Genomic DNA, 57,671 nt, shown 5'->3' on the forward strand with positions numbered 1-57,671 from the left:
CGCTTACTCGCTGAAGGTGATGACATATATCTCGCTGACGATTCTGCCGTTCGTGCTCGGATATCAAATTTGGAGCTACTACGTCTTCCGCAAGCGGATCGATGATAAGGAGCATCTGGAGTATTAATAGGATTCTCGAATCAATACGCAAAATAATGAGTATTTCACCAATTACTATAAGCTTGCTATGCTCGAACCGTTACCTGAAAAAGGAAGGGTTAGAGTGAACTCGCGAAAGCTTGGTACAAGCGGATTATCTGTGAGCGAGATTGCTTTTGGGAATTGGATAACTCACGGCGCCCAAGTGGACGTTCATGCAGCCCAGGCTTGTGTACATGCTGCGCTGGAAGCTGGGATCACTACATTCGACACCGCAGATGTGTACTCAGATACACGGGCAGAAGCAGTGCTTAGACTCTCACGCTTTGATTCCATAACGTTCACGCAATGTATGGATAACCTCGTGCACTTGCTCTGGCTCTGGGAGCCACAATCCTGAGGACGCTTGTTCGAGACAACGCTCGGACTGGCGTTCTCGGATCACTTGCTTGACAGATTCAATAAATACGTGAGCCGCCCCGCCGCCAACAGTGCTGCCGAGCGAAGCCAGTTCTTCCAGACTGCCTGTCTTATCTTCGGTCACAACAGGATGATCCGGTTGCACCTCACCCAACGCAGCACGCTCATAGAAGGAGCGGACGAGCTCGGCGCTCTCCTTGCCCGAACCCCCGCAGATGACGAATGCCTGCACGACAAAGGCATGAGCTTGACGCCGCTGTGCAATGCCGCAAAACTTGATGCCGCCAATGCTGAGATCAAAATCGCCAGGGCAGTATGCGCCATCGATTTCACCCTTGTCGATCGTGTAGCCCGTGTTCTGCAGTGCAAGCTTGATCAACTGATACATGCGCTCATAGTCCGATCGGAAGCATTTGTCGCCCATCCCTTCCTTCGGCAAGATCAGGGAAATGTTCACAACGCCCAAATCAAGTGGTACGGCCGCCCCGCCCGTGCTGCGGACAGCCGTCGAGTAGCCAAGCGACTCTAGCCATTGCTGCGCCTCTGCCGCATGCGGCAATCTGCTGTCACGCAGTCCCATCACGAAGCCCCGCGGATGACGCCACAGGTGACATACAGCGGGCCCTCCCTTGCCAGTATGTCTGCACAGCAGCTCGTCCAATGCAAAAGGATACAGAATATCAGACTCCTCCAGATGCTGCGTGCGATCCAGCACGAGGATATTGTCTAGTCCCTCTCCCATATGAAATGAAGCCGTACATTCCGCCATTTCCGCATCCCCCTTATCGATCATAAAAACCTACCGAACCTTTATACTCATCGGATTCCTAGAGTACGGATCAACAACACTATGCGTCATCTTGACCAACCATTCGGAATTACCGGGCTAATTCTGAATCTATCCAATCTATAGGTATCTTAACATGGATGAGTTCGTTACGGAAAATAAGAGATTCATCGCTAATGCCCCTGACTTTTGCACCTTTGCTAGACTCGTAAAAAATCCCTCCAAAGGATGGGTGACGCCCGTATGGTATTTGAACGAAGAGCGCCATGCCCGCCAAAGCAATGGGCGTTTTTTCGTTTCTCTAGCATTGCCTAGGAATCTCGTAAATTTCATAGAAAAAGCCCCAAATAGGACTTTTCCTTGTTTAGTTTCTTATCTGGAGATTCTGTACGTCATCGTACATACTTCCGTAAATCCATACGAATACAGTCTTACAAACCGATATGCCGGTTGCACTTGCAGGGTCAGATTCAATCTCAACCCGAGACTTGCCGTCTGGCGCTGTATAGTCCGAAGAGAATTTACGGTACATAATGGTTTTGCCTGTAACTGCGTTTTTATGGGAGGTAACCGAGAGCTCGAATGTATCTTGTTTTCAGTTGCCGCCCGTCTTCTCCAGTGTAACAGTCGTTACATGCTTGTTATTGCTATCGTAGATACGCGCTGCGGCCGTCTGTGCGCCCTTATATTGCTTGTTACTATGATAGATACATTCATAGCATCTCCTTTGGTCTGCACAACAACGGGGATTGTACTTTTTTTTAATTCCCCTCGAAGAAGTTATGAAACTTTCGAATATTGCGAGATTTAGATAAAAATGGTATATTGGTAATATATTACTTGGTTTATTTTGTATCAACTTCATCAATTATCACTAATTTGTAAGTGTTATCATTTTTGAAGTGTTCATAAGTTACAAGATAAGTTTTACCTACAACTAAAAGATTTTGAGTATTAAAAGTATCAAGAATTAATTTAAATGATTCTGCTTTAGCATCTAATGGGTTTTTCACAATAGCCCATGGCTCATTACTGTTAGTTTTAGTTCCTTTTTCAATAATTTCAATAAAAGATGTAGTGTGAGCTGGTGAACTGTAATTTCTAAACAGGAAAAATAAAACGGCAACTATTAATGCTCCAGTTAAAATCAACTGTAAGGACTTTTTCTTATTCATCAAGTTTGTTCTCTCCTTTCAGTTATTTTATACAAAGGAATCAACTTCATAATTGTTTTGAATTAGGTTAATTGAATATACAAGAATAATATCGCGATTGCTGTTCCAGACGGCTGGGAAGTTCAGTCTGGAAAATATGCGTGTGCAACTCAAACATATGATTACACAATTGCCAATGGATGGCAATGGACAGCTCCGGATAGTTCAACATGTAATAATGGACAACCAGTTCAGTATCACATGTATGGGGCAGCCTGGGAATTTAATAGCACAAAAGTTGCAGTACCTGGTTTTAAATTCAAAGGCACTTCCAAACTTACAATGAAAAAGAAGAATAGTACAGCGATAAACCGTGTCGTAGGAGCATATAATGAAGCAAAGAGTAATATTTTTGGAAGTTATAGCGTAACTATAGCATTTGGTCCAGCATCTGTTTCTTTCAGTCCAAATTCCGGTTCTAATAGCTACCAACAAATCGACCTTACTTGGTGATTAGGCCAAGTTCATTTCTTGATACGGCTACGCTATGTTATCGGCAAAGACAGAATTACGGCTACTGACGATTCGGAGCCGTAATTGCAGGAAGCCCAAGGGTGGAAATCCCCGGGCTTCTTTGCGATCTGCAGTACATTTGTATTACTTCATCCCGAAACCAAAAGAGTGCATACCCTCATACACTACATTGTGAAAAAATCGGTTTCGGGTATAACGCCATTATCCCATCTGTCAGCAGAAAATATGGTATTAGACTGGGGCAAGAAAATTAAGTCCTAGACTGTCGCTGTTTCATTGAACTTACGAACCTGATCGAATATTACTTTTTAGGGCACTACTTAGCTATTTATAGACATATCTTTGTCCAGTGTTAATTCATGAAATGATTTCACGCGTAGTTGTAAAAATGGGGTGAACAATAATGTACAAGCCGAAGCTAACAATCCAATGCCACCCGCAAATAAAGCGAACCGCAAACCCATTGCCCCTCCTATCATCCCCCCAATTAACGAACCAAGCGGCAATGAACCCCACGAGATAAATCGAAATGTAGCATTCACGCGACCTTGCAGGGCATCGGGAACAATGACTTGACGTAAACTGATGGTACTAATGCTAAACATGGAGACACCCATTCCGAAAAGAAGCTGTCCGAGCATCATAATCAACGCAATACTTAGTTCTGATCCTACTGCTAATGGAGCAAGTAAACCGCCACTTGCTGCGAGCGTAGCGGAACCCACAATTGTTGGACCTACTCCATAACGACGTACAGCCCTTTGGGCAAGCAGAGAACCAAATAGGTACCCTACTCCTAGCGTTCCATAAATGATGCCAAGAATGCTTGCACTGATTTTAAGTTCTTGCGATGCATATAGAACATAAACACTAAAAATAACATTCCAGGAAAGGTTAAAGACTGTTGAGCAGCGTACCACTCCCCACAGCAACGGTTTGGTGTAAACCGTATGCAGCCCTTCTTTCATTTCCAGCCACATGTTTTTTTGTTTTTTCGCATCTGTCACAACTGTCTCCAACTTGCGAATCCGGGCTATGTACACAGCGGATACAAAAAAGGATACCGACGTGAACAATATTGCAAAAGGAGCGGTGATTAACTGTTCCAGTCCGCCTGATAAACCCGGCCCAGCAATTTGTGCGGTAGATTTACTTGTCTCTAGTTTGCTATTCCCATCAACAAGCTGCTCCTTGCTCACAATGGAAGGCAAAAAGGATGTATAGGCAACATCAAAGAAGACAGTACAGATACCAACTATGAAGGCTACCAAATATAGAACTGTAATATTCAGGAATCCGGTTGAGGCTGTCAGCGGCACAATGAGCAGTAATGCACCCCTGAAAAAGTTAGCGGCAACAAGAATTGGTCGCCGGGGAAATCTGTCTATCCATACACCAGCGAGCAAACCGAAAATAATAAATGGCGCATACTCGGCAAAACCAAGCAACCCCATTTGCATAGGACTGGCCCCTAAATAGAGAGCTGCCACTAATGGCATTCCTAATAATGCAACCTGAGTCCCAATCTGTGATGCAGTTTGCCCAATCCAGAGCCTGCGAAAATCTGTGTTCGTTAACAATCCTTCCACCTTGTTACTCATGCTCGTTCCCCCATTCTTCGACACAACGAATTGCCATTCGAATTTGCATGTGTAGTATAGGGGAATTTATGTTTCAAGATCATGCGCTTTCATTATCGCAAATAAATAAGCAAAAAAAAGAACCGCTTAGCTATGCCGCTAAACGGTTCTTATTCCTACATCTGAATCGATTCAATCATTTCATGAACGGCATTCTGCCATTCCCCTTGCTCATTAGCTGGAGCGCTAAATTGAATTTCAAGAAGAGCTCCATTTAGTTCCGCCCAACCGAGGAGACGATACATGTCTCCCTTCTGTGAAGGCATGATGACTTCATTGACTGCAATGTGCTTCCCATGAACGAGCAACGTTTCATTTTTCAACCACTCTAGCTTTTCTCCTTCACTGTCTTGTTCCAAAATCATCTTCATCTTTAATCGTGCCTCATCGATTCCAGCATCGGTCACGAGCTGTTCTGAATCATGCTGTATCTCAAGCTTAACTTTCTTGCTGCTATCCATATAAACAAGCTTCGAGTTCGAAGTCTCATTCGTTTGCGCCTCTAACCCCTGCGGTAGCTTCAATGACATCAAATTTGAGAATACGTGAATTCTTCCTTCTTCAGGAGCCTCAGTTTCCGCAGTCTTATTATCTTGTTCTGGTTGCCCCTGCGCCTGCTCCTCCTGCGGCGGAGTCAAAGAGACGTTCTTGGTCTCACCAGCATTCTTCTCCTTGCTGCCTGAGAAGCTGCAAGCAGACATGCTGACTGCTGCCGAAAGCACCAACAGAACCATCCGCTTTTTCAACCTGTTTCCATCATCCCTGTCCCTTCGCATTTACATCTCCCCCCCTCCGCGTCTATTCATTTAAAAAGGTCGTTACACGGTTTGCGATCAACTCCGCAACTGCTTGGGCCGATTTTTGACCGTTATAGTAAGCCTTCGCTTCTTCTTCGATAATCGATTGAACTTTCGAATTATCCATTATTGCGGTGTTCGAATCGGCCAGCATCTGCTTGACCATGTCAATGTCTGCCTTCTGAATCTGGATTGCGGATCCCGTTGGCGATTCGACAGTGCCTTTGTCCTCAAGCTTCTTGAGCATCTTCTCGTTCACCTTTTTATTGACAGAGAACCCTTGCAGGCCAGGCATGGTCTGTATTTCCTCAGACAATAAGAACTTCATGAAATCCCATGCTTCCGCCTGCACCTTCGAATTCCGATTCATCCCTAATTTCTTCAATGTCGCGAAGGTGCCTCCGGCCTGCTGCCCAGCCGCAAGCGGCTTGCGATAAATCTTCCCTTGCTCATAGAACATCGCTGGCGTACTGAAATAATCTTCCGGCGAAGTAATCAAATTAGGTGCAAAAAAATAATCTCCTGCGTTCACTGCCGCATCCGTCACTACCTTCTCCGCATACATCGTCTTCACTTGCTCCATCAATCCGACAAATGCACTGGCATCGAAGCTGGCGGGGCGCTGCTCCTCATTGACAACGCGAGCATAGTTATCAGCGAGCAGAATGTTCAACATCCTCTCAGGCGGCGTATTCCCCAACGAATACGTGTGCCCGCCGGACGCTGCCAAACGTTTGCCTACTTCCGTAAACTCTCCCCATGTCCATGTGCTGTCATCGAATGTTACGCCGGATTGCTGAATTGCCTTCGCATCGCCCATAAGACTGTCCATGGAAAACCGCAGAGGCAGCGCATAGAGACCTCCTCTCATCTTGGCTCCGTCCAGAATGTTCATCTCGTACGAATTAGAATCAAAGGCAGGGTCCTGCTTCATAAGTTCACTCAAGTTCATCAGCGCTTGCTTGTCTACGTATTTCCCAATCGGCAACCCGCTCACATTCAAGTCAATCAAATCGGCCCCTTTACCGGACAATAGCTCTGTAGTCGTGGTATTCACATACTTCTCCGCACTTCCTTCTTGATTGGAGCCTCCCCCTTGGCTGTATTCCTTGATTTGAATATCCACATTGGGATGCTTCGCTTCATACATCTTCTCAGCCTGAGCATACACAGGATCAGCTCCGGATACGGATACGACAACGACTTTCTTCCCGTCCCGTCCCTGCTGCCCTTCTTGCTTCGCCTCATCAGCCTGTTTGCCGGCACATGCTGCCAATGTCATCGCTATTGTTATTGCTACGAACAGACTACGTACACTCCTTTTTCTCACCCTGAATCGCTCCTCTCCATTCTTCATGGGATCGTTGCGCGCTCAGACGCATTAGATCCTTACACGTTGACCATCTGTTAATGGCTCACTGCTCTCGACAATAATCTGGGTTTTCGGGTATACCCCTTGTACCAGCGTTTCTTGGCCATTCGTCCCCCCTAATTGAACGGTAAGCTTGCTAGCAATAAAAATATTGCCCAGCGGGCCGGATTGCTCTTTGATAACAAGCACATAGCTGTCCTTCCCGGCCTGACGAATCGCTTGGTTCGATACGAGCATGCCTCCATCGCTCTTCTTCGTTTGTGTTAATTCCACACTTACGAGCTCATTCGCTTGAACATTCGGATGTTGAACCTTCACAATGACCCGTTGACTCGCATTTGCCTGAGATGCATTCCCTTCCGCTTCCCCTTGGAGGGAAGCCCCTCCATTAACGCTGGTCATCGGTCGAATGTCGGTAATGCTTCCTTCAACCGGAACATTTGCCTCCTCATGCTCGATTTGCACGCGCATCTTTTCCCCGGTACGCAATTCCCGGCCGAAGGCATCCGGGATGACAATTTCGAATTGATATCCTTGCTGCCTATTCGCCAAGCTGATATCTGCCCCTCCGCTTCCTGAAGGCAGCTTCGGCGTCGCTAGTACTTGTGTCACAACACCGTCAAAAGGCGCGATAAGGCGTCTGCGTTCAATCTCCTCCGACTTCAACGTGCTCAATTTTCGCTCTTGAACACCAATCGCTAATCGCGCACGTTCCAATTCCCGCTTCGTGCGGCGCGCCTGCAACTCGTCGTTATTTTGTACGGCTTCAATATAAGCCTCCTGCAAGTCAGCTAACGATAGCCGCTGCCCTGCAAGGCCCGCCTGTACATCCAGAATTTCCTGAGCAGCAGCAGGATTTTCATAGGTGATTAATGTCTGCCCCTTCGCTACGCGATCCCCCTCTTTTACATGAACATCCTTAATAAACCATTCCGCCTTGTTCGATAAATCGATATGCTGCCGTGGCATCAGCCGGGCCGTACCACGCCACGTGGTTACCAGCTCACCAACCCTTCCTTCCTCGGTTCGCACCTTTGGCAAATGTAACGTCAGCAATGTATTGCTCGCCAGGGTAAGGAAAAGGAGCAAGCTAAAGAAAAGGCCGGAGAGCCACACGATTTTTCGTTTTTTTCTTGCATCCAGCGCTGCTGTGAACCCTATAGCCATCCTGTCCCTCCTTTCATGAGCTACCCTTTGATCCCCGACATTTGAATCCCTTCGATAAAATAAGATTCCGCATACAAAAACAGGAGAACCATGGGCGTCATATAGATCATCGACGCGGCAAAGCCGATGCCTTGTGCTTCCTTATGAATTCTGGATAAATAGAGCGATAATGGCTGCTTGAATGCTTCCTCCAGGAAAATCAGGGGCTGCTCGACCATATTCCAATAATCGACGAACAGCAATACGATCAGCGCCGCAATCCCCGGCTTCATCAGAGGCAGCATAATTTGATAGAAAATACGATAATGACCCGCGCCATCCATCTGAGCCGCTTCAACCAGCGCATAAGGAATCGAGAGCATAAATTGTCTCAGCATGAACACACCGAATGCCGCGAATATCCCTGGCAATATAATCGCGCTAGCTGTATTCATTAGTCCCAACTTGTCAGCAATAATATAATTCGGAACCAAGGTCACTTGGAAAGGCATCAGCATCGTCAGCAAATACACCCGAAACCATCCTTCTCTCCCTCTGAACCGGAGTTTGGCAAAAGCGTACGCTGCCAGCGCACTGACAACGGTCTGTCCCGCAATAATTCCCACGACCATCGCGACGGAATTCCATAGCATGAACAAATACGTCGGCGTATCTAGCAAAACGCTCCCATACTGCTCGAAGGACAGCCAATCCGGGATAAGCTTCAGATTCACGAATACAGCAGGCTCTCCTTGCGTAACGACTGGCATTTGACCCACTAGACCGTAATTGCCGCGAATTTCATGCTCCGTCATCAGTGAATTTGTGAAAGTTATCACAATTGGAAATAGCATGATAAGCCCGATGCACGCCATTACCAGCGTGAACGACAGGTTCCGAATGAACCCCCTGTTCTTCATTCTTCCTCCTGTATCACTCCATAAATTGGGTGTATCGTTTCTCTATCCGAAGCAGAATCGTCACGATGATAAAGATAACGATCACCATAAGCGTCGCAGCCGCAGACAGCTTCTGTACATCCAGTCCGAGAAACATGTTGTTCATGTAGTGCTGAAGTGTATAGATGCTGTCACGTGGGTAATCTCCTGCGATCAGGTACGTTTCACGAAATATCTTGAATGTATTCATAATGGACATCAAAACGACCAAGACCATCGTTGGGGTCAAGTAGACAAGTGTAATCCCATAACATTGAAACCACTTGCCCGCCCCCTCCAATTCAGCCGTCTCATAATAATCTCGTGGGATGCTCTGCAGCCCTGCAAGGAATAAGATGATGTTGTAGCCGATATGCTTCCACAGATAGAACACGGAAATAACGCCTCTCGCCCAGTCCGATTTCATCCAATCTATCTGTTCAAGCCCGGCAGTGTGCATCCAGGCGTTAAGTGATCCATTCCAATCAAACAGCACTTGCCACACCATTACGACGGAGGCAACGGGTACAACTAACGGCAGGACATAAGCCATTCGAAGAAATTGACGCAAATAGAGATTCCGGTTCAGCACGAGCGCGATTCCAAGTGACAGCACTAGCATCAGCGGGACATTCACTACTGTGAACCAGAACGAATTCAAGGCGGCTTTGCGAAAGGAATCACTATTCAATAGTTCCTCATAATTGGCGAGTCCCACAAATGAACCGCCAACCGTTCGATCCAATACCGAGTAGACCAGCCCCATCCCAAACGGGATGAGATAGAATAAAGCAAAGCCGATGGCGCTCGGCAACAAGAACGTTAGAGCCACCATGCTCTCTCTTCTGCTGATACGATTTCGCCTCATGACTTCTCTGAAGGGGAGAATGCTACACTCATGCCTCCATCTTGGAGGTTCACTTGGAACAGCTTCTTGCCATCCTCAGCACGCTTGTAGGTGACGATGGGTTGCCCTATTCCTTGCGCTTCATCCCCATGGGCTCCTGTCATTTCAGCCTCATATCCATCAATAGGCACATCCAATTGCTTCAAGAATGCATTGGCTATCGCAATCGCTTCTGATTTCTGCAATTTCGCAGCATGCGCAGCGTATGGCTCTAAACCAATCGTTTGCACAAAATGAATTTGCCCTGTATCCACATCAGCATTGACTACAATCTCTTGATGCGGCTCCGCAAATGTCTTTCCTTTTTCCATTAAAATGATATTAAAGATATGGATCTTTTCTCCGGCTCTGATTCCCTTGGTAATTTGCGCGTTTGCGATGTCGAAGTTCTTCGTCTCAGGGAACCCACTGTAAATGCGCGCAAGCACTTCTTGTGCCGTTTTATTGCCGCTAATCTCATCCGCATATAAGTTCGTAATGACATAATCTGAATCCGCATCCTTCGTGACGAAGTTGCGCGCATCTTCTGTCCCAGATAGATTGAGCAAGGTGCGAATCTGTGCCGCTACGGTTGGACCGGTATAAATGATAATTGGCGCGAGGAGTACAACCGCAAGAACGCATGCTACCATACGAATGTTCAGATTTGATTTTGATGTTTCATTATTTTTTTCATTGCGATATCGCTCGTAAGAAGCTTCTTGAATGCGCTTCTGCATGTCAGATGGATTTTCCATTGCTTCCGCACAATCCTGAAGCTTATCGCGCAGTTGTTGTTCAATGGACATAAAGTTCCTGCTCCTTTGCTGATTCTAGATACGGGCTGAGCTCGCGAAGCTTCCCTAGTGCAGCATGATGCCTGGATTTGACCGTGCCCACGGGAATGTCCAGCAATTCAGCGATTTCATCGAAGGTATATTCGTGATAATAGCGCAGAATAATCACCGCCCGAAGCTTGTAGGATAGCTGGTGAACCATGGTCAATATCTCCTGATGGGTCTCGGCCTCCAAGATCCGGCGATCCGAGAACAGATGCTCTTCCCTCTCCAAGAGCCTCTTCTTCTCGAAGATTCGGAACCTTCTCCAGCTTTTGGTTCTCCACTTTTGTATTTGCTTCAGCACAATGCCATGCATCCAAAATCGGAAGGGGCGATTCGCATCGTAATTGCCGATGGATCGCCACAGCTGAAAATAAATCTCGTTCATGACATCCTCTATCTCATTTTTTTCCGTCATCAAAAAGACAACAGAGCGGTAGATTTCGGGGAATGACCAATCATAGATCACTTGGAACGCAGACGAATCCCCTTCCTTCATCCGTTCAATCCAGTGCTCGATATTGATATCTTTCATGAAAAAAGGGCCCTCCTTGGTAAGCTTACAACCTATATTGCCTCGATCATCTGAAAAGGTTCGGTACTTTTCTACTTTTTTTCTTTGTATTCGATTATATCGCTAATGAAGCCCTGCGTCGTCGTCGGATTCACACAGTTCAAAAGCAGCAGCGCATTAAGAAAGCAACATATCGGAAGGTTTTCATCTCGTGCTTCGTGCATACACGGACGGAGCATGGCAAGAACAGAAACCAAAAGGCGTGCAAGAGAAAAAATTCTTCTCATACACGCCTTTTTCATCTTTGTTCATTTCTCTATCAGATGCTGGATTAATTAAGTGCTGGATTATAAGGTACGAAACTTCAGCTTGGTGCAATCGATAAGGAACGAATACGTTCTTGTCTCCTTGGCTCCTTTTACGGATAATGCAAGCGACAAATTGACAATATCTCGATCCTGCAAGCCTTGATTGCGGATCCAGCCATGCAGTTCCTTCTTCGGACGAATCGTCTTGTTCGCAAAGTCCGGATTATCCGATGCAATTTCGACCTCTTCTGCCGTTCTCCCTTTCACGCCGATGTTCGCTTTAGTTGCTACTTTTTGCAAATCAAGTGTAACCTTGTCTTTATCCGAATTGTTTGTAATCGTTACTTCGAAGTCTGTAGCCTTTTCCGTAACCCGAATCGAATGAACCGTAACCTCTATATCGTTCACCGTATAGGTTACTGGCAGCTCGTCCAGCTTCTTGTCGCTGCTGCCAGAATTCGCTCCCGGCTTCTTACGATTATGAGTCTTGCCCTTTGACATGCCGCCATGATCGATAACGTCTGTACCGGCATTCTTTGGAATATCTTTATCCATCGGCGACATCGTTCGATTACCCATTGCCCCCGACAGTTCTCGCACTGGAAGTTGATTATCTATCGATACAGACAGCTTCTTTCCTTCCTCGTCAAGTCCGTACTCCTCAGCATAGGCTATTATCGCTGAAGTACCGAATGCGATTCCCGTAAACAAGATAGCGCCGCATAAGAAGCCTATTTTCCATGTCTTCATGCTGTATCGTTCCCCTCGTCTCTTTCTTCTTCTCCCGATGCCGATTCGCATATCACTCATTTATTCGACCATTCACATCGTGCTTCCATCCGTTTATCCTTATTGCCCGCTCCATCTCTCAACATGTATCACTAAGGTTTCATCCTGCTCTGCCTTATAGCTGCGTTCGACACGAGCCCCCGCTCCATCTACCTCCACGATTCCGTCTGCTCGACTCACTTGGAACAGCCAATCTGTATGCAGCGGGATGCGCAGGCGTGTCGCATATGCATCCGTGTTCGGATCGTACGTCAATGGGAACCAAGCGTACAGCTTGAGATCCTGCGGCGTACCAGGCGGCACATGGACAATGATCTCCAAGTCAACATGCGTACTGAGCTCCTCCACGATTCGCAGTGGCATCGAGGCTTCACAACAACCTTCAAATTGCACCGTTACTTCCGTAACGCCCGGGCGAAGCGGAATAACCGTACCATCATCCCGAACCTGCGCGATTTGCTCATCCTCCACACGGTACGCCGCACGAAGCGCTGACATCTTGAAGCCGGAATCGAACTCGATAATCGGATTCAGCCGGCACAGAGGCCCTGCGATCCCGACCTCTTGATCGCCATGCAGCGTAAGAGAGCAAGCCTTGCCGCGCTTGCCGAAGAAGTGAATGAGCGGTGCAGACACCCTCGCCGCCCAATCTTTCTCAACGTGAGCCGCTCCAGGTTCATAGAGATAGACAAGCTCATCATCTGCTTTGTAGCCAAGGCTAAGCAAACTTTCCGCTGCTTCGCGCACATGCTTCTCCATGACCAGCAGCCCTTCACGGCTGCCGACATCGATCCATATTCTCATGGGTGACTGCTTGGTGGTAAAAGTATGGTACAACGGCACTTCTTCCAACGTTTCAGGATAAACGCAATACAAGTAAGGCGAGATAATCCCCAGCATGCTGAATACGTCAGGACGCCGCAGCCCAATATGATACGTCACCTGTCCGCCCCTTGAAGAGCCCATTAAGGCCGTATGCTCCGGTTCTGGTCGCGTGCGGAATAAGGCATCCACATAAGGCTTGACCTCTTCAATCAGGAAGCGCTCATACTGATGGCCTCGCGGTTGGACTGAAAACTTGTCGTCCTGATAACGAACGCCCTCCAAGTCATGCGTGAACTCATCTGCCCGCTCCATCCCCATATTCGGAATGCCGACAATGATGATCTCTTCCATACGCTGTTCGGCAATCAGCTTATCGGCGGCAGCATGCACGTTCCATGAATAGCCGTTGAAGGCCGGATGAAAAATATTTTGACCGTCATGCATGTATAAGACTGGATACCGCTTGTTCGAATCTTGTTGGTAGCTCGGAGGAAGATAAATGAACAGTTCTCTATCGTTGTTCAGATGTTCCGAGTGAAATGTTTCAACGCGCAGTATGCTTGATCCGTACTTCGTGTTCATCGCTCCTCCACCCTTTCCGCCGCTAGATCAATCCAATTCTCGACTTCGTAATACAGCTCCAAACCATCAGTAACCGTAAATTTGCGATATGGCACTTCTTGTCCGTAACGATCCGTCTCATGTTTGCCCAAGCCACGAGAAATCCGGAACTCGAACGCCATATCCCGCGGCACCTCGAACGTGCCTCCATATTGCCCTTCATCGATCATTGGCAGCTCAATCCCTGCATACAGCCTTTCGGTAGGCGGCGTATTTTCGGGTACCTTTACGACCAACGTAACTGCAGCCTTCTCCGAAAGATATGGAATGACTGTAATATCTGCATGTGCCGTGAGCTGATCATGATGATAGATCACGCGCGTCTTGCCCGACCGCTTCGGAATGAGCGTTCCATCCACGGTTACTTCTAGGATGCGGGGATCGGCCACTTCATACCGAGCGTTCAAATCCGTCATGACAAAACCGCTGTCGTAATGAACGACCGCATTGAACCTTAGCGTCGGCCCCAGAATTCCGACTACATGGGAACCGTGCAGTTCAGCATGTACAGGCATGCCGATATCTCCGAAGAAATAAAGGAGCGGCGCATGAACCCTTGCGGCCCAATCCTTCTGCGCGTGTCCGGAACCGACGGCATAGTAATACATCAGATCATTCCCTGGCTCATATCCGATCCGAACGAGCGTGTCTACGACCTGCCGCACATGCTTCTCCATAACGGTAAAGCCTTCCGCATCACCGACATCCATCCAGATCTTGAGATCCTTCTTTTCCGTATAGATATGACTTAGCCAGCGATCCTCCATCGTATCCGGATTTACGCTAACGACGAACGGACATAATGCCCCGATCATGCCGAACGTATCCGATTGGCGAAATCCGATATTGTAGGACACCAAGCCGCCAGCGGATGACCCCATTAAGGCAGTGTGCTCCTTGCCTGGAAGTGTACGGTATTCTCGATCGATATAAGGCTTCACTTCCTCTACGAGAAACTGCTCATACCGCTCACCTTGGTTCGCTGTGTTGAATAGGTTGTGCCCATCCGGATTCGCATGCATGTACTCCGCAATCCGTGCATCTTCGATATGGGAAATGGCAACCACGATGATTTCCTTCATCCTGCCTTCGGCTACAAGACGATCAACCGTAAGATGGACATCCCAGGAGTCTCCCTTGTGATCCGCGAAAAAGGCATGCTGCCCATCGTGCATATAGAGCACGGGATACCGCTTCTGTTCGTTCGTCCGATAGCTCGGAGGCAAGTAAATAAATACTTTTCTTCTATTAGATAAGATCCTCGAATAAAACTCGTCGATCTCAATAAGACGTGATGAATCCACTACGCATTTCTCCTCATATATTGATCTACGAGGAGACTGGTAATTTCAAAAACTTCTCCTCGTGCACATACTCCACATCATCAATAAAGCTGTTCATAACGCCTACAAATGAATCGTATCTACTCAAGTCGAAAGTGACCCTCTCTGTATCTTGACCGAGAATTTCGGGACAGTGGCACGTGCACCATGCAATCAAGTTGGGATGGACTTTGGCGGCTTCATTGGCAATAAATTCGTTCAGTACGATGCCCGGTTGGCCATCGAACTTGGTCAAGAAGGACTCCATCCCCTGGCTGTGTTCATATACATGAATCCGTTCTTCCGGCAAACCCGATGCCTGCTTGATGACATCCATCCATTGGTTATTGTTGTAGCGATCCATGATAAGAAACTGCGGAGCTTCATTCAGCAAATCGCGCGATCGTTGAAAGCCCGCTTCCACATCAGGCATAATTTTATGAAAAAGCGAGTCTTCAATATAACTGTCCACGACAAACACGGGTATCCCGAAGCCAAAGTAGGGCGTAATCGTCGCAAATCGCTCCTGATCCACATTGATTAAAAATACGCCGTCCAAATTCCGTTCCATAATAACCTTGTATGACGGTTCCGTATTGTCGATTTGCATATAAATAACATGATAGCCAAGCGCACTGCATTGCTGTTCGATCTTGCTTATGGTCTTGGCGTACTTCAAATCTGACCCAAGGCTTTGTTGATCGTCCTTGAATACCAGAATTCCAATCAAGCCCGACTTCTTTACTTTTAAAGAGCGGGCTGTTCGGTTCGGCACGTATTTGAGCTGCTGCGCGATTTTTAACACCTTGACGCGCGTCTCATTCGAAATGGATTGATTCTTAACGTCATTCAATATATAGGACACAGTAGCAATGGACACACCCGCTGCTTGGGCGATATCTTTTATCGTTGTCTTCTTCATCTTATTCGACCTCGCTTGGCTTAGACTTAAACGTTTAAGCCAATTAAAGCATACCGCCCATAGGGTGTCAATTTAGCCCTAGTCTCCCACAGAACATATCTAGTCGTAGCTTTATTTAGCTTCATTTATCTTGATTCAGTCATCAATACCATCCAGCCATACGCAGGCAAGCTAATCGCAACGTTGTTATTTTCAAACGTAAAAGATCCGTCTCCGAGCATCGAAGGTGATAACGACAACGAATTGGCCTGCTCCAACGAAAAGGAGAACGCTCCTGCCTGCTCGCTATTATTGAAGCAAATATACATTTGCTCGTCAGCATGCTGTCTTCGTATGACCAAGTGATCTCCGGACGCATAAACGAATCGGAATGAGCCTTGCCGCAGTGCTGGATGGGCGGTACGCAAAGCGATCAGTTCCCGATAAAAACGCAGCAGTCCGCCATTCTGCTTCTCCTCTTCCCATACCATGGGCTTCCGGCAATCCGGATCCGGCCCGCCTGTCATGCCCACCTCGTCCCCGTAATAAATGCATGGGGCACCGAGGAATGTGAACTGGAACAGCGCTGCAAGCTTCATTTTGCGTTCATCTTGAGCCATGGTTAACAAACGCGGGGTATCATGGCTGCCCAATATCGTGAAGGTAGCTTCACCCACTTGCTTCGGATAATCAGCCAACAGCCTGTTCACTTGATAAGAGAACTGTTCCGCATCGATTGTCCCTTTTGCAAAGAAATCAAGAATAGCCTCCGTAGCCGGATAATTCATGACCGCGTCAAACTGATCGCCGCGCAGCCAAGGCATCGCATCATGCCATATCTCACCCAAAATATAAAAGTCCGACTTCAATCCTTTGCATGTTCTGCGGAACTCGCGCCAGAAATCATGGTCGATCTCATTCGCAACATCCAATCTCCAGCCATCGATATCGCATTCCTGAATCCAATATTGCGCGACTTCAAGCAGGTAGGCTTTGACTTCGGGATTGACCGTATTCAGCTTCGGCATGTGAGATTCGAAGGCGAAGCAGCGGTAAGATGCTCTCGGCTCCCGCACGAGCGGAAATTGCTCGATATGGAACCAGTCCCGATAGCGTGATGCTTCCCCATGCTTCATAACATCCTGGAACGGGGCGAACCAATAGCCGCAATGATTGAATACCGCATCCAAGATAACGCGAATCCCCCGGTCGTGGCAGGCCTTCACCAGTTTCTTCAACAGGGCCACGTCGCCAAACTGCGGATCCACCTTCAAATAATCCGTCGTGTCATATTTATGATTCGTCTTTGCCTCGAACAACGGGGTAAAGTAAATGGCATTAACGCCAAGCTCGCTGATGTAATCCAGACGATCCAACACCCCTTGGAGATCACCGCCGTAGAAATCATCCTGCCCCGGATCGTCGGCTGTCCAAGACCGCACCTGTTCAGGATCATTGTCAGGGTTCCCGTTGGCAAACCGATCAGGGAAAATCTGATAGAACACCGCATCCTTCACCCACGCCGGCGGCTGTAGCACCTCGCTTGACCATAAGAACGGATAGTCGAAAAACGTCAGTGGATCAGCTAGCTTTTCGGCAACGAATCCCTTTTCCGTATACCATATCGTCTGCTCGCCCGCAGCTAATTCAAAGGCATAACGAAGCCGCTTGTGCGGAGGAGCTACCTCCACATGCCAATAATCGAACAGTTCGTCGCTACCCATGATGAACATGGCAGCTTCCCTTACGGTCTTGTCCCAATCGTATTTATCACCATACAGAGCTGTGACTGACCGAAGATCGCCTTTCTTCGCGCGCAGCCGGATATGGATCGTGTCGTTATCGTAAGAATAGCAGTATGAATTTCCGGGTCTGTGGTAGATCGCTTCCAGTAACATAACAAACTCCTTTTTAAGTCGCTTTTGATCACGAAGATTATTCAAGGTGTAAACTCGACATCGAATCTTGCATTCACTCTCGAATTCCGCTGCTCTTTCTTCGAGTTCTTGCAACCTTCTCGGTGCTGAAAACCGACTTTTAGACACTAATTTATGGTCGCTTTTGATCACGAAGATTGCTCAGGATGTACCCCTGTCGTCAGCCTTTGTCTGCACCTGCCGTCATCCCATGAATGAGATACTTCTGGAAATACATGTACAGGAACGTAATCGGCAGCGCTACAAGAACGGCGCCAGCAGCGAAGGTCGTAAAGCTTGAATTCGTCTCGTTCGCCACCATGTTGTACAAGCCTTGGGCTAGCGTCATCTTCTCAGATGATCTGAGCACGATTTGCGGCAGGATAAAATCCATGAATGGCGTAATGAAGCTGTTCAATGCAACAAACGTAATTGCAGGCAAAGACAATGGCAATATGATTTTGAACATCGTCTCAAGGTGGCCCGCGCCATCAATATAGGCCGCTTCCTCCAAGCTTTTCGGAATCGTGTCGAAATGGCCCTTCATGACCCAAGTTCCCATCGAAATAGAACCGCCCGCATAGATGAGAATGAGACCCAAATGCGTATCAAGCAGCTTCGTCTGCATCAGCAGCACGAAGATTGCCATGATGGACAGAAAGCCCGGAAACATTTGAAGAATGAGCAATGTCATTAACCCTTGCTTTCTCCCTTTGAATCGAAAACGGGAAAATGCATAGGCCGTCGCTGCCACCAATGTCGTTGACAATGCCGCATTCGCAAGAGCGATCGTGACTGTGTTCGAAAACCAGAGCACGAAATCCGTATTTCGAATCAGTTCCGTATAATGAGCGAGCGTGGGCTGATCAGGAAACATTCGGCTTACCATTAAGGAATTGCCCGGGTTAAGCGAAGTTCCAATCACCCAAATCAGCGGATATACCGTTGTCAGGAGCAGCACGGCAAACACCGCGTAAATGCCCGCCACGACCAAGTTGTTCAAAAATTTAGACATTTAGACCATATCCTCTTCTTGAGTTATCTTCATCCGCCGATAGTTCCATAAGGAGAATACGGTGATAAAGACGAACATAATGATCGAGACAGCAGAGGCCATATTGAACTGGCTTTGATTCAACGTCATCTTGAATATCCAAGAGATTAAAATATCCGTGCTGCCCGCGTAATAATAATCAGGCTGGGTCGGATTGCCGTCCGTTAGCATGTAGATCAAATTGAAGTTATTGAAGTTAAAAGCAAATTGCATGATTAAAATCGGTGCCGTCGCCGCCAATACCAACGGAAGCGTCAGCTTGACGAATCTCTGCGTTCCCGTTGCTCCATCCACAGCGGCAGCTTCGTACAAGTCCTTCGGCATTGTCGTTAATACCCCTGACATCAATGCCATCAGGAACGGAGTGGAGAACCACAAGTTCACGAGCAGAATCGTAAACTTGGCCATTGTCGGATCAGACAACCAAGGTACTGGCGCGAAGCCGAGCTTGGTGATCATATCGTTCACAGGTCCGAACGAACCGTTCAGCAGCACCCTGAATACCAGAATCGATATAAATTGCGGAACCGCCCACGGCAAAATGAACATCGTACGCCAAAACTTTTTGAATTTCACTTTGGGATGGTTCACCATCAATGCTAGCAGAAGCCCACTAAAAAAGACGGACACCGTAGAGGCCGCAGCCCAGATGATGTTCCACACCGAAATGCCGAAGAAGGTGTTGCGCCACGCTTCTTGTGCAAATAAATCATAAAACGAGCTTAGCCCCGTCCAATCTACTAAGTTCCGGTCGGGAATATGGTTCGGAGCCGAATAGTTCGTGAAGGCAATCAGCACATTGAAGATGAGCGGCACTACCGTTACGAACAGCACGAAGCAGATAGAAGGCAGCAGCAGCAGATATGGGAAATGCCGAAGCTTCGTCTGCTTGATGGATTCGATGAACCCCGGAGCAGGGTGTCCTTCATCCCGCAATGCTCCGTTTCTCTTTGCGTCATAAATATTCAGGACATAGCACCCGGCGAACAAGAGAATGAGCACCAACGTAATAAGTCCTTCAATCATCATGAAAATAGAATGATCGCCTTTGAACACTTGTCCGGCAACCACCTTCGTAGGCGCGTCGCCTAACGTTATCAGCCCTCTTATTCCTCGATAAGCAATCGGATAGTAGATCCAAAAGAATAACTGTGCCGCGATCATCCACAGCAAGCCCTTCATATACTGCTTGTTGTACAGCTGGCCTAATCCGATACACACAGCGGAGAATACAGCCGCTTTCGTCCGATGCCGACGGGCACCTGTTGTCAGTTCCATTCGGAAGACCGCCTTCGTCGATTTTTTAGATGTAGTTTAAAAAGTCCGATTTTGAGCACCCTATTTTTTTGTCTGAATCGCTGTATTGATCTGCTCGACTGCCTTCTTTAAAACTTCGCCTGGTTGTTGATTGTCATTCCATATTGCAGCAAGGGCAGCCCCCGCCGGCACCCATACGTTGCCCATTTCTGGGATGGACGGCATTGGAGCAGAATGCTTCGTTTGTTCCAGAAAGGCAAGTGCGTTCGCATTCCCCTTGATGCTCGGCTCCTCCATCATGTCTTGTCTCGGCGGCAGCTGTGTTGTCATTTCATATCGCTTGACGAGATTTTTGCGAGAGGTCGCATAGCTCGCGAACAGCTTCGCAGCAACCGGATATTCGGTATAGGAACTCACATACAGCGCCCGGATGCCGGACATGCTTCGTGGATGTTCTCCATTAGGCAGCAGAGGAAGCGGCGCCACTCCGAAATCGATGCCCGCGCTCTTCACGTCCGTCATGAGCCAAGGCCCTCCTATGATAGCAGCTGTTTTCCCTTCCATGAAAAATCCGGTAATGATATTGTCGTTCATATCGTTGCTGTTGACAGGCAGTATTTTTTTCAAAGATTGAAAGAACTCGGCTCCTGCAATCGATTCCGCATTGCTCAAGCCGATATCGCCAGCATCCTTCCCTCCATTGCCAAAGATGTATCCCCCGTAGCCTGCCAGAAACGAGTAAGACTGATACAATTGCCCCACATTCCACATAAAGGCGTACTGTTTGTTTTTTGGATCGTTATACGTATCAGCGAACCGAATGAGCTCTTGATAAGTGGCAGGAGCTTTATTCAGCAGTTTTTTATTGTAGTACAGCGCGTACGTATCGATCGCGGTTGGAAAACCGTAGAACACCCCATCATAGGTGACACCTTCTAGGGCGGAATCCATAATTTGATGTTTCATTTGTTCGTCGTACACATCATTTTGCAGCACGAGTCCAGCCATGACTGCATTCCCCAAATGATCATGCGGCGCGGAAAACACGTCGGCCCCGATTCCGGCTGGTCCATCCGTCGTCAGCTTCGTGACAGCGTCGATTGACGGAACCGCCACTACTTTTACACCAATCCCATATTCCTGTTCAAAATCTTCTGCGACCGCTTTCAAAAAATCTAGTTCAGGCCCCTTCGATTCCCATACGAGCAAATGGGCTCCCTTCTCCGGCTGCGATCTGGCTTGCCCTTCTCCCTGATGTGCATTCTTCCCTTCAGCTTCCGGAGATGTTGAGGTCGCATGCTGTACGCCGCAAGCCGAGAGCAGTATCATGGTGCACAATGAGACCATCAACATTGAAATGAAGAAGCGTTTAGACACTTTCTTCCCCTCCCATCCCATCTATTAGTTGTTGAATTCAAGCAGAAACGTTTTTCACATCATGACAGGTTAACTCAACTTAAACGTTTAAGTAATTTCAGTAACATGATAACTTCTAATGCCCGATGCCGTCAAATAAAAATTGTGGAACCAGGGACAACATGAAGAAAATAAGCTGCTGTTCGTAGTAAGTTCCAAAAACAAAAACCCCCGTATCCGCTAGGGACACGAAGGCTATGACGATATGAATGTCGGAATTAGCAATCAAAATACAAACTATATTCTTGCGGATGGATGCGGATCGCTACGGATTTGGCTTCCTTGCGTTTGATATGCAAATAATTTTCGATAAATGCTTTGGTAAATACGCCGCCTTCAAGCAAGAATTCATAATCAGCTTCAAGCGCATCAAGTGATTCTTCCATCGTCGCTGGAACGCTGCGAATCTCACGCTTCTCCGCATCCGACAGTTCATAAATATTGCGGTCATATGGACCATAACCAAGCTCTGTAGGATCCAGCTTGCGCTTGATTCCGTCGAGACCTGCCATCAACATTGCAGCGAAGGCCAGGTATGGATTCGCCGTAGAATCCGGTGTACGGAACTCAATCCGGCATCCCTTCGGTGTAACAGCCGCTACCGGAATACGTACAGCCGCAGAACGATTGCCTTTCGAGAACACAAGATTTACAGGCGCTTCATATCCCGGCACAAGTCGCTTAAAGGAGTTCGTGCTCGGATTCGTCAATGCGATAAGCGCTGGCGCGTGGTGCAAAATTCCGCCGATATAATGCAGTGCCATCTCGCTCAAGTTCGCATAGCCGCCCTTTTCATAGAACAACGGTGTATCGCCGTTAAAGATCGATTGATGCACATGCATCCCGCTTCCGTTATCCCCGAACAGCGGCTTCGGCATGAAGGTCGCTACTTTCCCGAAGCGGCGTGCCGTGTTGTGCACAATATATTTATACTTCATCAGGTTATCCGCAGTACGCGTCAGTGAATCAAAGCGGAAGTTGATCTCGCCTTGCCCTGCCGTTGCAACCTCATGGTGATGACGTTCAATGCGAAGTCCTGCTTCTTGCAGCAGGCTGCACATCTCACTGCGCAAGTCTTGTTGTGTATCGATTGGCGCTACGGGTACATATCCGCCTTTTGTATGAATCTTGAAGCCCAGGTTCCCTCCCTCTTCCTTACGGTTCGTGTTCCAAGAAGCCTCTTCGGAATCGACGAAGAAGGAAGAACTGTTCATTGTATTCTCATAACGAACATCATCGAAGATGAAAAATTCAGATTCTGGCGCAAAGTAAGCATCCGTGCCTACTCCTGTGGTTGCCAAATACTCTTCCGCCTTCTGTGCAATGCTGCGAGGATCACGCTCATAACGCTCGCCGTCAGGCGTGAAGATGTTGCACATAATAATGAGCGTCGGACGTGCCGTAAATGGATCGACATAACTGCTCTCCGTATCTGGCATCATGACCATATCGGATTCTTCAATTCCACGGAAACCAGTAATCGAGGAACCGTCAAACGCAACGCCGTTCTCGAACGTGCTCTCATCCACTTCGGATGCAGGCAAGCTGATATGATGCGCACGACCTAACAGATCAATAAAACGAAAATCCACATACTCAATTTGTTTCTCTTTCATTAACTCCAACACGGTATTGACTGACATCTCGATTCCTCCCCAATCCGAACATTTCATATTCTTTTCATCCGAATGTTCACTTTGTATTATTTGTTGAAATCATTATATGTAGCAGGATGCTCTTTCGTCAATACTCATGTAAGGTATTTTTTTATTTAATGTAAGGTTATCTAACATTAAAATTGATTTCATTCCCTATACACCTTAAATACTCATGATCATTCCGGCATATTTTAGACTAACTTCATCAATACCTGATCGTTTGAACTCATTTTTATCAGCGCACTACGTTTTGGTACATAACCTATCATTCATTTTATTTGCACAATTATACATATAGATAAGTTTTATCATTAAAAATTACAGCTGCTTCAATTCCTTACTCGTCTAAGAAATCATCTTTTATATCCGTATTTTTTCATGCTTACACCAGCATCAACTTTTACACCTGGAGGTTCATCGATCAATCTTCATTCCTGAACGCATTCGAGATTTCCAAAGGAAACCGGGCTACAAAAGTGATTCTGGGGTTAACGCTTAATTGAGGATAAATAAAAACAGGATGGGCAAATAAATTGCTCCATCCTGTTACATCTATGATTCTTTATAATTCTTCGCGGTAATGACAGTTTCAAATTCAAAGGTTTCTGGCAGATGGTCGGCGTAAGAGTACTCAAAGGTGCGTCCGTCAGTCAGGTAGGCTACCTGTTCGACCCGCATCAGGAAATCCTGATCCTGCACGTCCATAAACTGCTTTTCCCTTTCATCTGGGCGAATTCCTTTGACCCGGACAATCGATGTCCCCACTTCAAGACCAAGCTTGTTTTGTATGTGCGAGTATATTGATTGCTCTAGAACCGAAACTTCAACACCTGGTATGATCGAAATCGGCATCCATGTATGCTCCATAATCGTTGGAATACCGTGAATGATGCGGAGGCGGATGATTTTATAGACAAAATCGCCGGCTGCGATCCCCAATTTTCCGGCAATGGTTTCATCTGCGCCGACAATCACAAACTCGATGATCTTGCTTTCAACCTCACTGCCGTATACAGCTTTCGTACCAGTTAAGGTCTGAATCATTCGCGCCTTCTCCTGCTGATGCCAATCCTGTACCACCGTTCCACTGCCCCGTCGGCGGATAATGTAGCCGTCACGAACTAACAGATCCAACGCCTTTTTGATGGTGAGAACCGACACACCGAATTCTTCAGCAAGGATCGGGCTGCTTGGGATTTTCTCATTGACTTTATACTCACCGTCTAAAATCTGCTGTTTGATTTTTTGGTAAATGGCGAGGTATTTTACTTGCGTAGACCCGCTTGCCATTTCCTCGCCTCCTATGTGCTGGATGTTCTGCTTAGACAACTTCTATTCATTCAAATGCAATGCCTCAAGCTTATAAACGGAAGGGGATGGTGCTGCAAATCCGTTCTCCAAGATTTCCATGCTTGTTATCGCCTCTTCGTCTTTCACAAGCTTTGCTGCGCCATGTACGATGGTTTCATACGCTGCATCATAGAAACGGCCGTAATCGCCAAGCGGAGTTTTGATTTGTTTTTCAATCCAATCACCGTTCGCGTTCCGGTATTTCGCAATGCCATAGTGCATCGGTGAATCTTCACCAAAGCCTGCACTCTCAGGCATAATGCCTGCTTTCAGATCATTTTCCTGCTGATCTTCACCGTACTTGATGAATGAGCCATTTGTTCCGTGAACGATAAAGCGCGGATAATCTTTTGCTACGACATGGTTGGTTTTCAGTTTAACTTTCAATTGGTGTCCGTAATGAAGATCCACATCGAAATAGTTATCAATCGCACCTGCCACTTCATTATTGCGAATATCGTAGGTCACCACATCTGGACGTCCGAATAGCGAAACCATGCGATCCATCATGTGAATACCCAATCCATAGAATGAACCTTCTTCTTTCGAACCTTCGCGGCTGATTGAACCAGGACGGAAATAATCAATATGCGATTCAACTTCCATAATGTCGCCAAGGAAGCCTTGTTCAACGACCTGCTTCACAGCTAAGAAATCACCATCGAATCGACGGTTTTGGTAAGGCATCACGACTACACCTTTTTCGCGGCCTAAAGCTAATAATTCTTTCGCGTGTTCAACGGTATCGCAGAATGGTTTTTCAACGATAACTGATTTCCCTGCAAGTATAACTCGTTTCGCCAATTCGTAGTGCGTGTGTGCTGGCGTACAGATCGTCACCAATTGAATTTCTTTGTCGTTCAATAGTTCATCCAAATCAGTGGTGAAGGCAACACCCTTTTCGCGATATGGAGCCGCTAATTGTTCGTTAACGTGCCGGACATAAATTGTTTTTACTTTTATATGCTTACGCGTATTCACGTAAGGCAAATGATAACGGTTGGCTGACTTCCCAAACCCGATAAAGCCCATTGTTAATGTCATATGCTAAAACTTCCTTTTTTTTAAACTCACTTCTAAGAATATTATATACATTTTGATTTAAAAGTATATAGTTTTATATTTGAAAGGATATAAAAAAGAGGCAAACCCAATGATGTAGGTCTACCTCTTACCTCTCGCTTTACGCCTTACGTCGCCTTTATTTTTCCCACGTATCAAAAAAGGCTGGATCCATCTTCTTCGTCTCGAATGTTTTGCCGCACAGTGGAGCAAGCTGCTCCAGCTCGCGCAGCAGGCCAGCGAATTGATCCGGGAAGAGGGACTGCACCCCATCGCCCGTCATCGAATTGTCTGGATCGGTATGCATTTCAATAATAAGACCGTCCGCACCAGCAGCTACAGAAGCCTTTGACATCGTCTCAACTAGCTCGCGGCGTCCTGTAGCATGGCTTGGATCGGCAATGACCGGCAAGTGGCTAAGCTGCTTCATAACCGGAATTGCAGTCAAATCAAACGTATTCCGTGTATACGTCTCGAATGTGCGAATACCACGCTCACACAGCATGACATTTGGATTGCCGCCTGCCAATATATATTCCGCAGCATTAAGCCACTCGTCATAAGTTGCGCTGAAGCCGCGCTTGAGCAACACCGGTTTGCCGCATTCTCCAAGTTTGCGCAGCAGATCGAAGTTCTGCATATTCCGTGTGCCTACCTGCAAAATATCCGCATGCTCCGCACAAATATCTACATATTCAGGCGTCATCACTTCTGTAATGGTAAGAAGTCCGTGCTTCTCGCCCGCTTCCTTCATCATCTCTAGCCCTTCCACGCCTATGCCTTGGAAGCTGTACGGTCCCGTACGCGGCTTGAATGCTCCTCCGCGCAGAACTTGTCCGCCTGCTGCCTTCACCAACCGTGCAATCTCATTGATTTGAGCAGGTGATTCAACCGCACACGGCCCTCCCATAACTACCAAATTGCCGCCGCCGATTTTCACGCCGCGTATTTCAATTACCGTATCTTCCGGATGGAAGTCACGACTTGCCAGTTTGTATGATTTCGTAATTTTAACCACGTTCTCTACGCCCTTCATTTGTCTAAGATGTTCTGCCAACTTCGGCTCCGCATGTCCAATTATCCCAATTACCGTATGAGCCGTGCCACGGGATATATGAACTTGATTGCCTTGCCCTTCAATGATGCTGGCTATATTCGCGATCTGTTCTTCAGATGTCTCATTATTTACAATAACAATCATGATTGTACACCCTTTCTATGCGCAGTGCCAGTTAACCCCTTAAAGCAGAAATGCGTTCATCAATGACACTTCTTATTGTAGTTTTACTTTTACACTTACTTTATCACTTTAACGCATATAAGCTTTTATGCTTTTAACTGTTAAAGAAACTATACAGAACAACTACCGTATCGTCAACCCTTTTGATGCAACTATTTTTCGAGTAAGTTGTCACAATCGGAGTTTTGACAATTCGTCATATATAAAAAAGAATCGTGCTGAATAGGCACGATTCCTTCGCATCCTCATTCTCATTGAGGCAGCTATTAAAACATTAGCACAACCATATATGGCTCTTCTCATAGCGAAATCACTTGCATGAACTGCTGAACAGTTATATGAATATAACGAGTTCTCTCCATGGGTTCGGTTTGAAATCTACCATATAATAAGAAGTACATGACCAATGTCATCTGGACATTGCGTATTGCAGAGAAGAGGTATTCATCATCCTTACTCACATGCTGTTTCAATAATTGATACAAAGGCTGTATTCCCTCTTCTATCGTCATAACAAGCCGATTCCGTACTTCTTGATTTCGTTGCGCTTCTCCGAAAAACATGACAATTAGCTCTTTTTTGTCATGCAGCATATCCATCAAATTTGCAAAATACATATTGAGCATCACATCTAATGGTTGATTTTTCAAGGAATCCATAGTTGCTGTATTCTTCAATTCATGATTAATGGTGTGCTTCTCTAAAATTGCCCAGAGCAATTCTTCCTTGGAGTTGAAATAATGATAGATTAATCCGTCCGTGACCTCTGCTTCACGAGCGATATCTTTGGTCGTGCTTGAGTCATATCCCTTTTCAGAAAAAACTCTTAACGCAGAATCGATTAATTTGTTCTTGGTTTCAAGTGCTTTTTGTTGACGAAGAGTGATTTTTGTCATTTGCAGCTCCATTTAACGAATATTTCATGTTCAAAAAGTCTAGCTGAGCTTTTAGAAACTTTTAGACCGATTTACTATCAAACTAACAAATCAATCTATACATGTCAATTTTTCTCCGAAGCAGCGCTTGTTTTCATAGGTATACCAATAGCACAAGGTATTGCCGCGATGGCGCTGACCATAAACCCCGCCAACAGCAAGGAGAAGTTTACTGCTGACCCATCGATAGATGCTATGGATAGCCATAACGTAGATACAATCGAACCTAGGTATCGTATGACATAATAAATTCCAGCCGCTATTCCTGCTCCTTGTGCTTCTCCAGCCTCCAATGCCGTTGCCTGTATTGATGCATTTCCACTTCCGAGGCTAAGCCCAGCCAAACCGACACCAACAATAAACAGTGCTAATAGTTGGCTTGAGCTTGCTATCAAGAGTAGTCCACCCGCAATGGCAGCGAGTATACATCCGGCGAGAACGGCTGGGCGCTTTCCAAATCGATCGCTCATTGCACCTCCTGCTGCTGTAGCTGCGATCATAGTGACGGAGAAGACAAGCATTACCGTTCCACTTCCTGCATAATTAAAATACCACTTTTCTTTTACAAGCAATGGCACGCACATCAGCAACAGATACACCATGAAATTGTTTAAGAATACCGATGCAGCAGCAGCTCGAAAGGAGCGAATTTTAAACAGCTCCCTTACTAATCGAAGAAGTACAAAATCATTCGTTTGCCTTATTTTCTTTTTCGTCTTTCTAGATCGGCATATTAGGTTCTTATTCGCTATTAACGTAATAGGAAAAAGCATCAGTATTAATGTAACCGTAAATTGGAAACGCCAATTATAATAATGAATAAATAAGCCACCTAGCGGCGGTCCTAGTGCAGCTCCTATCCCAGCTGCAGCCCCTAACAATCCAAACATTCTCCCTTGTCTTTCAATCGGCGTCATCTCACGCAATCGTACAGAACTAGCTGGCACGAGTGCAGCGCCCCCACTCGCTTGGATGAGTCTGCCTATTAACAAGCCCATAAAGGTCGGAGCAAGCCAACATATTATTGTTCCTAACGCAAACATGACTGTACCGCTAAAAAGAATTGGCATGCTGCCGAATCGATCCACGAATCGTCCTCCGAAGATTTGAAAGACAGCCATCCCTATTAGATATATCGTGACGACCCATGCCCCTTGAGAAAGCGGCACTTGGAACTCGTTTGCTATTGGTTCCAGAGCTAATGCAACCATGGATGAATTGAGCGGAACCACAAATGTTCCAATAATCATACAAATGATAGTAAAGTTATGCCTCATGTCGCCCCCCCGCCTTCATCGCAACAGTTGTACCATGCCTGTTGTTCCGTTCACGATAACCCGATCACCATCAGAAAGGAATTTCGTAGCATTTTCGCATGCCATGACCGCAGGAATGCCATATTCTCTGGCTACAATTGCCGAGTGTGACAATACGCCACCTGTATCCGTTACAACAGCTGCAGCTACAGAGAAAAGCGGTGTCCAAGCTGGATTCGTATTCGCGCATACGAGAATATCTCCCCGCTTCAGTTTATGGAACTCTTGAGGCCCTCGAATCACCTTAACGACACCTTGAGCTTCACCTTGGCTTGCCCCGGCTCCAGAGAGTACTTTTTCTTCAATTTCTGACTTATTGATGACATCGGAATTTCTGTAATTATTCATTCGGTTCCATACTTCTCGGCGCTGAAGTGCGAGTTCCGCCATTTTCGCTTCATGTTTGTCAGCAATCATCCTCTCCAATTCATTGAACGTAACAAAATACAGATCCCGTTCATCCCGTATTTTCTCTTCTGCTATGAGCCACGCAGCAACTCGCTTGATACGGTCGCGTAGAATCGCAACAATCTCTTCGTACATATCCAACGTAGCCTCGCGAGCGACCCAAAATCCCCTAGTCATATCCAGCGCCTTTTCGAATGTTTCAATCCATTGCGGCTTTTTCAATCGTCGTACGATTTCCGCACGGGCATTATGATATTCTTCTGTTCGTTCCTTCTTATCATCAATCAGCCCCTCTGGATGTTGAATCAGAGCTTGGACCATGCTTAAGACGTTGTCAGGCTCATCTCTCCATGACGGATAGCTCGGCTGCGGTTCCATTCCTGATGCACATCGGCATCCGTGTTTGCTCAAGAAGCGTCCAATCGCTTCCTTGAATGCCCTACAGCCATCACTATTCATAATAGTCTCGTACATTCTGCCAAACGGCTGCTTCTCCAATATGTCCAAAACAACAGGACTGGCAACCGCAACTCTAGCTAACTCCTTCATGTCCCGGTTTGCAACAGCCGTTTTATAATCCAGAGCCTGCAGCAATTTTTGCTTCATTAAATAGACTTGCTTTACATTCGCACGATGAAGCATCTTGTCCAGATTGCTCTGGGCCCTGACGCCAGCGGCCATATATTTTCGGAAACGGCGATACATAAGCTCACTTATCACCCCTTCCAATTTCTTAATCTCCCTAACCAAATCTTGCGGTGAGGAATCCAGATGGACGGATTCAACAGGAAGCAGGGAACGCAAATACGGTTGGTCTACCTGCAGCCACTCTTGCAACGGGTCATACTTGATCCAGCCTTTCAGCTTCAACCAGGCAACCGGAAGAGCAGCTATCGTTCGCAAGTTGGCTGGAACAGGCGGATTGAATAAAATTAGTCCAGTCGGATGCTGATAGGAAATATCTTCAGGCATTTCTATACCTAATTCTTTTGCTGCCCTCCTTACTCCGGCAAGAGCTGGAGTAAGACTACTATCAAAATCTAGCGGACGCAGCGGCTCAGGAAAATGGTCAACGAGTACGGGTAAAAATCGCTTACGAGCAAAACGAGGAATTCGTCCGAGATAAATCCAACCAGCGTACACCTGCTCGTCTTCATCGGGAAGACGGATCGCTCCATCTGTTGCATGCTGCAAGCTGTGCAATGTTGTTATAGGACGGGACTGAAGCAAGTAAATTCGGTCATGTTTCACGGCCCACTCGATATCCTGCGGTGAACCATAATGCTCCTCCACTTTTTTGGCTATGCGACAAAGATCAATAACCATCGAATCCGACAAACAAGGTCTCGTCTGTAACTGGAGTGGAACCGGCACGACGACACTTCCCTGCTCCTGTTGGACTACCATCTCTTCCTTTTTTCCAATTTCGCAATCAATGATTCCAAGGGTTTCCTTCGCAATCCGATAGGTATCTGGGGTAACAATTCCAGACACTACAGCTTCACCGAGACCTAAGCTCGCCGTAATTAACATCTGATCGTGGCAACTATTCAAGGGATTGACTGTGAACAGAACGCCCGCAGCATCGGAGTCCACCATTTCTTGCACAACGACACTCAATGCAACGGAGCTGTGGGTAAATCCCTGTTGATTGCGGTAATGTACAGCTCTTTCTCCCCACAAGGAAGCCCAACATTCCCGAACGGAGTGGAGCAAAGCCTCTTCTCCATGAACACCCAGAAAGGTCTCTTGTTGTCCGGCAAAAGACGCCTCAGGTAAATCTTCAGCGGTAGCCGAGGATCGCACTGCCACCCTGACTTCGTTGCCCAATTGGCGATAATATTCGCGAATGCGCTCCTCAATCTCTGGAAGCATTGGTGTTTCCAAAAACAATTTTCTGGAAGAATGGCTTTGATATTCCGGATCATGGCTATGTTCTCTTTCCAATTCTTCCAGCTTACTTGCGATAATCGTTTGCTCAATCTGACGCTTATATGCCAAAGCCGATATACTAAAAGCTCGCGGAATCGGAAATCCTGCCCGGATCATTTCCCCGAGATTCGCCCCCTTTCCTCCAACCAGAGAGATGTCTCCTTTTCCCACATGATGAATCCAAAACACCAAGTCATTTTCCAATCGGACATCCATAAATTTCGAACCTCCTTGACCCTTTTAAGATGTAATAGACATTAGTTTAACACTTAATTTACTAAGTACTTAATAAGTGAAATATAACCCTCAGCTTTCATGTTGTCAATAAGTGCCGTGTAAAAAAATAAAAAAAACCGCGATTTACGCGGTTTTTTCTCGGGCTTTTCGTGATAAGTTCCTTCCTATTATTTTTTATGACTTTTTATGAAGTAACCGGAATTTTCATTTCCAGTGCTTTGTGGTAGTCCTTTATCATGTTTCGTTTTTTATCCTCAAGAGGCAGCCCGTTCTTATCGACAAAAAGAGTAAATGGTTTTACAGTAATAAATTTAGTCCCAGAAACAGATGGAGCATACATGATTTTTTCATTATACTCTTTATCCGGCTTTTTCGCATACGTGCCCAGTCTGAACTGAACTAACTCGTTGCCTTTATCGTCTACGATTTCGTAATACATTTTGGATTGATGATACTTATTCGGTCGCTTCGTGCTGCTGCTTGGAATTTCTCCCTTGCTGTGAATCTGCAGCATTGTCGTCGCGTCGGTCATTCGCAGATTCATTACTTCGTAACTGAATTTCTGCGTATTTTTCTTTGCATTCGGCTGTATGTTAATATCCCGTTTGGAGATGTTTTTCACCGGAATGACTAGGGACACCTCTGCTGCCTCAAACTTCGCATTAATTGTTAGCTCGAACTCATTCGGAAGAATAGGCTCTCCCGTTTTCGGATCGATGGCATTTGTAAACTCAACCATGCACATATTATTCTCTTTTCCATTTTCCACAGGAACTGAACTTGCCATCATCGCCAGCTTGTCCACCTGAAGCGGCTGTCCATTCAGCAGATAGCTCTTACTAGCATATAGCGGATTCTCTCCGCCTTCGGCCTTCAACACCATGACAAAGCGGGCACCGTCGTACATAAGCTCAGGCACGATCAATGTAACTCCATCTTTTGTTGCCTTCGCATTTTTCACTGTGGTCAAGCCTTTTTTGCTGGCTGCCTTTGCCCCAGAGTCTCCCCATTCCTGTAACACACTCGATCCGGATGCCGCTGCACTTGCGGTAGGCAAATCAACGACAGCCATTCCTGCACCTGTACCCAATATAGCTGCCATACAAGTTACTGCTATCATCTTCTTCAATAATGATTGTTTATATGTACTCATAATCCCATCTCCTTTTCATTTTTGGGTTATCCAATATATATAACAACATCAGTCCCCTAAACTGTGACATTATTTTCTGACAATCATCGTTTCCGCAAGTTTGATTAAGTCTTCCTGCGTCAATGTATTCCCTTCGTTGGTTATAATTCGAAATTGCTTGCCTTGTTCCGTCCATAGAAGTGTGTTTTGCTGCGGGCTATCCCGATATTCTGGCTGCAACCTTTGTCTTGCCTCTTCAGCAGTTTGATAATGATACCCTTTCTGGGCAGGGGATGCTTTCGAACCAAGTGCAATATATTCCAAAAGCAACGTATCCTCACCGTTCATATATTTCAGTACAACTTGCCCCGCTTCCGTCCATTCATATTTCTTAGACAACACCGCTAAACCTTTCTTTTTGGCTTCTGCTCGCAAATCGTTCTTAAATTGCGGACTATATGGACACCGTACTTCTGCTTTCGTAAAGGAATACCCTTCTGGCAGATTTGCAGGCTCTATCAATACGGTTCCTTTCAAATCAGTGGCCTTCATTACATAATCCTCATAGGTGTCAAATGAAGGGGAGACATATCCGGTGAAGATAATTTCCTGCCCCTTGCTTTTCGTTTTTTCATTGTCGATAAATACGGCATAAGCATCACCCGGATTTTGCTCAACCAGCTTGTGCAGTCTTGCCAACTCATCTTCAAAGACCTTCGGCTCTCCCGAAGGGCCTTTCACGGTATAGTCAATTGTACTCTTGGCTGGCGCCGCCTCCGCGGCATTGTTCACATAGCTGAACATAAGCAACCCGCATATTGCTGCAATGGCTAGTTTTGACGTCATTTTCATAAACCAATTCTCCCTTGCACCTCTATTATGGAAATTTTCTTCTCATCTATATGAACAACTTAAAAACAAGAATTGTGACACAAATCGACTTTTTATCAAATAAATAAAAAATCCCTTGAAATAAGACTGGCTGTATCGCCGTCTTCTCCAAGGGTTGTAGCGCATGAATTCGAATTTAGGTATCGCTCTTTTTTGATCCACCGTCATCACGGTTCTCGTCAAATAACGATTTTAAATCCTCGATTTCCTGTGCATTTAGCTTTTTATCCTGCAAAAAGTTGGCCACCATCGGCTTCAAAGCTCCGCCATACAGCTTTTTCATGAAGGATTTGGTTTCGGATCGCAGGTACTCCTGCTCGCTGATAAGCGGGTAGTACAAATAGTTTCGTTTCGACCCCTTCTCCAGCTTTGCACCGGCTGCTTCTTTCTGAACCAATCGGCTCAGGAGCGTCCGAGTCGTATTCGGGCTCCACTCCATCAAATCCGTCATTTGATTGACTACCTCAATGGAAGGACAATCGGGATGCGCCCACAATACGCGCATAACCTCCAGTTCAGCATCCGTAATAGGCGGTACTTTATTCATTCATGAAACCTCCAAACTCAATCGTTCAAGACCACGCATGTAGTTATACTCATGCTATAATTGTACTTTTATAATGTCAACCCGTTTTGTGTTTTTAACCATATAAAAGCCCATGTATCCTATTCGGAATGCATGGGCTTGGACACAAGCTATTTCTTCACCATCGTTGTCGCCAGCTTGATCAGGTCTTCCTTCGTCAGCGGATTCTCTGCATTGGTTGAAATCGAGAACCCCTTACCCTGTTCATACCAATTTAATGAGGTAGTAATAAATTTAGGATCAAGTTTTGGATTTTTCTTTTTCACATCCGCAGCAGCGATATAGACATATCCGTTTTGACTCTTTTCCATCTCTTCAATCCGATAACTAGAGAACTGAATATAATCTTTGCCGTTCACGAAACGCAACTGGATCATATTCGTATCCTTCCACTCAAGCTTCTTTGAATAGACCTTTTTGCCGAGCTTTTTCGCCTCAGCCTGCATGGCTGCCGCATACTCATTTGTATAAGGCGCAGCAACAATTACCCCGTCGTACGTATAGCTCTTCGACAGATCAGCAGGCTTCTGCGGAGCCGGCTCTTTCATAACACGCAACAACTTCTCATAGTCCTCGTATTTCTCGTAGCGCGGATTAAAATTGCCATAACCAAAAACCTCAAATCCCTTTGGCTGATAACTGCTGTATATCAGATACATATCACACGGATTTTTTTCCAACAGCTTGTCAAGTTTAGCCTTCTCGGCTTGCTCCAACTTCTCGCCTTCATTTGCAGTCGTTGGTTTCGTTGCTGCCGCCTTCAAGCTGATGCCGCTTATAGCATGATCTGACGCTGTGCCTGACATGAGGTGCATGGATCCGAACAATAGAATGCTGCATTGTGAAGCAATTGCTATTTTCATCTTCGTATTCATATAAAATCGCACCTTTCCTGTTTGACATGTAATATCTACCATTTATATAACAATTTCAACCATTTTATTTGTGACATGACTTTCAATCGAAGAACTGCAAATACCCCCAGGTTAGACATGCTGATCTACGTCTTCCCTGAGGGTGTTCAATATCGAACTATCTTACGTTTCGCATCAATAACATGACGATTCTTACTTTTTGACCATCGTTTTCGCCAACTTGATCATGTCTTCCTTCGTCAACGGATTTTCGGGATTCGTTGAAATCCAAAAGCCCTTCCCACTCTCATTCCAGGAAATCTGATTTTTGTAAGTTATTTTTTTTATTGCTGGAGCAAGATTGGGATTTTCCTTTTCGATGTCCTTTGCGGATTTATATACATAATTTTTTTCTTTCTTATCTTTCTCTTTAACAGCCCCACTGCTTAATTTGATTTCATTTTTACCATTTGTGTACGTTAACACAATGAAGTCACTTTTTGTCCAATTGATCTTTTTGGAATGTATCTGTTTACCCAGCTTTTTGGCCTCGGCTTTCATTGCTACTAAATCCTTAGGTCCGAGCGGCGAAATAATTATCGCTTCAGCTAAGGTATAGCCTTTTGGTAAATCAGCAGGACGCTGTGGTACTGCCTCCTTCAACTTTGATGCAAATTTGTAGTATGCTTCATAAGTATCGAATCTTGGATTAAAATTTCCCATAAAATAAACTTCTTGTTCGTTTTTATTTTTCTTTAATTCTTTGCTGACATATATGATATATGTATCATCTGGATTTTTCTCAAGTAATTTGTCGATTCTCTCCTGTTCTGCCTTCTCTAGCTTCTCGCCTTCACTCATAGCCTTTGGTTCAGCTGCTGCCGTCTTCAACGTTACATCTCTTACCACACGAGAAGACGCTGCCTCTGCCGCGAGATTCATCGAACAGAATAATAAAACGCCGCTTATCGTTGCAACTGCTAGTTTCATCGTCATTTTCATTTCTAATTGCCCCTCTCTAGTTATTCTTTTTAACATCTCATCTTATACAACAATTTCAACCATCTGGTTTGTGACATAACTTTTAATTAAAGAACCGCAAATACCCCCAGGTTAGACATGCTGATCTACGTCTTCCCCGAGGGTGTTCAATATCGGCTATCTTACGTTTCGCATCAATAACATGGCGATTCTTACTTTTTGACCATCGTTTTCGCCAACTTGATCATCTCTTCCATCGTCATTGGATTCTTTGGATTCGTATGAACGGAAAGCAGCTTGCCGTGTTGGATCCAAACCAACGAATTTACTAGATATTTCTCGCCTACATATGGATTATCTTTTTTCATTTTTTCCGCGCTTGTATAGGTATACTCTTGACTATAATTTTTCTTATCCACCGCATCAGGCTTACGGCTGCTTATTTTGATAAAATTGTCTCCATTTTTGAATTCTAATTTGGTTTCATTTGTAGTTGTCCAATTCAGTTTTTTAGAGTAAATCTGTTTGTTTAATTTTTTTGCTTCTGCTTTCAATTCTGCAGCAAAATCAGCGGTATATGGACCTACAATCTCTGCCGCGGAGAAGACATATCCCTTAGGCAAGTTAGCAGGTTTTTGCAGCGTTGCTTCCTTCAAACTGGCTGCCTTCTTTAGATAGTCCTCATACTTGCTAAATTTCGGCATGCTGTTGCCCAACATGTCGACCTCTGCTTTGCCTTTAACTTTCGTCAATTCATTACTGACATATAAGATATAGGTATCTTCCGGATTTTTTTCAAGTAATTTGTTGATTCTCTCCCTCTCTGCTTTCTCCAGCTTTTCGCCTTCAGTCATGGTCTTTGGTTTAGCCGCTGCCGTTTTCAACGTTATATCGCTTATCGAACGAGAAGACGCTGCCTCTGCTGCGAGATTCATCGAACCAAATAATAGGAAGCCGCTTAGCGTTGCGATTGCAAGTTTCATTGTCATTTTCATATCAAAGTGCCCCTCTCTAGTTAATCTTTTGACGCCTTATCTTATATAACAACTCTCACCATGCCTTTCGTGACATCATTATCAAAAAATCCCTGAAAAACAAAAAACAACCCCCTGAAAAACTGCTAATCCTTCACAGCTTCCCCGGGGGTTACTCGATATACTTCGTCCGATTACGAAACCCTGCTTATCTGATTATTTTTTCTCAAGTACCATCGTTTTCGAAAGCTTGATTAGATCTTCTTTGGACATATCCGTATTCGTTTGAATAGTAATTGCTTTGTCTTTCACCCTCCAAGACAGGAAATTGTATTTTGCCTTTTCGCTAGCAGGTTCATAGACATAACCTGTTTGCTTTTTCGCTGTTTTCGGGTCGATCGTGTTCATTTCAAACAGAAACGTGTTCTTCCCATTCACAAACTCAAGCTTGATTTCGCCCGGTACCTTCCAATCATATTTCTTCGCATAAAGTAATTTTCCTTGTCCCTCAATGGCGGCTTCTTTTTTTACTTCTGCTTCGAACTCCTTACTTTTCAGATACTCGATTTCCGCTTTGACTAACTTATACCCCTTAGGCAGGTTGGTTGGCTTCTGCAATACCGGCCCTTGATACGTAGCGGCCTTTTTTATATATTCCTCATATGTTTTGAACGTAAGCGGATTGACTATATAAAGGAATTCCATTCCGGACATCAATTTTTTATTGCTAATAAAAGCAACATATACGTCACCCGGATTTTTAGCCTCTTGACCTATTCTTCTTACTTCCTTTTCATATATCTTATTCTGTTCTTCTAATGTTAGCTCCTGATCAGTCGATGTGGCAGCCGCAGTGTCACTCGCTGTCTGGGATGGATCCGCCTGAACTGTGAAGCTCATAGAACCGAACATCAGGATGCCGCTTAATGTAGCAATTACTAATTTCATCGTTGTTTTCATTGGATGATTCTCCTTCTTCGTACAATTATGAGTATGTATTCACATATGTATAACAATCTTACCGTTCCATTTTGTGACAGGCTTCCAATGATTTCATGGAAAAAATAAAAAAACTCCCCAAAGGAACTTAGCATTTAAGTTCCTTTGAAGGAGCCACTCACATTTTCCTATACATATTGCACATGCAGCACTTCATGAAATGAAGTTACATTACTTTGGACCGAAGCCCGCTTCTTCACGATTTCGACTTCGTTCGAACAGGAGGAAGCAGCTTCTTCATATTTACCGTCCGCGTCTTCTCCCATGTCTCTGGATCCGCCTCGTCGAACTGCTCCAAGAACGCAATGACTTCCTTCGTAATTGGCGTCGGCGTCGAAGCGCCGGAGGTTACCCCAACCTTCTTAACGCCACGCAGCCATTCCACATCCAGCTCAGACAAGTCTCCAATACGGTACGCCGTCGTACCCGCAATCTCCTCTGACACCTGAGCAAGACGGTTCGAGTTATTGCTGCGCGGGTCGCCGACAACGATAACGAGATCACATTCTCCCGCTTGCTCCGCCACTGCCGCTTGACGAACCTGTGTCGCCATGCAAATTTCGTTATGGATTTCGGCTGATGGGAATTTCTCAACCAATCGATTCATAATATGCTTAATGTCCCATTGGCTCATCGTCGTCTGGTTCGTAATAATGATCTTGTCTGTCGCCAATTGAAGCGACTGAACTTCTTCTTCCCGCTCAATCAAATGAACGCTGTCCGGCGCGACACCGATTGCCCCTTCAGGCTCCGGATGTCCTTTCTTCCCGATGTAAATAACCTCGTAACCTTCCGCCGTCTTCTCGCGAATGAGATCATGCGTACGCGTTACATCCGGGCAAGTAGCATCGACAGTCGTAAGCCCCTTCTCACGCGCCTTGCGGCGAACCTCTGGCGATACACCATGCGCCGTGAAGATAATCGTCCCCGACTCTACTTGATCCAGGATTTCCATCCGGTTCGGGCCATCAAGCGTAATGATGCCCTCATCCTCGAATGCGTTCGTCACATGACTGTTGTGCACAATCATGCCCAATATATAGATAGGCCGCGGCAAATCCAGATTGCGTGCGGTTTGCTGTGCAATGACCATTGCATCAACAACACCATAGCAATAACCGCGCGGTGTTATTTTCATTACTTCCACAAGTACACCTGCTTCCCTTCCAATCGCTTCGTCTGCTATAAGAGCTGCAATGAAACCGCACCACTAGCATCCGGCAATTTCATTATACCGGAACTTCCTCGCATTCGTCGACCGAAGCAAGCGGCAGCCAAATGATGAATGTCGTCCCCTCATTTGGCTTCGTGACTACTTCTACAGAACCGCGGTGCTCATCAATGATCCATTTCGCGATCGACAGACCGAGTCCCGTTCCGGAAGTAACGCCGCGAGATACGTCAGCACGATAGAATCGCTCAAAGATATACGGAACTTCCTTCTGATTCATGCCCATTCCCGTATCTTGCACCTTCAAGCCAATTTGCTCGTCCTGAATAATCGCATCCAGACGCACAAACCCGCCATCCGTGTATTTGAATGCATTCTCGATGAAGATGAACAGCATCTGCTGCAAATAATCTTTGTTGCCGTATACCACTTTCTGTTCGATTGCTGCTATATCTCCTAGAATCCATTCGGCCTTGCGCGGCAAGAATTGCGCTCTGCGCACAACTTCCTCAACGAGCGACTTCAATTCAATCATCGACTTCTCCATCACATAACCGGCATCCGCCCGAGCCAGTGACAGCATATCATTGATGAGCCTGCTCATTCGACGCGATTCATCCGCTATGTCGCTTAACGCCTCCATAGACATTTGCTGCTTGTCTACTTCTGTTAACGCCAGTGTCCCGCTTTCTTGCAGCCACATCTTCTCCAGCAGATCAACATTTCCCCGAATCGTAGTCAGCGGAGTGCGCAGTTCATGCGATGCATCAGATACGAATCTCCGCTGTGCCCGGTATGCCTCGTCAAGCTCATTATAGAAGGCTTCCATTCGCCCAAGCATGCTGTTAATACGGTCAGTCAATTGACCAACCTCATCATCCGGCGGCCCGACACGCGGAATTCTTACACTGAGATCCGCCCCCTTCTGAACCCGGTCTGTCGCTTTAATAATGTTCTCAATCGGACGTAATGATTTCTGCGCCAAGAAGAGCCCTAGTGAGAACGCCAGTACAACGGTAACCATGGAAGCAACAACGAGAATACTCCTTAGTTCACGCATAAATCGAGCCTCATGTCCGGTAAAGGCAGCGACCTGTACAGCTCCGATGATCGTATCATTGTTCTCCAGCTTTAGCAGCTTCTCATACACGAGAAATTGAAATGATTGCACCTCAACCTTCCGTATGCCTGCTTTAATTTGGCTTGGATTCGACGGAACCGGCAGCTTCAGATTGAGGGACTTCAAGTTATCCGAACGAATTAGCTTGCCTGAACTGAAGTTAATCGTCTGAAAAAACACTTCCTCATTATTTAACCGATTAGACTGCTGGACATCCCAATTCAGCTGGGAACGTTCCCAATCGATAGATGGGAGGATATACAATTGATCCATCTGGTTGGAAATGCGGGTCTTAATATCTTTATAGATGTTGTAGTCGACAAATGTATAAATCGCAATCCCGAACAAAAATAAGGTAAAGGCAAGCAAAGCCGAATACCAGACTGTAAGCCGCAATCGAATTGACATCGATCTAACTGTCCCCTCTCAATACATAGCCCGTCCCACGGATCGTTAATATGATGCGTTTGCCTCCATGCTCCTCTGTCTTCTGACGAAGCATGGCAATATATACTTCCAACACATTGGATTCACCGCTGTAATCATATCCCCATATCTTCTCCATAATCATATCGCGCGGCAGTACCCGCTTCGGGTTCTGCATGAATAGATGGAGCAGTTCAAATTCCTTGGCAGTAAGCTCGATCGCCTTGCCGTCCCGCTGTACTTCACGTGTATGTAAGTCCAGCACAATATCCTCGAATGTTAGGCGATGCGATCCCCCTTCACTATCACTGCGACGCCGCAACAGGGCACGAACACGTGCAAGCAGCTCCTCAAGTGCAAACGGCTTGACCAAGTAATCATCCGCCCCGTTATCAAGCCCCTTCACGCGATCCTGCACTTCATCCTTAGCCGTCAGCATGAGCACAGGCACACTGCTGCCCCCTTCACGCATGCGGCGGCATACTTCCCATCCATCAACTTCGGGCATCATGACGTCTAATATGACCATATCTGGTTCATGCAGCATCATGTCCCGCAGCCCTTCCGATCCATTCGAAGCCGTACGTACCTCGTACCCTTCGAACACCAACCCCCTTCGAAGCATGGAGGTAATTTTCTCATCATCATCAATTACCAGTATCGTTGATCGCATCATACTCATCCCCTTTTTCCGATTTCCATCAAATATGCAAATCATTTGTTATTCTGCCAATAAAGCGAAAAGGAAGCCAGAAATCGCATAAGCCATTCTGTGCTTCCTATCTGTATACTTAGGGGGGGATGCGTCCTTCAAGTGCCATTGCTCATGTCGTGACGCACTCCCTTCCCCTTATTGCTGCAATTGTTTCGTGAATTTGTTCTTATCGCCAATCTTCACACTTACATCAATCGACTTGCCGTTGCGTACGACTTGAAGCTTAACGGTATCGCCAACCTTCTTCTTGCTAATCTGTTCAATTAGCTCTTCCTTGGTTGTATATTTAGTCCCATCCATACCGGTAATGATATCATAAGCGCGCAAATCTGCCTCATAAGAAGGGGTGCCGAACAACACTTCGCTCACGAGAGACCCCTTAATTAGATTCATACCTAATCGGTCTGCAATATCATCTGTCATCGTAATGAGTGTTGCACCGATAAACGGCAGAGGCTCCTTCGCAATCTCGCGTTTATTCTTCAAATCCTCGACAACCTTACTCATCACATTCGATGGAATCGCGAATCCAATTCCTTGCGCCTGGCGACTTACCGCTACATTCATGCCGATAACTTCGCCCTGCATGTTCAACAACGGACCGCCAGAGTTACCAGGGTTGATCGATGCATCTGTCTGAAGCAAGTGTTGGTATTCACGAGCGCTGCCGTTATCGTCAACATTGATTTTGCGTTCGCGTGCACTAAGTACACCAACGGTAACCGTATGGTCGAATCCAGACGGATTGCCGATTGCAACAAGCCAGTCTCCGATTTGCGTCGTATCGGAATTTCCTAGGCTAACGGTTGGAAGATTGCCGTCGCTTTTGATTTTCAGAACGGCCAAGTCCAAGTCCTTGCTATGTCCAAGCAGTTCTGCCTTAATCGGCTCCTTGCTCCCTTCCACCTGGACCTGAATCGTCTCCGCACCTTCAATTACGTGCTGATTCGTTAGAATATACCCTTCTTTATCAAAAATGAACCCTGTACCGATTCCAAGAGGCTGCAGCTTCGGCTTCACATCCTGGCGGGAATTGTCATTCCCATAGCCGTCTCCGAAGAATTGGCGGAAGAACGGGTCATCCATCCACGGATTGCTGCCACCACCGCTTTGCCCTCTTGTCGTTGCGAATGTCTCGATCTTCACGACCGCAGGACTAGCTTTCTTAAACACATCCGCTACACTGTTCGAGCCGTTCGGCAGTGTAGTTCCAGGCCCATTGGTTTGCACCGCATTCGCACCTGCCGCACTGCTTCCAGCCCCCTCGCCAGCAAGCGCCGTTCCGCCCGTAAACAGGTTCACCTTGTCAGCCGTAATCATAAGCGCCGAAATGACGAGCGCCCCTGCCATGAAGGAAGCAAATATTGCCTTGAAGGAAGTCCCTCTCTTGCGCTTCGAATCCTTGAAGTTCCAATCACCTTGTGGCGGAGCAGATTGGCCTCCTCCGTCACCACGCATATTCGGAGCCATATATCCACTCGCTTGAGCCCCTCCCTGCTGCGTAGCGCTGGAGAACGGAAGCGGCTTAACCGGATTGGGCGGCGTTACCTGCACATCATTCATACGTCCAGTTGGATCTGTCGATGTTGTGGTTCTCGAAGGTTCTTCTTGTTTTACAGATTGATAAGGGCCGTAGGCGTAATAGTAACGTTCATTTTGCTTGCCCAGTTCCTGTTCCTCATTCAGGCTGCCATCGCGCTCTTGTCTAGCAGCGCTGTCGTCTGATGCTGATGTATGAGAATCCTTGTCGGATGCACGAAATAAATTGCGTTTTTGTTCGTCCATTTTGCCTACCTCCTAATGTACTCGTTCAAATGAAGTATCGTAATGATATGTTTATATAATGGACGATAAACCTTAATCCTAGCTTAAAAACAATATAAAACACCATAAAAGATGATAATACAAAAGTTCGACAAAAAAACAGGCCCTTCGGCCTGTTCTGCAATTCCTGTCGACGCAATAAACAGCACAGTTCAAATCTGTTAGTGTCTAGACCTAGAATATTATATGCCTAGGCAACTGAAGTATCACGTTCACAACTACGTCTATTTACAGGATAGACGAAATTATTCGTTTTTAACCCACCCTTTACGATGAGCGAACACCGCAAGCTGTGTACGATCCTGCAGCTCACATTTCATTAGAAGATTCGATACATGTGTCTTAACCGTCTTGATGCTGATATGGAGCTCATCTGCAATATCCTTGTTCGTCTTGCCATCAGCAATAAGCAGCAGCACTTCCTTCTCCCGCTCCGTCAATCCCTCGTCATCCGGCTGAGCTGCACGCTTGCGCAGACCACGGGTCAATGCCTGCGATACTTCTCCGCTCATGACCGGTCTGCCCTGCAGCGCGCCACGAATCGCATATACCAGTTCTTCAGCCGACACCGTCTTGAGCACATAACTGACTGCCCCCGCCTGAATCGCTTCGACAACCTGCTCATCTTCCATGAAGCTGGTCAGCATGACGATTCGCAAATTCGGAAACTGTGCGATAAGCTCTCTTGTTGTCTCTACCCCGTTCAAGTCAGGCATCATCAAGTCCATAAGGATTAAATCAGGCAATGGCTCATTCCGACTAGCCATCGCTTGTATGGCAGCAATCGCTTCTCTACCACCACTAGCCTCACCAATAACTTCAATCTCCGGATCGAGCATTAAGTAAGTTTGAAGACCTAGCCGCACCATTTCATGATCGTCCACAAGAAATACCGATGTCTTATCCCCCAACCGATTCGCCTCCCGTCCGTTCTCCGTTACTCACACATTTCTGTATTAGAATGACCTCCGTCATTTGTCTGCTCTTGTATTTCTTCAAATCGAGGGATATGTACGCGTATCGTCGTTCCCGCTCCCGGACGGCTTATGAGATCCATGTGACCGCCAAGCTTATCCACCCGTTCTCGCATCGTCGTCAGTCCATAGCTCCCTGCCTTGAATGACGCACTCTGAAGATCGAACCCTTGACCATCATCTGCCACAGCAAGAATAATCTGATTCGGCGTCTCCTGCAGAGTCAAGGTAACCTTCGTTGCCTTCGCGTGCTTGACTACATTGGCCATGGCTTCCTGAATCATTAAGAAGCACTGATGCTCTTTGGCTTCCGACAATTCGCAATTTAGTTCAATGTCAATCTTACCTTGCAAGCCATTCTGTCGACAATAGTCAGGGAACCAGCGGCCCAACGCTTCTTGCAATGTCTTGCCGTCAAGCTCAAGCGGCCGAAGCTGTGCAATTAAGCCGCGCATTTGGCGCTGTGCGGTATGGGACATCTCAACAAGATGGCCAACCACCTTCTTCGCCCGATCCATATCCATATCCATGACCTTCGTCAAGGAAGAGGAAGCCATATGAAGTGCAAATAACTGCTGACTAACCGTATCATGCAAATCTCTTGCTAGACGTCTTCGTTCCTCCAATACAACAGCTTCGCATTCCCGCTCCCGATCCATCACTTGCTGCTCGGACATCTTCTGCAAGATACGAAGCTTCTGTTCCATCCCGCTTACCATCGTATTGAAGTCTTCATACAAGCGAGCAAATGACTCTTCATCGCCAAGCGGAATCCGCTCTGACCAATTGCCCTTCATCACCTGCATCATACTATCGTGAAGCACGTCCAGGCGGCGCTGAAGGCGCACGCCTGCGACATAACCCATAATGACCGATACGATGATGACCGTCACAATACCGAACAGCCACCAGTTCATCCCACTATACCAGGAACCTCCATAGACGAAGCCAATCCAGAACACACTCATGATAATGCAGCCTGAAATCACAAAGGTGAGAAGCAGCTCCCACTTGACACTCTTCGTGCTGCGAAACCATCGTGACACCATGATTGCACTACCCCACTTTCATGACCTTTACATCTCCTATGAAGGTACTAACGGAGATTTTCACTTTCTTGCCTGCTTCATAATAATAGGGAGTCTCCACTTGCAGATTGTTCATGAACCCTTCCTTCTCCTGATTGAACACTCTCACATCGCCAAGGAAGGAGCTTGAACTCACCACTACACCAAGATCCATATCATTCGGAACATATACTTTCACATCTCCTATAAAAGAAGAAACATTGATCTTCGTCTCGCCATACGACACTTGCGCCTTCGTCAAGTCGATTACCGTGTCACCAATGAAATGCGAGATGTTCATCGGCTTCAATTCCCAATAATCAGAGCCTAAATGAATATCACCGATAAAGCCTGACTTGTTCACCGTGTCGAACTTCGATCCCGAGCCCATTGGCGGAGGCGGCGGCGGTGGTGGCGGTGGTACTGATCCCTTATACGAAAATGGATCATAATCAGATGATTGGCTTTGATTGCGTCCAAACGGTTCTTTATAGCGTCTGTCGCTATCCCCGCCTACTGCCGAACCAGTCTCATCATATCCCGAAGGCGGAGGAACATCGGATACACCGTCTTTATTAAAATGCTTATTAAAGGTCTGATCAAAGTCATCATCTAATGGACGCGGTTCACTGTACGGTCGATCATGTTGTCCACCATGTTCATGCCAGTACCCTTCGTCCCAACGCTTACGATCACGATACTTATCTCTATGCCGATTTTTTCGTGGGCGAATCAACATCCCTACACCGACCATAATGAGGATAAATGGAACGAGCATCCTCATAGCTGAACCAATATCCACCGTCAGAACTCCTAAATTCGATAACTGGAAGTAGCCACCGATGGCGAGAAGGATAAGCCCCCAGAACGCCCCCTGTATAAGCGCATTGAATCCCGTTAAGATGAGGATTACCGGCCAGAATGTGCGTATCAATTCCCCAAGATCCATATCAATATAACCAAGCTGGTTAAGCATGAAGAAAGCGCCGATCGCGATTAGAAACAACCCTCCCGACCATCTGCCACGCTGATTATTCATACGGTTCCCTCCATTTCTCTACAGTCATTTCATTCTTTATGTAGTAATTGTAAGAGAAATCATGTCCATCTACCAGCGACGGAGGAAGGAAGTTCGTCTCAGTCTCGGGACCGAGGAACTGGAAATGAATTACTATCGCATTTTTCACTTCCGCAATGAAATGAAAATGGCTGCCCAAGCAAGGGGCAGCCATTCGTTACGATGCCTGGCTAAGTCTATAACTCGCCACCGCATCTTGGTGTATTATTGTTGTTGATCAGCTTCCTGCACTTTTTGCACGATGCCTTTTTCTGTTCCTTTTACAGCACCTGCTGTAGGAGCAACCTCTTGGCCAAACTCAATGTCAGCAGCGTTGCTTTGGGCTGCAAACTCACCAGAAGTGTACTTCGCGTTAGCAGGTTGCATGCGGTTCGCTTTGTTGTTCTTCGGCATTTCCATTCACCTCCTGCATCTCCGCGTTTCGGCGGTTCATATTCAGAAACTTGCGTTCCTACAGGAGATATTATGCTTAGCGCAGCACTCGATTATTCGAATGCACACCCCTAGCGCTCATCATGAAACAAAGCCCCAATTAGAGCATGGATTCCGGAATCCCTTTATTTTTAAAGACAGCTGCATTCAAATCGTCCAGCATTTGTTCCGATACTTTACCATTACCGCGTTTAATAAGCTTGACTTCCACTTCTTTCTTGCCCCACTGTCCGTATACTTGCTTCGTTGTATGGAAGAATAGATCAAGCTTCTTACCCTTAATTTTGGCACCAATATCCGTTACAATCCCATATCCATATCCCGGAATATAGAGGATGCTTCCTAATGGAAATACGGATAAATCCGCTGCGATCGTGGACACATAGTCTCGACGCACTTTAACACCGGAATAAGTAATCCCGTACTCTGGATGCCCCGGCTCCTTGCCAGTTGATTCAGCTCCTGCCGTATAGCCAGTAGCAACTACCTTTACCGATCGAATGATGCGCTCCTGCTGAGGAGCAAGCTCAGCAGCTGTGAATGTCAGTTTGGCCGCTGCAACCGCAACATGTGGACGTTCCTGCTCTTCCTTCACCTTCTGCCCTTTTACCGTCGGCAAAGGCTGCACATACACGAGCGGCAGTGTTTCAGATGCGGCGTTCAAGGTCCAGGTCAATTTCTTTGTTTGCTGCACCTGTGAGGAAGCATGAGTGGACAACGATGCTTGTGTTAACGTCCCTTGTTGATATGCACCCGCTTCTGTTGACCACGCTTGAACAGTCATTGGAGCTATAAGCATACCCGCTGCTACATACAGCACCGCTCCAGCAATACCTAACGACAACCTTGTGAATACGATAGCGCGCTTATCCGATCTCGATGTCATGTTTCCCTTCCGTTCCGAACTTGTAGTCGATATTGTAAACATATGGTTACCCCTCCCTTAGTGGGAAGGATGTCCTGCTCATTTCGCTTTTATTCATATTCAACAAAAAAGTGTCAAGCATATTGCGCTTCCGTTAGTCTTCCGTCTTTCATACGGATTACACGATCTGTGGCTGATGCAACTACCGGGTCATGCGTGACGATAACGATAGTCACTTGCTTGTCTGCATTTATCTTGCGCAGCAAAGTTACGATCGCCTCCGATGTTACCGTATCCAAAGCTCCAGTAGGCTCATCGGCCCAGATAACGCGAGGATTATGGACTATAGCGCGGGCAATTGCAACCCGCTGGGCTTGTCCTCCGGACAGTTCATGCGGCATGGCCTTCAACTTATCTGTTAGCATGACATCTTCAAGTGCCACCTTGGCAGCTTTGTGGGCAATTGACCTCTGAGCGCCCTGACTGATAAGCGGCAAGGCTACGTTATCCACGACATTCAACACAGGAATCAGATTGTATTGCTGATAGACAAAACCCATCGACGTCAATCTGAGCGCGGAGACCTCTTTTTCGCTCATTTGGTGTAATGCTTGCTTGTCGAACCAAATCTCGCCACTGTCAGCTGGCTCAATACCTGACAGCGTATAAAGCAACGTGGACTTGCCACAACCGGACGGCCCCATAATGCTCACCATCTCGCCCCTATGGATGTGTAAATCCACCCTTGAAAGTGCGACTGTTTGTGGAGCCGCTTCCATGCCGTAGTTCTTGCAAACAGCTTTGGCTACAATCATGTTCTAGAACCTCCTCACCGATTACTCTGTCCGACTGATCTGTATATGTCTTAATCCGGCTGTGCTGAATCGGTTGAACAACCAGATGAAGATCAGCAATCCGATGACGAGACCGGTCACGTTCAGATAAGGGAATGAAAACCTAACCCCCATCCACGCCAAACGCATCAGCATCTCCGAACCGAGCCTTCCGACCACAATTCCGCTAATTAACCCAACGATCCCAATCAGACAACCCTCTACGATAAAAATCTGTTTCAACGACTTGTGACTGACCCCCATCTGCCATAACATAACCAAATGGGGAACCCGCTCCTGTACTGAGCGAATCTGAATCACATACATGCCGAGCAAGGCCATAAGCATCATGAATGACATAATGTAAGAGAACAGCGTGAATTCCGCTTTCACAATCGTCGTAATGATTGCCTGATCCTCACCTGGTGTACTCACCGTAACACCAGCTGTTTTGGTAAAATGATATTTCAGTGTCTTTATGGAATCTGCCGCCGTCACATCTGTATCAGTCAACTGTAACAGCGCATAGCCTTTGGGCTCTCCAGGCCACTTATAAGCGCCGTTTGTACTATATTTATTGTAAAGTTCGTCAGCCACTATAAATACCCTGCCCATGAAGCGGTTATCATCACCAATGGCGAACGTTCCCGCTACCGTGACCACTTCCTCTCCAATCAGGTTCTCTTCTTTGGCTCCACCTTTCAATAAACGAAGCGGAATCTGATCGCCTACTCGGTACGTTCCTTCCAATTTATCATCCACGAGAACGACAGACGCTTGATCGCTCATGGCCTGAAAAACCTCCGCATCACTCTTAAATTGCGGCGCACGGGAGGCAAGCGGTAATTGGTAGCCCTCCCCTAGCCATTTTCCCCACACAACTTGCGAATATGCCCATTTGTTACCATTCGTAGGGGGTGTTACTTCTGTAAGATCAACTGCATTGTCGGAGGATGAAACTAGGATTCTGTACGCATCCATGTAGGCAGCACCTTGCACGATTTCTTGTACTTCATTCATATTGGGTTTCAGCTTCTCTTTTTCCCGCTCATCGGCATAAGACATATAGGCATCGGTAGCCATAAAAGAATCTCTCTTGTTCTGAGCGGCATAATCTTCAACATTGGAAGCGAAACTTATCATCACAATCAAACAGCAGGATAATACCGTAAACAACAAAACGATGCCAAATGAACGACTAAACCTCATATGCGGGTACTGTGTGCCTAACGTAACAGCCAATCGATCCAACCATCGATGCGGCAAGACAGAGGATGCCCGTTTCATCCAAGGTACAATAAGAAACATCAGATAAGCAGTCGTTATAATTCCAACAAGCCAACTTATAATCGAACCGAATACTTTTGCACTAAGCCTATCGTCATCTGAAAGCCCCTCTGTGGCGAAATAATTGAAATAAATGAATGCCACTGTGACAAGGAGACAACCTAAGATTTTGAGTAGACGCTTCTGTGCTAGATTCACACGATTATCCTCCTTGCCCATTAGGTGCAGAATGGATGTGCGCTTAATGAAACGCCCGACAAAACAAGCGAGGAGTAAGAAAACAATAAACATGGTCATCGCGATCCAGCATGTTGCCGTCACATTAATGTGGGGTTGGATTGGATAGGCGTAAGCGGAATACCGTTCCAGCAATTGTTCGATATAAAATACATTCACAGACAGTAATCCGAAACCGAGTACATTCCCGAGCACAACTCCTAAGATGGTAATGACCGCACACAGTAACGCACACTCACTCAAGTAGATGACAAAGCAGTTGCGGTTACTGAGTCCAAGCGATCGGAGCACGCCAAGATAATATTTGCGCCTTTCTTTCAGAATATTAAACAACTGCGCCAACAGCAAAATTCCAGCGAACAAAGAAACCGCGACAAAAAACAAAAATGGAGGCGTGAAAATACTCTGGACCATCGACATATGAGATAGCGCTTCTTTTTTGATTGCTCTCTCCGTAAGATCCGTAAAGAAGGAATTGCCTGGTAATGATGAATACATCTTGTCCGTCGCCAGTAAGATACTGTGTGCGCTTGCTTCTGGAACGCCGAATATCTGATGCGCAAGCGTATTCGAGAGAATAACTGTCCCTTGTGCCCGCACTGTTCCGCGAAAACCTGTTAATCCGCGTTCCTCTGCTATATCCCGAATCGTTACAGGCACTTCTTTCTCAGCAAACGAGATTACCATTGTTTCACCGACACCAAGTCCCAACTGCCGTGCTAGCGGAACCGATACAATCGCTTCTTCTGCTGACAGGGGATCCGTAGACCACAATGGTTGCTTCGGCTCTAATTCCCGAGCATGTTGAAAATCAAATCCTAATGCAACGATGCTATCTTCCTTAACTTCATCATTATTCCCGCTGTGCACAGAAACGACCCGAGACACATAGGGAAGACTGGCAATATTTCTGGTTTGAAGCTTCGTTTGAACATCTTTAATCTGAGCCTCGGTCAAATCAAGTCCAACACGCGAATAAATCTCTGTACCAATGGCGCCAAAGTGTTTTTCTTCCCATTGTGATTTACTATATGTAATAGAAGAAATGACAAAATAACAAGAAAAAATCAGAACGACACCGATAGACCCTATGAATACGGTGAGTAGCGTTTGCCGTATCTGGGCTATGAAATTTCTGGTTCCCATTTTCCAAAATATGCTCATAATATCACCAACCTTCACTTACGGGCGCTTATAATCTTCGTCCACCGTTCTCCATTATAGAATCAGTTGCATAGACATTTCTCTGTTCAGAATATCCGGAAGGACATCCTACTAATAGCTTAGTTTCCGTACTATTTCAGCTCCTCGATATTTACGAGAACGATAAGATGATAGATTGTTCCCTTGTAGTTGAATGACCATATTCTCGACTTCAAGAGCAGTTTCTTCGATGCTGCATGTCCTTACAAGCCGCTACTCCATCCATTATGCTAATTATAGTATAAATACTATGAAATGGAATCTGATTTCAAACAATCGGTATTTGCGATGTACCTTTTCTATAGGACATGGAGAAGACTCGAGAAACCTCAAACCCGCTGCTGAGATTGTTCCGCAACATGTAGATAGTTCTCTCGTTTTGATGATCATAAAAAAACACCCTCCTTACCATTGATAAGGAGAGTGTATTAAGCAATTCATAAAAAGCACTAAAAGGTTTAGAAAGATGGAAATGGCGGTTGCCAACGAGCCATCAGACGTATTTCCCAGCTTTTAAAGACAGAACCAAGGGGGAGAGCATGTTCTGCTCCAGTCTCTGGTAGAACCGCTATCATAACAGCTTGTCGCAAAAAAAGTCTAAATATGCTAGAAGTGACTATTATGAGAAAGAGTAACGGGACGTTCTTTCGACACCTGCCACTAATGCAGCTTCAGTACCGGCAGAGGTTCGCCTTTACTGCCTAATTTGCCAGCCAGCGCATCCTCGTGAAGGCTTTTCAACCAATTTAGTTCCGTTATTGTATATTTATAGCCTCCGTACAGCATATGCAGAACGGAACGAGGAGCATATGAAATATGCTCTTCATACAGGGCCCACATTCGTTCTGCTTCCTGCTCATAATAAGAAATGCGATTCTGAATAATCTCCATAACTATTGCCTGATCCGCATACTTCACAAAGGACAGCGCCGCATAAAAGGGATGATTCAAATGAGGCTGCTTTTTCATTTCTTCAACTAGCAGTTCTTCAAGCTCACGCTTTCCTTTTTCCGTAATGCGATAAATCGTCTTATCCGGGCGAGAACCACCGCTAACGAATTCAGCCTTTTCTATAAATTCGCCTTTGTTTAACTGGTCAATGGCATAATACAGCGACCCGTATTGAATTTTCATATAATTATGCATTTCGCGTTCTTTCATAGCCTGACTCATCTCATAAGGATGGCGATCTTGCTCCATAAGCAAACCAAGTATGGCCAGCTTCATCGACATGTGTTCCACCTCTTCCTTCATGAAACGACAGCCATTCGCAATCACGCAGGTTCTCCACCTTGCTCTGCGGCTGCCGCACTCCCATGAGAGTGTTTAGACATCATTGTAACACGTCCCATAAGCAAAATGAACAAAAGGGAAAGCACCGCGAGCGGAATGGACCATGCATAAACATGGGCAATGGAATCAGACAGCACACTGGTCAACTGTTTCAAAATTGGTTCCGGAATGGATGAACGCACTTGATCCTGCAGCAGAACCTGCGGATTGCCAAGCTGCTCCACAAGCTTTGGATCAGTCAGCACACCGCCGAAGCAATCACGTAAATAAGAGGTCTGAATACTCCCTAATATACTGATTCCGAGCGTATTGCCAAGTGTTTGAAAGAACCGCACTAGCGAATTGACTGTGCCCCGCTGCTGATAATCCACCTTATGCTGTGCCGCGATCGAGGTAACGGGGAAGGAAGCACCTATCCCCAAGCCCATCATGATCATATATACAACCATCGTAGACATGGAGGTGTCAGGCGTTACCTGTGATAAAAGCACAACAGACAGCAGCAGCAATGTTCCCGATAGGAGCATAATGTTGCGGAAAGACATCTTCCTCAGCAGAAATCCTGCCGCAACGGTGCTGCAGACGAGTGCCAGCATCATCGGCGTCAGCACTGTACTAGCATTCGTCGCGGATCCGCCCACAACTCCTTGAATGAATAACGGAATGAAGGTCGCTCCTGCCATCAACAGCATTCCAATTAGCATCCCTGCCCCCATGCTCGCGGTAAACAGCTTACTCTTGAACAAACCAAGCGGAACGACTGGCTCTGCCACCTTCATCTCAACAATGATAAATAGAACAAACATAAGGAGTGCCCCTGCAAAAAGCGAGATGATCGTCGGGGAAGACCATGCATAATCCTTGCCCCCCATCTCCAATCCGAACATGAAGCACAATATTGCAGCAACCAGCGTGAATGTTCCCAGCCAATCAATCTGCCGCTTATTGAAGCTTAGTGTCTCCTGATAGCCAAGCATAACAAGTAGAAGCGCAATCAATCCTAATGGAAGATTCACGTAGAAGATCCAGCGCCAGTGCAGGTGGTCGGAGAAAAAAGCTCCAGCCATGGGCCCAAACACACTGGATAGACCAAATACTGCCCCGAACATTCCTGTCATCTTAGCTCGTTTTCCCTCTGGGAAAATATCGAACAGAATCGTAAATACAACGGGCATAAGCGCACCGCCGCCAATACCCTGAATCGCACGATACCAAATTAATTCCTGCATCGAACCTGCCATTCCACATAGTGCCGAGCCTACCATGAATACGATGATCCCGAGCGCAAAGAATCGCTTGCGTCCGTACATATCAGATAGCTTGCCGAACAACGGCATACACGCCACGCTTGCAATCAGATAAGCCGAGAACAACCATACATACTGTTCGAAGCCGCCAAGCTTCGCAACAATCGTCGGCACGGCTGTCGATAGTATCGTCTGATCCAGCGACACAATCAACAGCCCGAGCAGAAGACCAATAACCGTTATGCGAGCACGAGAAGAAGAACCCACCCTTACCACCTCTATATTCAAATTTGAATAACAAGATCATAAACTCATTATATTCAAATTTGAATACAAAGCAACTTTTTTTATCGCATTATTTTGAAAATTTGTACGAATGCTTGTCCGTCAATGCACAAACAAAAGCCGTCAAGGAGCTTTACTCCTCGACGGCTGATTCGTTAACGATCTGCTGCCCCTCTTTTGCTTAATCTCCACATTATGATAGCGGCGACGCACAAGAACATACCGATGATTGGTTCAATCGGCGCTTGCTCACCAGTCTGAGGCAAGACGTTCGGGCGGTTCGGCTGCCGATCAACGTCCTGCTTCCCACCCAAATCGGTACCGTCCGCTTCATCCTCATTCGTTCCTTCAACTGGCTCTTTATCAGTACCTTGACCCTTATCTGGCTTCGTATCGCTATCCGGCTCTGTCGCTTCGCCTGGTTCGGGATTCGTATCGCCATCTGGATTCCCAGGTTTGGTTTCTACGATTGTACCTGGAATCGTCGGCCGTTCCTGATCGCCCGGTTTGCCTGGCTCTACAGGCGTTCCAGGATTGGTAGAACCGCCACCTCCAGGATTAGTAGATCCGCCCGTTCCCGGTTCCGGATCTGGATTGACCGTTCTTATAATAAGTCCCGCATCAATCGTTAGATCCCGTGGTCGTTCCGCCGTAAGTACGATGTTGTCTGACCAGCCATTCAGATCCGCATCAGAATCGAGTGCGCGATCATCTCCCTGATACCGTTTCGTGAACGAATACCCCTCTGGGGCAATGAATCGAATCTTATAAGTACTGAGATCCAAATCATTAAATAAGTAGTAACCAGACTGATACACGTAATCGGTCACGGCAGGATCGTAGACCGATCCCGTGACAGTCGGATCATAGACCGAATTTGTCACCGAGCTGTAATACACGGAATGAGTAACAGTCGTAGTCAGCTTCTCATTATTGTGGTTATATAATTCGACCACAACCCCATTTAATCCAGTACCATTCTCATCTTGAATCCCATTGCCGTTCGTGTCGATCCATACATATTTGCCGATGGCTCCCTTGCCAGGATTAGATGGAATATCCTTCTTAATTAGGCCTGCGTCAATGTTATGGTTTTTGCCGCCCTGCTCCAGTGTAATGATGTCTGTTCTGCCTTCCACATTAGCCTTGGAGTTCTTCCCTGGATTCGTTATTGCATCTTTCACCGTAAATGCATCATAGCCTTCCGGCAAGTGGAACGTAACGTAGTATTTGCCCGCATCCAAGCCAGTAAACAGATAGTATCCTGGCTGACTTTCGTGATTATTGCCAGTTACAGTGCTTTGTATTACCTTGCCGTCACTCTCGCGATGCAGGTCGACGCGAACGCCGTTAACACCATGATCCGGTGCTTCATCCTGAATCCCATTGCCATTTTCATCGTACCAGACGTAATCCCCAATCTCTCCCTTTGGATCGCCCTTTATCTTAATGCCGACCTTGAGCGGCTCTGCCGGGAGCATAGCCTTATCGCTAATGACCGGAGTCGCGGTGTATCCGAAGGAATTCCATGCGATCTGATCATCGCTTGCAGGCGTGTCAACAGGCGCGCGCATTGTCCATGTCAATTCCTTGGATTGGCCAGGAGCCAGTATGACATCACCAGCGAATTCGAACTTTAAGGCTCGCACCTTCGATATATCTTGCGGAGGCTCTTTATCCCAGTTGCCGCCTGTCATCGATATCTCTTCATCGACGCTGTAATATACCGTTACACCGTTCGGAGGCGATATCGGCTCCTTCAGAATCGGGGTCCACTTGCTGCCTCGCGGCGATTTGTCGATGACCCCGTGATCACCGATATGCGGAAGGGCATCTACGATCAAAAGGTTTTTGACGCCAATTGATCCCCGGTTCGTTACAGAGATCTTATACTTAAGTTCTCCGCCTGGCGCAACATTTCCGATATTTGGATACTTAGACCATTGCCCGTTATCCAAATCCCCTTGAACCCATTTTTCGGAGATCAAGCTATCGATGCCGTTCACATCAATTTTATCTCCGTTGTATACATACCACTTGCCGTTCTCTTGCTTATAGCGCTGGTTCTTGAAGTTGGTCAACCCGTTAATATAGTTGTGCCGTTCTGATGTGACCTCAACTTCATTGTAAACTTCGCCCGTCGGGGTATCCGGCTTCACTCTCGCTTCGAAGGTAAAGGTGAGCGCTTCGCCCTTCTGCAGCGTCAAGGAGTTGCTGCCTTCTGTACCCCACGCCCATGTAATCGGCGTACGCTCTTGCTGATCCTTCTTGGCTTCTGAGAACGTAGGGGCAGGCACCTGCTTGCCGTTAAGTGGCCCCAGCTTCAAGCTGTCCGGCACATATTCCAATTCTTCCGGCAGCAGATCCGTTACAACCGGGTCGCGAAACGGAACATCAATCGGACTGGCATTGGTTACAACGATCCTATAAGTTACCGTACCTCCTGGGGAAGTACTTTTTCCACTCACAACCGATTTATCCACTTCCAGCAGCGGACGCTTATCCACCGCCAATACCTTAACCCCCGTCAAATACTCGGTCTTCTCACCATTGAAGCTGTATTCCATGCTTGCATAGTTAATCGTTTGTTTCCACTGCTTCGGGTGCTGCTTGGCTTCTTCGTTCGTAGGAAGGCCGTTATTTTTGTCCAGATAAGTAAAGTCATCGTTCGGGTACTTTTCTGTCAATCGAGGGAAATCGCCATACTTATAATCATCATGTTTGACACTATCATAAGAAGTTAATTGGTAACGAAGTTCTAAAACATCATGCGAACGGAATGCAACGGGTACATCTCCCAAAACAAGGCGAATGCCTTGAATGTCAGCGTTCAGATCTGCTGCCAACAGCTTGTGTTGTGTCTTAAAATTTAATTCCTTCCATAGTTTCCAGTCGCTCTCATCAGGCGTGCTTTTCGACGTGTACTGAATTTCGTACTCATCTTTATCTGCACCGTCAAAGGCTGGAATACGGATATACTGCAATTTCATGCCCTTCGGTGTCATATCTGTCATGACGGCTTTATCTAGAGGGACATTGGCAGCATTCCCTACTCCGCCAATATAAAAGCTGACTTCCTGGCCTTCCGACAATTCCTTCTCCTGACCGCTCCAGATTTGCTTGTAAATCCATATTCCTCCGCCAGGCTGCTTGATAAAGTCGTGTTCAGCCTTCGCAGTCAGTTCCTTGGCCGCATCTCCCAAAGGCTGATAAGATGCTTTGGCCGTATTCACCACCGCTTTCGTGTTGCCGGTGCTCGGATCAATCACCTTATCTTTAGGATACAAAACCGTAACGAGTATGCTTTTGGAACGGTCCGTTATTTTCTCCTTATTGAGCTCCTTCGCATCAATCTTCCATGTCAGGGTCTGACCCTGTATGGAATCAGGCGTGGGGGCTGCCTTGGAGAATTCGGCTTCAGGCGGCAGAACGTCGGTAATCACAACATGGTCAATGTTGAGATTGCCGTCTTTGTCTGCCGGATTCTTGTTGTCCTTCAGCGTAATTTCGTAGACAACTTCCGT

The 57,671-nt window shown here is 46.4% G+C and carries 47 protein-coding genes and 1 pseudogene (2 of these 48 cut by a window edge); 2 read left to right on the top strand and 46 right to left on the bottom strand.

Annotated features, from left to right (window positions below; translation table 11 throughout):
* A protein-coding gene (cydB, locus tag BLS15_RS00195; protein ID WP_028531896.1) for a cytochrome d ubiquinol oxidase subunit II crosses the window boundary here: on the top strand, positions 1–127 show its 3' end. 890 nt of this gene lie to the left of the window's left edge; 127 of the gene's 1,017 nt are visible here — the last part of the coding sequence; the start codon falls outside the window, past its left edge; its stop codon occupies positions 125–127.
* Positions 128–223: 96 nt separating this feature from the next.
* Positions 224–412 (top strand): annotated as a pseudogene (locus BLS15_RS00200) (aldo/keto reductase); the annotation flags it as partial.
* 6 nt (positions 413–418) lie between these two features.
* On the opposite strand, the gene BLS15_RS00205 reads toward BLS15_RS00200, so the two are convergent.
* The 46 genes from BLS15_RS00205 to BLS15_RS00445 all read right to left on the bottom strand — a co-directional run.
* The gene (locus BLS15_RS00205) at positions 419–1,288 is read right to left on the bottom strand and encodes a lipoate--protein ligase family protein (RefSeq protein ID WP_028531895.1); all 870 of its coding nucleotides are present in this window, start codon (positions 1,286–1,288) and stop codon (positions 419–421) included.
* An 863-nt stretch (positions 1,289–2,151) separates the two neighbouring features.
* A complete protein-coding gene (locus BLS15_RS00215) occupies positions 2,152–2,481 on the bottom strand; it encodes a hypothetical protein (RefSeq protein WP_028531894.1) in 330 nt (109 codons plus the stop codon).
* 833 nt (positions 2,482–3,314) lie between these two features.
* Positions 3,315–4,595, bottom strand: a complete 1,281-nt coding sequence (locus BLS15_RS00225) for an MFS transporter (RefSeq protein ID WP_028531892.1) — start codon at positions 4,593–4,595, stop codon at positions 3,315–3,317.
* A 155-nt stretch (positions 4,596–4,750) separates the two neighbouring features.
* Complete coding sequence (locus BLS15_RS00230) at positions 4,751–5,410, bottom strand: hypothetical protein (RefSeq protein WP_028531891.1); 660 nt, start codon at positions 5,408–5,410, stop codon at positions 4,751–4,753.
* Positions 5,411–5,432: 22 nt separating this feature from the next.
* Complete coding sequence (locus tag BLS15_RS00235) at positions 5,433–6,761, bottom strand: ABC transporter substrate-binding protein (protein ID WP_090509295.1); 1,329 nt, start codon at positions 6,759–6,761, stop codon at positions 5,433–5,435.
* 51 nt (positions 6,762–6,812) lie between these two features.
* Complete coding sequence (locus BLS15_RS00240; protein ID WP_028531889.1) at positions 6,813–7,970, bottom strand: efflux RND transporter periplasmic adaptor subunit; 1,158 nt, start codon at positions 7,968–7,970, stop codon at positions 6,813–6,815.
* Between the two features lie 20 nt (positions 7,971–7,990).
* Entirely contained in the window at positions 7,991–8,869 is an 879-nt protein-coding gene (locus BLS15_RS00245) for a carbohydrate ABC transporter permease (protein ID WP_028531888.1), read from the bottom strand.
* A 13-nt stretch (positions 8,870–8,882) separates the two neighbouring features.
* Positions 8,883–9,755, bottom strand: a complete 873-nt coding sequence (locus BLS15_RS00250) for a carbohydrate ABC transporter permease (RefSeq protein WP_254777258.1) — start codon at positions 9,753–9,755, stop codon at positions 8,883–8,885.
* A complete protein-coding gene (locus BLS15_RS00255; protein ID WP_028531886.1) occupies positions 9,752–10,582 on the bottom strand; it encodes a hypothetical protein in 831 nt (276 codons plus the stop codon). The genes BLS15_RS00250 and BLS15_RS00255 overlap by 4 nt, the downstream gene beginning before the upstream one ends.
* A complete protein-coding gene (locus BLS15_RS00260; protein WP_028531885.1) occupies positions 10,572–11,147 on the bottom strand; it encodes a sigma-70 family RNA polymerase sigma factor in 576 nt (191 codons plus the stop codon). The genes BLS15_RS00255 and BLS15_RS00260 overlap by 11 nt, the downstream gene beginning before the upstream one ends.
* A 326-nt stretch (positions 11,148–11,473) precedes the next feature.
* Complete coding sequence (locus BLS15_RS00265) at positions 11,474–12,184, bottom strand: hypothetical protein (RefSeq protein ID WP_021253975.1); 711 nt, start codon at positions 12,182–12,184, stop codon at positions 11,474–11,476.
* 99 nt (positions 12,185–12,283) lie between these two features.
* The gene (locus tag BLS15_RS00270; RefSeq protein ID WP_021253976.1) at positions 12,284–13,630 is read right to left on the bottom strand and encodes an alpha/beta hydrolase; all 1,347 of its coding nucleotides are present in this window, start codon (positions 13,628–13,630) and stop codon (positions 12,284–12,286) included.
* A complete protein-coding gene (locus tag BLS15_RS00275; protein ID WP_021253977.1) occupies positions 13,627–14,973 on the bottom strand; it encodes an alpha/beta hydrolase in 1,347 nt (448 codons plus the stop codon). The genes BLS15_RS00270 and BLS15_RS00275 overlap by 4 nt, the downstream gene beginning before the upstream one ends.
* A gap of 25 nt (positions 14,974–14,998) precedes the next feature.
* Positions 14,999–15,913 carry a LacI family DNA-binding transcriptional regulator gene (locus BLS15_RS00280; RefSeq protein ID WP_090509299.1) on the bottom strand — a complete coding sequence of 305 codons (915 nt, stop codon included), beginning with the start codon at positions 15,911–15,913 and terminating at the stop codon, positions 14,999–15,001.
* 125 nt (positions 15,914–16,038) lie between these two features.
* The gene (locus BLS15_RS00285; protein ID WP_028531883.1) at positions 16,039–17,790 is read right to left on the bottom strand and encodes a glycoside hydrolase family 13 protein; all 1,752 of its coding nucleotides are present in this window, start codon (positions 17,788–17,790) and stop codon (positions 16,039–16,041) included.
* Positions 17,791–17,989: 199 nt separating this feature from the next.
* Entirely contained in the window at positions 17,990–18,823 is an 834-nt protein-coding gene (locus tag BLS15_RS00290) for a sugar ABC transporter permease (RefSeq protein ID WP_021253980.1), read from the bottom strand.
* Positions 18,824–20,140, bottom strand: coding sequence for a sugar ABC transporter permease (locus tag BLS15_RS00295; protein WP_021253981.1), 1,317 nt, complete (start codon positions 20,138–20,140; stop codon positions 18,824–18,826).
* A 60-nt stretch (positions 20,141–20,200) separates the two neighbouring features.
* Positions 20,201–21,496: a sugar ABC transporter substrate-binding protein gene (locus tag BLS15_RS00300; protein ID WP_028531882.1), complete on the bottom strand. Its 1,296-nt coding sequence runs from the start codon at positions 21,494–21,496 to the stop codon at positions 20,201–20,203.
* 257 nt (positions 21,497–21,753) lie between these two features.
* A complete protein-coding gene (gene glnA / locus BLS15_RS00305; protein ID WP_028531881.1) occupies positions 21,754–23,178 on the bottom strand; it encodes a type I glutamate--ammonia ligase in 1,425 nt (474 codons plus the stop codon).
* A gap of 567 nt (positions 23,179–23,745) precedes the next feature.
* The gene (locus BLS15_RS00310) at positions 23,746–24,483 is read right to left on the bottom strand and encodes a GntR family transcriptional regulator (protein WP_028531880.1); all 738 of its coding nucleotides are present in this window, start codon (positions 24,481–24,483) and stop codon (positions 23,746–23,748) included.
* 42 nt (positions 24,484–24,525) lie between these two features.
* Entirely contained in the window at positions 24,526–25,587 is a 1,062-nt protein-coding gene (locus BLS15_RS00315; RefSeq protein WP_028531879.1) for an oxidoreductase, read from the bottom strand.
* Positions 25,588–25,744: 157 nt separating this feature from the next.
* Positions 25,745–26,806, bottom strand: a complete 1,062-nt coding sequence (aroF, locus tag BLS15_RS00320; protein WP_028531878.1) for a 3-deoxy-7-phosphoheptulonate synthase — start codon at positions 26,804–26,806, stop codon at positions 25,745–25,747.
* Between the two features lie 338 nt (positions 26,807–27,144).
* Positions 27,145–27,741, bottom strand: coding sequence for a TetR/AcrR family transcriptional regulator (locus tag BLS15_RS00325; RefSeq protein WP_028531877.1), 597 nt, complete (start codon positions 27,739–27,741; stop codon positions 27,145–27,147).
* Positions 27,742–27,845: 104 nt separating this feature from the next.
* Entirely contained in the window at positions 27,846–29,057 is a 1,212-nt protein-coding gene (locus BLS15_RS00330; RefSeq protein WP_021253988.1) for an MFS transporter, read from the bottom strand.
* A gap of 15 nt (positions 29,058–29,072) precedes the next feature.
* Positions 29,073–31,652, bottom strand: coding sequence for a PEP/pyruvate-binding domain-containing protein (locus BLS15_RS00335; protein WP_021253989.1), 2,580 nt, complete (start codon positions 31,650–31,652; stop codon positions 29,073–29,075).
* Between the two features lie 205 nt (positions 31,653–31,857).
* A complete protein-coding gene (locus tag BLS15_RS00340) occupies positions 31,858–32,826 on the bottom strand; it encodes a DUF5643 domain-containing protein (protein WP_021253990.1) in 969 nt (322 codons plus the stop codon).
* Between the two features lie 69 nt (positions 32,827–32,895).
* Positions 32,896–33,657, bottom strand: a complete 762-nt coding sequence (locus BLS15_RS00345) for a hypothetical protein (protein WP_021253991.1) — start codon at positions 33,655–33,657, stop codon at positions 32,896–32,898.
* Between the two features lie 175 nt (positions 33,658–33,832).
* Positions 33,833–34,243: a BlaI/MecI/CopY family transcriptional regulator gene (locus BLS15_RS00350; RefSeq protein ID WP_021253992.1), complete on the bottom strand. Its 411-nt coding sequence runs from the start codon at positions 34,241–34,243 to the stop codon at positions 33,833–33,835.
* A 149-nt stretch (positions 34,244–34,392) separates the two neighbouring features.
* Positions 34,393–35,157: a hypothetical protein gene (locus BLS15_RS00355; RefSeq protein ID WP_028531875.1), complete on the bottom strand. Its 765-nt coding sequence runs from the start codon at positions 35,155–35,157 to the stop codon at positions 34,393–34,395.
* Positions 35,158–35,349: 192 nt separating this feature from the next.
* On the bottom strand, positions 35,350–36,138 hold the full coding sequence (locus BLS15_RS00360; protein WP_021253994.1) for a hypothetical protein: 789 nt from the start codon (positions 36,136–36,138) through the stop codon (positions 35,350–35,352).
* Positions 36,139–36,329: 191 nt separating this feature from the next.
* A complete protein-coding gene (locus BLS15_RS00365; protein WP_021253995.1) occupies positions 36,330–37,112 on the bottom strand; it encodes a hypothetical protein in 783 nt (260 codons plus the stop codon).
* Positions 37,113–37,307: 195 nt separating this feature from the next.
* A complete protein-coding gene (locus tag BLS15_RS00370) occupies positions 37,308–38,051 on the bottom strand; it encodes a hypothetical protein (RefSeq protein ID WP_021253996.1) in 744 nt (247 codons plus the stop codon).
* A gap of 235 nt (positions 38,052–38,286) precedes the next feature.
* A complete protein-coding gene (locus BLS15_RS00375; protein WP_021253997.1) occupies positions 38,287–39,237 on the bottom strand; it encodes a 4-hydroxy-3-methylbut-2-enyl diphosphate reductase in 951 nt (316 codons plus the stop codon).
* 82 nt (positions 39,238–39,319) lie between these two features.
* Positions 39,320–40,789, bottom strand: coding sequence for a sensor histidine kinase (locus tag BLS15_RS00380; protein WP_028531874.1), 1,470 nt, complete (start codon positions 40,787–40,789; stop codon positions 39,320–39,322).
* Between the two features lie 4 nt (positions 40,790–40,793).
* Positions 40,794–41,480, bottom strand: coding sequence for a response regulator transcription factor (locus BLS15_RS00385; RefSeq protein ID WP_021261002.1), 687 nt, complete (start codon positions 41,478–41,480; stop codon positions 40,794–40,796).
* Between the two features lie 177 nt (positions 41,481–41,657).
* A complete protein-coding gene (locus BLS15_RS00390) occupies positions 41,658–43,307 on the bottom strand; it encodes a S1C family serine protease (protein ID WP_090509301.1) in 1,650 nt (549 codons plus the stop codon).
* 284 nt (positions 43,308–43,591) lie between these two features.
* The gene (locus BLS15_RS00395; RefSeq protein WP_021254001.1) at positions 43,592–44,257 is read right to left on the bottom strand and encodes a response regulator; all 666 of its coding nucleotides are present in this window, start codon (positions 44,255–44,257) and stop codon (positions 43,592–43,594) included.
* 26 nt (positions 44,258–44,283) lie between these two features.
* Positions 44,284–45,369 carry a HAMP domain-containing sensor histidine kinase gene (locus BLS15_RS00400; RefSeq protein ID WP_021254002.1) on the bottom strand — a complete coding sequence of 362 codons (1,086 nt, stop codon included), beginning with the start codon at positions 45,367–45,369 and terminating at the stop codon, positions 44,284–44,286.
* Between the two features lie 7 nt (positions 45,370–45,376).
* Positions 45,377–46,426, bottom strand: a complete 1,050-nt coding sequence (gene liaF, locus BLS15_RS00405; protein ID WP_021254003.1) for a cell wall-active antibiotics response protein LiaF — start codon at positions 46,424–46,426, stop codon at positions 45,377–45,379.
* A gap of 243 nt (positions 46,427–46,669) precedes the next feature.
* Positions 46,670–46,858 carry a hypothetical protein gene (locus BLS15_RS00415; protein ID WP_021254005.1) on the bottom strand — a complete coding sequence of 63 codons (189 nt, stop codon included), beginning with the start codon at positions 46,856–46,858 and terminating at the stop codon, positions 46,670–46,672.
* Positions 46,859–46,997: 139 nt separating this feature from the next.
* Entirely contained in the window at positions 46,998–47,825 is an 828-nt protein-coding gene (locus tag BLS15_RS00420) for a 3D domain-containing protein (protein WP_021254006.1), read from the bottom strand.
* 71 nt (positions 47,826–47,896) lie between these two features.
* A complete protein-coding gene (locus tag BLS15_RS00425) occupies positions 47,897–48,577 on the bottom strand; it encodes an ABC transporter ATP-binding protein (protein WP_021254007.1) in 681 nt (226 codons plus the stop codon).
* Positions 48,578–48,598: 21 nt separating this feature from the next.
* Complete coding sequence (locus BLS15_RS00430; protein WP_021254008.1) at positions 48,599–51,283, bottom strand: ABC transporter permease; 2,685 nt, start codon at positions 51,281–51,283, stop codon at positions 48,599–48,601.
* A gap of 699 nt (positions 51,284–51,982) precedes the next feature.
* Entirely contained in the window at positions 51,983–52,600 is a 618-nt protein-coding gene (locus tag BLS15_RS00435; RefSeq protein WP_021254009.1) for a PadR family transcriptional regulator, read from the bottom strand.
* On the bottom strand, positions 52,597–54,129 hold the full coding sequence (locus BLS15_RS00440; protein ID WP_021254010.1) for an MDR family MFS transporter: 1,533 nt from the start codon (positions 54,127–54,129) through the stop codon (positions 52,597–52,599). The genes BLS15_RS00435 and BLS15_RS00440 overlap by 4 nt, the downstream gene beginning before the upstream one ends.
* A gap of 173 nt (positions 54,130–54,302) precedes the next feature.
* Positions 54,303–57,671, bottom strand: the 3' portion of a protein-coding gene (locus BLS15_RS00445) for an SdrD B-like domain-containing protein (RefSeq protein WP_028531870.1). It continues 570 nt past the right edge of the window; 3,369 of the gene's 3,939 nt are visible here — the last part of the coding sequence; the start codon falls outside the window, past its right edge; the stop codon is at positions 54,303–54,305.

It is taken from the genome of Paenibacillus sp. cl6col (assembly GCF_900102125.1).
GTDB classification, from domain to species: Bacteria; Bacillota; Bacilli; order Paenibacillales; family Paenibacillaceae; genus Paenibacillus_B; species Paenibacillus_B suaedae.

Bases quoted from the DNA above. Each gene is read 5' to 3' on its own strand.
- BLS15_RS00205 (WP_028531895.1), bottom strand. From the start codon at position 1,288: ATGGCGGAATGTACGGCTTCATTTCATATGGGAGAGGGACTAGACAAT.
- BLS15_RS00370 (WP_021253996.1), bottom strand. From the start codon at position 38,051: ATGAAAACAACGATGAAATTAGTAATTGCTACATTAAGCGGCATCCTG.
- BLS15_RS00415 (WP_021254005.1), bottom strand. From the start codon at position 46,858: ATGCCGAAGAACAACAAAGCGAACCGCATGCAACCTGCTAACGCGAAG.
- BLS15_RS00425 (WP_021254007.1), bottom strand. From the start codon at position 48,577: ATGATTGTAGCCAAAGCTGTTTGCAAGAACTACGGCATGGAAGCGGCT.
- BLS15_RS00385 (WP_021261002.1), bottom strand. From the start codon at position 41,480: ATGCGATCAACGATACTGGTAATTGATGATGATGAGAAAATTACCTCC.
- BLS15_RS00420 (WP_021254006.1), bottom strand. From the start codon at position 47,825: ATGTTTACAATATCGACTACAAGTTCGGAACGGAAGGGAAACATGACA.
- BLS15_RS00325 (WP_028531877.1), bottom strand. From the start codon at position 27,741: ATGACAAAAATCACTCTTCGTCAACAAAAAGCACTTGAAACCAAGAAC.
- BLS15_RS00285 (WP_028531883.1), bottom strand. From the start codon at position 17,790: ATGTTACTGGAAGCGATCTACCACAGACCCGGAAATTCATACTGCTAT.
- BLS15_RS00265 (WP_021253975.1), bottom strand. From the start codon at position 12,184: ATGAAGACATGGAAAATAGGCTTCTTATGCGGCGCTATCTTGTTTACG.
- BLS15_RS00400 (WP_021254002.1), bottom strand. From the start codon at position 45,369: ATGGTGTCACGATGGTTTCGCAGCACGAAGAGTGTCAAGTGGGAGCTG.
- BLS15_RS00215 (WP_028531894.1), bottom strand. From the start codon at position 2,481: ATGAATAAGAAAAAGTCCTTACAGTTGATTTTAACTGGAGCATTAATA.
- BLS15_RS00390 (WP_090509301.1), bottom strand. From the start codon at position 43,307: ATGGACGAACAAAAACGCAATTTATTTCGTGCATCCGACAAGGATTCT.
- BLS15_RS00340 (WP_021253990.1), bottom strand. From the start codon at position 32,826: ATGAGTACATATAAACAATCATTATTGAAGAAGATGATAGCAGTAACT.
- BLS15_RS00295 (WP_021253981.1), bottom strand. From the start codon at position 20,140: ATGGAACTGACAACAGGTGCCCGTCGGCATCGGACGAAAGCGGCTGTA.
- BLS15_RS00225 (WP_028531892.1), bottom strand. From the start codon at position 4,595: ATGAGTAACAAGGTGGAAGGATTGTTAACGAACACAGATTTTCGCAGG.
- BLS15_RS00250 (WP_254777258.1), bottom strand. From the start codon at position 9,755: ATGAGGCGAAATCGTATCAGCAGAAGAGAGAGCATGGTGGCTCTAACG.
- BLS15_RS00240 (WP_028531889.1), bottom strand. From the start codon at position 7,970: ATGGCTATAGGGTTCACAGCAGCGCTGGATGCAAGAAAAAAACGAAAA.
- glnA (WP_028531881.1), bottom strand. From the start codon at position 23,178: ATGTCAGTCAATACCGTGTTGGAGTTAATGAAAGAGAAACAAATTGAG.
- BLS15_RS00360 (WP_021253994.1), bottom strand. From the start codon at position 36,138: ATGAAAATGACGATGAAACTAGCAGTTGCAACGATAAGCGGCGTTTTA.
- BLS15_RS00260 (WP_028531885.1), bottom strand. From the start codon at position 11,147: ATGAAAGATATCAATATCGAGCACTGGATTGAACGGATGAAGGAAGGG.
- BLS15_RS00330 (WP_021253988.1), bottom strand. From the start codon at position 29,057: ATGAGGCATAACTTTACTATCATTTGTATGATTATTGGAACATTTGTG.
- BLS15_RS00290 (WP_021253980.1), bottom strand. From the start codon at position 18,823: ATGTCTAAATTTTTGAACAACTTGGTCGTGGCGGGCATTTACGCGGTG.
- BLS15_RS00280 (WP_090509299.1), bottom strand. From the start codon at position 15,913: ATGAAGAAGACAACGATAAAAGATATCGCCCAAGCAGCGGGTGTGTCC.
- BLS15_RS00355 (WP_028531875.1), bottom strand. From the start codon at position 35,157: ATGAATACGAAGATGAAAATAGCAATTGCTTCACAATGCAGCATTCTA.
- BLS15_RS00380 (WP_028531874.1), bottom strand. From the start codon at position 40,789: ATGTCAATTCGATTGCGGCTTACAGTCTGGTATTCGGCTTTGCTTGCC.
- BLS15_RS00345 (WP_021253991.1), bottom strand. From the start codon at position 33,657: ATGAAAATGACGTCAAAACTAGCCATTGCAGCAATATGCGGGTTGCTT.
- BLS15_RS00270 (WP_021253976.1), bottom strand. From the start codon at position 13,630: ATGAACACGAAGTACGGATCAAGCATACTGCGCGTTGAAACATTTCAC.
- liaF (WP_021254003.1), bottom strand. From the start codon at position 46,426: ATGAATAATCAGCGTGGCAGATGGTCGGGAGGGTTGTTTCTAATCGCG.
- BLS15_RS00315 (WP_028531879.1), bottom strand. From the start codon at position 25,587: ATGACATTAACAATGGGCTTTATCGGGTTTGGGAAGTCAGCCAACCGT.
- BLS15_RS00310 (WP_028531880.1), bottom strand. From the start codon at position 24,483: ATGGCAAGCGGGTCTACGCAAGTAAAATACCTCGCCATTTACCAAAAA.
- BLS15_RS00335 (WP_021253989.1), bottom strand. From the start codon at position 31,652: ATGGATGTCCGATTGGAAAATGACTTGGTGTTTTGGATTCATCATGTG.
- BLS15_RS00245 (WP_028531888.1), bottom strand. From the start codon at position 8,869: ATGAAGAACAGGGGGTTCATTCGGAACCTGTCGTTCACGCTGGTAATG.
- BLS15_RS00350 (WP_021253992.1), bottom strand. From the start codon at position 34,243: ATGAATAAAGTACCGCCTATTACGGATGCTGAACTGGAGGTTATGCGC.
- BLS15_RS00255 (WP_028531886.1), bottom strand. From the start codon at position 10,582: ATGTCCATTGAACAACAACTGCGCGATAAGCTTCAGGATTGTGCGGAA.
- BLS15_RS00430 (WP_021254008.1), bottom strand. From the start codon at position 51,283: ATGAGCATATTTTGGAAAATGGGAACCAGAAATTTCATAGCCCAGATA.
- aroF (WP_028531878.1), bottom strand. From the start codon at position 26,806: ATGATTGTTATTGTAAATAATGAGACATCTGAAGAACAGATCGCGAAT.
- BLS15_RS00365 (WP_021253995.1), bottom strand. From the start codon at position 37,112: ATGAAAATGACAATGAAACTTGCAATCGCAACGCTAAGCGGCTTCCTA.
- BLS15_RS00230 (WP_028531891.1), bottom strand. From the start codon at position 5,410: ATGCGAAGGGACAGGGATGATGGAAACAGGTTGAAAAAGCGGATGGTT.